A 55,672-nucleotide genomic window follows, 5' to 3' on the forward strand; every position below is an offset into this window, starting at 1 on the left:
CGAAGGCGTTGCCGGGACGGGCGATCACCGACAACAGCATCGTGTGCGTCACCCGGAACCGGGAGGCCAGGGGCTCCGGTTCGGAACCGATGAGCTTCTCGAAGGTCTGCTCCGACCAGGCGACGAAGCCCTCCGGCGCCTTCTTGCGGACGACCTTGCGGCGCTTCTTCGGATCATCGCCCGCCTTGGCGAGCGCCTTCTCGTTCTCGACGACGTGCTCGGGCGCCTGCGCGACGACGAAGCCCTCCGTGTCGAAACCGGCCCGTCCTGCGCGGCCCGCGATCTGGTGGAACTCCCGGGCCCGCAGCGTGCGTACCCGGGTGCCGTCGTACTTGGTGAGGGCGGTGAACAGCACCGTGCGGATGGGGACGTTGACGCCCACGCCGAGCGTGTCCGTGCCGCAGATGACCTTCAGCAGACCGGCCTGCGCGAGCTTCTCCACCAGGCGGCGGTACTTGGGCAGCATGCCCGCGTGGTGGACACCGATGCCGTGCCGGACGTAGCGGGAGAGGTTGCGGCCGAACTTCGTGGTGAAGCGGAAGTTGCCGATCAGTTCGGCGATCCGCTCCTTCTCCTCACGCGAGCACATGTTGATGCTCATCAGCGCCTGCGCCCGCTCCACGGCCTGCGCCTGAGTGAAGTGCACGATGTAGACGGGCGCCTGCCGGGAACCCAGCAGGTCGGTCAGCGTCTCCGTCATCGGGGTGTAGCGGTACTCGTAGGACAGCGGCACCGGGCGGGTCGCCGAGCGGACCACCGCGGTGGGGCGGCCGGTGCGGCGGGTGAGGTCCTTCTCGAAGAAGGAGACGTCGCCGAGCGTCGCCGACATCAGCACGAACTGCGCCTGCGGCAGCTCCAGGATCGGGATCTGCCAGGCCCAGCCGCGGTCGCCCTCCGCGTAGAAGTGGAACTCGTCCATCACGACTTGGCCGACGTCCGCGTCCTTGCCGTCGCGCAGCGCGATCGACGCCAGGACCTCGGCGGTGCAGCAGATGACGGGGGCGTCGGCGTTGACGGACGCGTCGCCGGTCAGCATGCCGACGTTCTCCGTGCCGAAGATCTTGCACAGTTCGAAGAACTTCTCCGACACCAGCGCCTTGATCGGAGCCGTGTAGAAGGTGACCTCGTCGCGGGCCAGCGCGGCGAAGTGCGCACCCGCCGCGATCATGCTCTTGCCGGAACCGGTGGGCGTCGACACGATCACGTTCGCGCCGGAGACCACCTCGATCAGCGCCTCCTCCTGGTGGGGATAGAGCGTGAGACCCCGCTCGCCGGCCCATGACTCGAAGGCTTCGTACAAGGCGTCGGGGTCGGGGGTCCGCGGCAGCTGATCGATGAGGGTCACGTCCCCATCTTGCCTGGCCTGATGCCCGATGCGGGAATCGGCTGCGGGCCCGAAGATCACGAACGCTACGCTGGGTCGCCGACGACACGTCAGCGCACCCGGTCAACTGGACAGCGGCACACGAGGAATGGGGCGGCAACGGCCATGATGGGACCAGCACACTCACTGTCGGGCGCCGCCGCCTGGCTCGGCGTCGGCGCGGCGGCCGCCGCGGCCGGGCATCCGATGCCCTGGCCCGTCCTCCTCGTGGGTGCCCTGATCTGCGCCGGTGCCGCCCTCGCCCCGGACCTCGACCACAAAGCGGCCACCATCTCCCGGTCCTTCGGACCGCTGTCACGCTGGCTGTGCGAGATCGTGGACAAGCTGTCGTACGCCGTCTACAAGGCGACGAAGAAGCAGGGCGACCCGCGCCGCTCCGGGGGGCACCGGACGCTCACGCACACCTGGCTGTGGGCGGTCCTGATCGGTGCGGGCACCTCGGTCGTGGCGATCACCAGCGACCGGTGGGGCGTGCTGGCGATCCTCTTCGTGCATCTGGTCCTGGCCATCGAGGGTCTGCTGTGGCGGGCGGCGCGCGGCTCCAGCAGCGATGTCCTGGTGTGGCTGCTGGCCGCGACCACGGCGTGGATCCTCGCGGGGGTCCTGGACAAGCCGGGCAACGGGGCGGACTGGCTGTTCACGGCGCCGGGGCAGGAGTACCTGTGGCTGGGGCTGCCGGTCGTGCTGGGGGCGATCGTCCATGACATCGGGGACGCGCTCACGGTGTCCGGGTGCCCGATCCTGTGGCCCATACCGGTGGGGCGCAAGCGCTGGTACCCGCTGGGGCCGCCGAAGGCCCTGCGGTTCCGGGCGGGCAGCTGGGTCGAGCTCAGGGTGCTGATGCCGGTGTTCATGCTGCTGGGCGGCGTGGGCTGCGCGGCGGCGCTCAACGTCATCTGAGCGGCGCTTCCCGGTCGGGGTCAGGCGCCGCCGTACCGCCGCTCGAACCGGGCGACCCGGCCCTCCGAGTCCACCGTGCGGGCCTTGCCCGTGTAGAAGGGGTGGCTCTCCGAGGAGATCTCCACGTCGACGACCGGGTAGGTCTCGCCGTCGTCCCACTCGATGCGTTCGCCGCTGGTCGCGGTGGACCGGGTCAGGAAGGCGTACCCGGCGGTCCGGTCGCGGAAGACGACGGGGTGGTAGTCGGGGTGCTTGTCCTGCTGCATGGATGCTCCTCGTGCGGCTCGGGCGGTGCTGCGATCAGCCGGACGGGGTGTCCTCGTCGACGACGTGCACGGCGGCCTCCTCGGCCGACGCCGCGGCGCCGTCGATGCCCACGTCCATGGCGACCAGCGCGCTCTCCTCGTCCTCGTGCGCGCCCTCGTCGGGCGCCACCAGCCGGCCGGAGCGGGCGTCGCCGACCTCGTTGTCCAGGAGTTCCCCGTCGGTGCCCTGGCAGTCCCCGAGACCGTCACCGTCGGGGGCGGCGGCGTCCGGCAGTTCCTCGGCGAGCCGCTGGTCCAGCGTCTCGCCCGCGCGCCGCTCGGCCGCCGTCACACCGAGATGCTCGACGGCCCAGGGCCGCTCGGGAGGGGACCAGCCGCGGTCCAGGGGATCGTCGACGCCGTCGTCCACCAGGGTGTCCTCGGCGTCGAGCAGCCCCGTGTCCTCTCGCTGCTCGTCTTGATCCGGTTGGTAGACATCGTCTCCCCAACCGTCGGACCTGTTCACGGGTACCTCCAGGGGGTGGGGACGGGCCCGTTCCCCGAGCCGGTGCCTGATTCCAGCCTTCCACCCGGCCTCGTCCCCGCGCAACGCCACGGACCGGAGCCGTGGTCCTCGGCGGGCGCCGGGCCGCCGAGGACCGTCCCACCGCCGCCCGGCCCTCTGACCGGGCGGGGGGTCAGCCGTGCCAAGACCTCCACAGCGCCGCGTACGCCCCGTCCGCCGCGACCAGGTCGTCGTGACTGCCCAGCTCGCTGATCCGGCCGTTCTCGACGACGGCGATGACGTCCGCGTCGTGGGCCGTGTGGAGGCGGTGGGCGATGGCGACGACGGTGCGGCCGTCGAGGACCCGGGCCAGGGAGCGTTCCAGGTGGCGGGCGGCCCGGGGGTCGAGCAGGGACGTCGCCTCGTCCAGGACCAGGGTGTGCGGGTCCGCCAGGACCAGTCGGGCCAGCGCGATCTGCTGGGCCTGGGCCGGGGTGAGCGCCAGGCCGCCGGAGCCGACCTCGGTGTCCAGTCCCTCGTCGAGCCCTTGGGCCCAGCCGTCCGCGTCGACCGCGCCCAGCGCCGCCCAGAGCTCGGCGTCGACCGCGTCGGTCCGGGCGAGGCGGAGGTTGTCGCGCAGGGAGCCGACGAACACATGGTGCTCCTGGTTGACCAGGGCGACGTGGGCGCGGACGCGTTCCGCCGGCATCCGGGACAGCTCGGCCTCGCCCAGGGTGATCCGGCCGTCCCGGGGCGCGTAGATCCCGGCGAGCAGCCGGCCCAGCGTCGACTTGCCCGCCCCCGAGGGCCCGACCAGGGCCAGCCGGGTGCCGGGGGAGACCTCCAGGGACACCTTGCGCAGGACGTCCACGCCCTCCAGGTAGCCGAAGTGCACCCGGTCGGCCCGCACATGGCGTCCTTCGGGCGCCACGGAGGAGTCCCCGGCCTCCGGTTCGATGTCCCGGACCCCGACCAGCCGGGCCAACGACACCTGGGCCACCTGCAGCTCGTCGTACCAGCGCAGGATCATGCCCACCGGGTCGACGAGCATCTGCGCGATCAGCGCGCCCGTCGTGAGCTGGCCGACGTCGATCCAGCCCTGGAGGGCGAAGACACCGCCGACCATCAGGACCGAGGCGAGCACGGTCACGTGGGTGACGTTGATGACCGGGAAGAGCACCGACCGCAGCCACAGCGTGTAGCGCTCCCAGGCCGTCCACTCCTTGATCCGGCGCTCGGACAGCGCCACCCGGCGGTCACCGAGGCGGTGGGCCTCGACCGTACGGCCGGCGTCCACGGTCTCGGCGAGCGCGGCGGCCACCGCGGCGTACCCGGCGGACTCCGAACGGTAGGCGGCCGGCGCCCGCCGGAAGTACCAGCGGCAGCCGGCCACCAGCAGCGGCAGGGCGAGCAGCACGGCGAGCGCCAGCGGCGGCGCCGTGATCACCAGCCCGCCCATCAGCAGCACCACCCACACCACGCCGATCGACAGCTGTGGCACGGCCTCACGCATGGCGTTGCCCAGCCGGTCGATGTCCGTGGTGATCCGCGACAGCAGATCCCCGGTCCCGGCCCGCTCCAGCACGCCGGGCGGCAGCCCGACCGACCGTACGAGGAAGTCCTCGCGCAGGTCGGCCAGCATCCGCTCACCGAGCATCGCGCCGCGCAGCCGCACCTGACGGACGAACGCCGCCTGGACGGCCAGCGCGGCCACGAACAGCCCCGCCGTCAGTTCCAGCCGCAGGTCCCGCGCCCCGTCGGACACCCGCTCCACGAGCCCGCCCAGCAGCCACGGACCGGCCATCGAGGCGACGACGGCGATCGTGTTGACGGCGACGAGCAGCAGGAACGCCCGCCGGTGCCGGCGCAGCAGTTCGGCCGCGTAGGCGCGGACGGTCGCGGGGGCACCGACCGGCAGGGTGTTCGCCGTCGTCGGGGCCGCCGGGTCGTACGCCGGTGGCGCCACGCCGATCATGCCTTCTCCTCGATCTCTTCCAGTTCCGCCAGTACGTCGGTCAGGACGGCCTCACCGTTCAGGGCGGCCTCGTCCTCGGTCTCGCGGGTGACGACCGCCCGGTAGCGGGGCTCGGTGCGCACCAGCTCGCGATGGGCGCCGACCGCGGCGACCTCGCCGTCGTGCAGGAACACGACCCGGTCGGCGCGGTCCAGCAGCAGCGGGGAGGAGGTGAACACCACGGTCGTGCGCCCCGCGCGCAGCTCCCGCACGCCCTGGGCGATCCGTGCCTCGGTGTGCGAGTCGACGGCCGAGGTCGGCTCGTCCAGGACCAGCACCTCCGGGTCCGTGATCAGCGACCGGGCGAGCGCGAGCCGCTGGCGCTGCCCGCCGGACAGGGACCGGCCGCGTTCGGTGATCCGGGCGTCCATGGGGTCGGCGGCGTCCAGCGAGCCCTGCACCAGTGCCGCCAGCACGTCGTCGCACTGAGCGGCCGCCAGCGCCTCCCGCGGCTCCACGGCACCCGACGCGGGTACGTCGAGCAGTTCGCTCAGCGAGCCGGAGAGCAACACCGGATCCTTGTCCTGGACGAGGACGGCCGTTCGGGCCGAGGCCAGCGGGAGCTCGTCGAGCGGCACACCGCCCAGCCGCACCGCGGTGCCCTCCTGCGACGGGTGTCCGCCCAGTCGTTCCGCGAGCCGGCCCGCCGCGTCCGGGTCGCCGCACACCACGGCCGTGAGCCGGCCGGTGGACGCGAGGAGCCCGGTCTCCGGGTCGTACAGGTCTCCGGAGGGGTCCTCAGCGGCGCGCGACCCGGCGGTGTCCGTGGCCCGCTCCAGCGACAGCACGCCCGCGGCCCGCTTGGCCGAGGGCCGTGAGAAGGAGTACGCCATGGCGATCTCCTCGAAGTGCCGCAGCGGATAGGTGAGGACCATCACCGAGCTGTAGACGGTGACCAGTTCGCCGACGGTGATCCGGCCCTGGCGGGCCAGCTGCACGCCGTGCCAGACGACGGCGATGAGCAGCAGTCCGGGCAGCAGGACCTGGATCGCGGAGATCAGGGACCACATCCGGGCGCTGCGCACGGCCGCGTGCCGGACTTCCTGGGAGGCGCTGCGGTAGCGGTCGAGGAACAGTTCCTCGCCGCCGATGCCGCGCAGCACGCGCAGACCGGCGACGGTGTCCGAGGCGAGCTCGGTGGCGCGTCCGGCCTTCTCGCGCTGGGTGTCGGCCCGCCGGGTGGCGCGGGGGAGCAGGGGCAGCACGGCGAGTGCCAGCACGGGCAGGCCGACGGCCACGACCACGCCGAGCGCGGGCTGGTAGACGACCAGGCCGACGCAGACCAGCACGATGGTGACCAGGGCCGCGGTGAACCGCGACAAGGCCTCCACGAACCAGCCGATCTTCTCGACGTCACCGGTGGACACGGCGACGACCTCACCGGCCGCGACGCGCCGGGTCAGCGCCGAGCCGAGGTGGGCGGCCTTGCGGGCGAGGAGCTGCTGGACGCGGGCGGCCGCCGTGATCCAGTTGGTGATGGCGGTGCGGTGCAGGAAGGTGTCGCCGACCGCGTTGCCGACGCAGGCCAGCGCCAGCAGGCCGCCCGCCAGGGCGAGCCGCGCGCCGGAGCGGTCGATGACGGCCTGCACGGCGACACCGACGCAGAACGGCAGCGCGGCGACGGAGGCGAAGTGCAGCAGGCCCCAGGCCAGCGACTTGAGCTGTCCGCCCAGCTGATTCCGGAATAGCCACCAAAGGAATCGGGGACCCGAACGCGCGTCCGGCACGCCGGGGTCGGCGTAGGGAAGGTCTTGAATCTGCATGACGTCCCAGTGGCTCGTGTCAGGGGGGATGGGGGTTCGGCCGATGGCAGCAAACCGTGACAGGTTCGCGTCGCGGCGTGGTCGGAGGCAACCGGTTTTCTGCTCCGCGCGCGTCCCACCGACGGGAACCGGCCGACAGGGGTGGGAACGGCGCTGCCTCGACGGGCGGTTGCTCATTGCGGAGGCGGCGGACTCCCCGTAGAACACCGGCCATGAAGAGACGGATAGTCATGTCCATGCTTGCCGGGGCGACCCTCATGGCGAGCACCCTCCTCGGAACCGGTCCCGCCCGGGCGGCCGACGTCCCCGCCGAGTTCGGCACCGACTGGCACGACCCGGTCACGGCCGCCCCGCCCGTCGGCAGGCCGGCGGGCAAGTCCTGTGAAGTCACCGTCGCCCAGGCTCAGTTCCGCGATTTCACGCCGTACCGGGGCACGTACACCCCGCCCGGCGACTGCGGCGCCCGGTGGAGCAGGGTGGTGCTGCGGCTCGACGGGAAGGTCAAGGGGCGCCAGTACGACCGGCTGGGCTATCTGCACGTCGGCGGGGTGGAGATCTTCCGTACGTCGACGCCGCAGCCCTCTCCCGACGGCATCGAGTGGTCCGTGGAGAAGGACGTCACCCGCTACGGCGACACCTTCCGCAGGGGCCAGGACGTCGAGATGCTCATCGGCAACGTCGTCGACGACACCTACACGGGCGTCCTCGACGTCAAGGTCACGCTGACGTTCTACCAGGGCCGCCCGGACGGAAAGAGCCCCGACCGTGTCCTCACCCTCGACGGCGACTCGGCCCTCACCACCCCGCGCAACAGCGAACGCATCGTCGCCGAGGTGTACGCCACCGGCTCGGGCGGCGGCTGCGAGGAGTACTGGTATCTGTCGGTGCCCGAACCCGCGCCCTACTCCTGCAAGGCCGGCCGGGGCCCCTACCGGGAGGTGCAGATCCGCGTGGACGGGCGGCTCGCGGGCATCGCCACGCCGTTCCCGACCGTGTGGACCGGCGGCTGGTCCAACCCGTTCCTCTGGTACGTGACCCCCGGCCCGCGCGCGTTCGACATCAAACCGATCACCTACGACCTCACCCCCTTCGCCGGGCTTCTCAACGACGGCCGGCCGCACCGCGTCGAGGTCTCGGTCGTCGGCGTGCCGGAGGGGCAGGCCGGCTGGAGCACTCCCGTGAACGTCCTCGTCTGGCAGGACGAGCGGCGCACCCACGTCACCGGGAAGCTCACCGTGCACCGGGAGGGCGGCCTCACCGACTCCTCGGACCACACGCCAGGCCCGGAGCACCGGGTGGACACCGAGGGCGCCCACCGGCTGACCGTCGCCGGATACGTGAACACCTCGCACGGCCGGGTCACGACGACCGTCGGCCGCTCGCTCGCCCACACCTCCGAGCACCGCTGGACCGACGGCGAGACCCGTGACGGGCTCGAGGCCGCCTGGACCGACGACGAGTCGGTGACCGTCGACGGGCGCGGACCGGCCCGCACCACACGCACGCACCGCTCCTACACGATGGACGGCACGACCACCCTCGGGGCGGGCGACCGGCTGCGCACCGTGCTGACCCTCGGCGACCGCGCCACGACCGTCGAGTCGCGGGGCGGCCGGCGCACCGCCTGGTCGCGGCTGGACGACTCCTATACGGGCGACGCCACGTACACGGCGAACGTGCCCCGGGATCAGCGGCACGCGGTGGGCACCACGAGTGAGCGCTACCGGCTGTACGGCTCGCACGGCTGCTACGACCGCACCCTGACCACGGCCCAGGGGGTGCTCACGGGAGACCGCGACCGCTGCTGAGGGGAGCGGTGTGGCCAGTGTGACATGTGTCACTTAGGCCACTTTTACGTGTCCGAAACATTGCGGTCTTGTGCGCGATCAAGACAGCCTCCAGAGTGTTCGGTTACGGAAGCAACTTTCCGTATCGCAGAAGTCCCCTCCGGCCTCTGTGTAGCCCGTCCCCCCAAGGAGGCCTCGTGCCACCGTCCGTACCGTCTCTGCCGCGACGTGTCGCACGCACACTGCGTACCTCACTTTTCGCGCAGGTTCTCTGCGCGCTCGTTCTCGGAATCGTCGTCGGAAAGCTGTGGCCGGACACGGCCACGGCTCTCCAGCCGCTCGGCGACGGTTTCACCCGCCTCATCAAGACCGTGATCTCGCCGCTGGTGTTCTGCGTGGTCGTCGTCGGCATCGCCAAGGCCGGCGACCTGAAGGCTTTCGGCCGGATCGGGGTCAAGGCCCTGATCTGGTTCGAGATCGCCTCCACGGTCGCCCTGGTCATCGGTCTCCTCGCCGCCAACCTCGTCGGGCCCGGCAAGGGCATGAACGTCGATCCCGCCTCGCTGGACGCCTCCGCCGTGGAGAAGACGACCGGCGGCGAGCATCTGCCCTCGACGACCGAGTTCCTGCTCCACGCCTTGCCCGAGAGTTTCGTCGGCGCCTTCGCCGAGAACGAGCTGCTCCAAGTCCTGATCCTGGCCTGTCTGGTGGGCGCCGCCCTGCTGCACCTCGGGCACACCAAGGTGCCGAAGATCCTGCCCGCGATCGACCAGGCCCAGGAGGTCATCTTCGCGGTCGTCGGCTTCATCATGCGACTGGCGCCGATCGCGGTGTTCGGCGCGATGGCCCACCTCGTCGGCAACTACGGGCTGGGCGTGATGCAGACGTACGCCAAGCTCATCGTGCTCTGCTATGTGGCGGCGGCGTTGTTCATCGCGCTGCTCGCCGTCGCGCTGCGCGTGGTGACCGGGCTCAGCCTGTGGAAGTTCCTGCGCTACATCCGTGAGGAGATGCTGCTCGCGCTCGGTACCGCGTCCACCGAGGCGGTCATGCCCCGGGTGATGCAGAAGCTGCGGCGGGCCGGCGCGCGTGACGACGCCGTGGGTCTGGTGCTGCCGACGGGCTACTCCTTCAACCTCGACGGCGCCTCGCTCTACCTGTCCATCGGCACGCTGTTCATCGCCCAGGCGGTGGGCGTGGACCTGACCCTGGGCCAGCAGGTCACCGTGGTCCTGGTGCTGATGCTGACCAGCAAGGGCATGGCGGGCATCCCCGGTTCGGCGTTCCTCGCCCTGTCCGCGACCGCCTCTTCCCTGGGGGCCATTCCGGCCGGAGCGGTCGCTCTGCTGCTCGGCGTGGACCGCATCATGGACTCGATGCGCGTCGTCACGAACCTGCTCGGCAACTGCGTCGCCGTGTTCGCGGTGTCCCGCTGGGAGGGGGCCCTGGACACCGACCGGGCCAAGAAGACGCTCGACGGGGACTACACGGCCCCACCGGAGGACGACGACGAGGGTGACGGCGGGAAGGGCGTCGGCGCCGAAGCCCCGGCGGTCGAGCCGACGACGGCCGAAACCCCGGCATCGGCCATCCCCACCCAGAAGCCCAAGGAACCCGCCCCCGAGGTCGGTTGACCGAAACCGAACGGGCCGCGGCCACCGCTCCCCCACGAGCGACGGCCGCGGCCCGTTTCGCGCGCCGGGCTGCCACCGGACTTCAGCCCCGCAGCACCACCGAACCGGCCCTCGGCCGACCGGCGAGGCTCTCGGCGCCGCCCCAGGGGACTCCCGGTTGATCGGCGGCCCCCTGAGGAGCCGTTGGGCCGGTGCCCGCGATCTCCGTGCGGAAGCCGTTCGGGTCGCTGCCGTCCGGCTCGGGCACCACCCCGACCGGGGCGATGCGGCTGTGCAGCAGATACAGGCAGGGGGCGTGGTACTCGATGTCCTGCCAGCGGGTGATCCGGCCCTCTGTGCCGGTCGACTTGGCGTAGAACGGCGGGCACTCGGCGTCGTCCATGTGCCGGCTCACCCGGACGATCCCGGCGCCCTCGTCGACCTCCGTGGTGATCGGCGTCCCGGCGACCTCGGGGGTGCCGATGTAACCGCCGTGCAGATACGTCTCGTGGGAGAGGTCGAGGAGGTTGTCGACGAGCAGGCCGTAGTCGCAGTCGATGGGCTCCGTACCGCGCACGGTGACCCAGCCGGGGGAGTCCCAGGTGCCTGGTTGGGGAAGCCCTCGGTGCCCTCGGGCGGGCGCCTGGTTGATGAGTGAGGCTCTTGGTGCCGGGCGGCTCCCGGCCGGTCGGCGAGGCTCTCAGTCTTGCCGGGCTGGCGCCTGGTCGATGTGTGAGCTCCTGGGCGCCCGGGCCGCCCGTCGTTCGACTGGCGAGGCCCTCAGTTCGGCCGGGCCATCTCCCGTTTGTTCGGCGAAGCCCTCAGCACCGCCGGACCGGCTCCCCGTCGATCAGTGTGTCCAACAGTCCCCCGAGCGCCGCACGCTGATGCTCCGCCAGCGGTGCGAGGATCTCCTCCGCGGCCGACCTGCGCGCCGCCCTCAGCTCGCTCAGCGCGCCCCGCCCGTCGTCCGTGAGCTCGATGCGGATCACCCGCCGGTTCGCCGGGTCGGGCACCCGCCGCACCTTTCCGCTCGCCTCCAGCCCGTCGACCAGCGTCGTCACGGCCCGGGGCACCACCTCCAGCCGCTCGGCCAGATCGGCCATGCGCGGCGGCGAGCCCCAGTGCGCGAGGGTGCGCAGCAGCCGGGACTGCGCCGGGGTGATACCGAGGTCGCGCTGCTCCAGATGGCGCTTCTGGATGCGATGGACCCGGCGGGTGAGCCGCAGCAACTGCTCGGCGAGCAGACCGTCGGGATCGGGCGTGGTCATACGGGAACAATATCAGGATGCAGTTCATTGTGAGTATAGGTAACAATGAGCTACGATCCGACCCGCCCGGCGCCCGCCGGTGCCGTACAGCTCTCGAAGGAGCCCATGCCTCCCGACCACGAAACCCCCTGGACCCCACCCGACGGCTCGAAAGAACAGCCCCGGCAGGTCCGCCGCATCCTCAGACTCTTCCGTCCCTACCGAGGCCGTCTCGCCATCGTCGGCCTGCTCGTCGGCGCAGCCTCGCTGGTCTCGGTCGCCACGCCCTTCATGCTGAAGGAGATCCTCGACGTCGCGATCCCCGAGGGTCGCACCGGCCTGCTCAGCCTGCTCGCCCTCGGCATGATCCTCAGCGCCGTGCTCACCAGCGTCTTCGGCGTGCTGCAGACCCTGATCTCCACGACGGTCGGCCAGCGCGTCATGCACGACCTGCGCACCGCCGTCTACGGCCGGCTCCAGCGCATGTCCCTCGCGTTCTTCACGCGCACCCGCACGGGTGAGGTGCAGTCCCGTATCGCCAACGACATCGGCGGCATGCAGGCCACCGTCACCTCCACCGCGACCTCCCTGGTCTCCAACCTGACCAGCGTGGTCGCGACGATCATCGCGATGATCGCCCTCGACTGGCGTCTGACCGTCGTCTCGCTCCTGCTGCTGCCGGTGTTCGTGTGGATCAGCCGCCGCGTCGGCAGGGAACGCCGGAAGATCACCACCCAGCGCCAGAAGCAGATGGCCACCATGGCCGCCACGGTCACCGAGTCGCTCTCCGTCAGCGGGATCCTGCTCGGCCGCACGATGGGCCGCTCCGACTCGCTGACGAAGTCCTTCGCCGACGAGTCCGAGGAACTCGTCGACCTCGAGGTGCGGTCGAACATGGCCGGCCGCTGGCGCATGGCCGTGATCACGATCGTGATGGCCGCCCTGCCCGCCGTCATCTACTGGACCGCCGGCATGGCCCTCCAGCTGGGCGGCCCCGAGGTCTCCATCGGCACGATCGTCGCGTTCGTCTCGCTCCAGCAGGGCCTGTTCCGCCCGGCCGTGAGCCTGCTGTCGACCGGTGTGCAGATCCAGACCTCGCTCGCCCTCTTCCAGCGCATCTTCGAGTACCTCGACCTGCCCGTCGACATCATCGAGCGCGCGGAGCCGGTCCGCCTCGACCGGATCAAGGGCGAGGTCCGCTTCGAGGACGTCTCCTTCGGTTACGACGACAAGGGCGGCCCGGTCCTCGACGCCATCGACCTCACCGTCCCGGCGGGCAGCAGCCTCGCCCTCGTCGGCTCCACCGGCGCCGGCAAGTCCACGCTGGGTTATCTGGTGCCCCGTCTCTACGACGTGACCGGCGGCCGCGTCACCCTCGACGGGGTCGACGTCCGCGACCTTGACTTCGACACCCTGGCACGCGCGGTCGGCGTCGTCTCGCAGGAGACGTACCTCTTCCACGCCTCGGTCGCCGACAACCTGCGCTTCGCCAGGCCCGACGCCACCGACGAGGAGCTGACCCGGGCGGCGAAGGCCGCGCAGATCCACGACCACATCGCGTCCCTGCCCGACGGCTACGACACCGTCGTAGGCGAGCGCGGTCACCGCTTCTCCGGCGGTGAGAAGCAGCGCCTGGCCATCGCGCGCACGATTCTGCGCGACCCGCCGGTCCTCATCCTCGACGAGGCCACCAGCGCCCTGGACACCCGGACCGAGGCCGCCGTCCAGGAGGCCATCGACGCCCTGTCGGCCGACCGCACCACGCTGACCATCGCCCACCGGCTGTCCACGGTGCGGCATGCCGACCAGATCGTGGTGCTCGACTCGGGGCGCGCCGTCGAACGCGGCACTCACGAGGAACTCCTGGAGCGGGACGGGCGGTACGCGGCGCTCGTACGCCGGGATGCCCAACTGGAACCGACAAGCTGAAGATATGCCAGGTTTGTGACGAAATGCGGGTTACCGTGCCCGCATGCAGACGAACACTCCGCCACGGAGCCCCGTGCGACTGACGCGCCGGGGCCGTATCGTCCTCGTCGCGACCGGAGCCGTCCTGGTCGGCACCGCCGTGGCGGTGCCGCTGCTGATCCTGGGGCCCGGGGACGGCGGCGGCCGGACCGCGACCCTGGTGATCCCGGAGGGCTGGCGCGCGAGCCAGGTCTACGCCGCTGTCGACAAGGCCCTGGCCCTGCCCGCCGGCAGCGCGAAGAGGTCCCTCGCGAAGGTCGCCGCGAAACTGCCGGAGGACGCCCACGGCAACCCGGAGGGCTACCTCTTCCCGGCGACCTATCCGCTCCCCTGGAAGGCCAAGCCGGAGAAGCTCCTGGCGCGGATGGTCGACACCGCGAACGAGAGGTTCAACGGCGCGCCCATCGCCGCGGGGGCGCAGCGCAACGCCATGAACGTCTACCAGGCCGTCACCATCGCGAGCATCGTCCAGGCGGAGGCGGCCACCGCGTCCGACATGGGCAAGGTGGCCCGGGTCGTCTTCAACCGGCTCGAACGCGGTATGCCGCTCCAGATGGACTCCACCGTCAACTACGCGCTGGGCCGCTCCACCCTGCGGACGACGGAGAGCGACACCCGGATCGACAATCCCTACAACACGTACCAGCGCATGGGCCTGCCGCCCACACCCATCGCCAACCCGGGCGAGGAGGCGATGCGCGCCGCCGTCAACCCGCCCGCGGGCGACTGGCTGTACTTCGTCACGGTCCGGCCGGGCGACACCCGCTTCACCGCGGACTACGCGGAACACCAGCGCAACGTCGCGGAGTTCAACGCCGGGAGGAAGAGCGCGGGCACGGCGGCCCCTTAGGGGCCCGGGGAACGGGTCACGTCACGCCGCGGCCGGCTCGAGTGTCAGCAGTCGCCTGATGTCGCGGACGGCCGCCCGGCCGGCCCGGTTGGCTCCGATCGTGCTGGCCGACGGGCCGTAGCCGACCAGGTGGATCCGCGGGTCGGCGACCGCGCGCGTGCCGTCGATACGGATTCCGCCGCCCGGCTCGCGCAGCCGCAGCGGGGCGAGGTGGTCGACGGCGGGCCGGAAGCCGGTGGCCCAGAGGATGACGTCGGCATCGACATGCCGGCCGTCCTTCCAGTCCACCCCGGTGGGCGTGATGCGGTCGAACATCGGCTGCCGGTCGAGGACTCCGTCCTCGATGCCCTGCCGGATCGCGTCGTTGAGCGGCAGCCCGGTGACGGAGACGACGCTCCTGGGCGGCAGCCCCTGCCGTACCCGCTCCTCGACGAGCGCGACCGCCGCCCGGCCCGCGTTCTCGTCGAACGGCCCTTCACGGAAGACGGGCGGGCGCCGCGTCACCCAGGTGGTGGACGCGGCGTACGCGGCGATCTCCAGCAGATGCTGTGTGCCCGAGGCGCCGCCGCCCACCACGACGACCCGCTGCCCGGCGAACTCCTCGGGCCCGGGGTACCGCGCGGTGTGCAGTTGTCGTCCCCGGAAGGTCTCCTGGCCCGGATAGCGCGGCCAGAACGGCCGGTCCCAGGTGCCCGTCGCGTTGATCAGCGCCCGCGTCGACCACGCACCGTCCGAGGTCTCCACGAGCAGCCGCCCGTCGGAGCCCTCACGCACGGCCCGTACGTCGACCGGGCGCCGCACCCGCAGGTCGAAGGTCCGCTCGTAGCGGTCGAAGTAGTCGCTGATCACCTCGGCGGACGGCCGCGCCGGGTCCGCGCCGATCAGTTCCATCCCCGGCAGCGCGTGCATGCCGTGCACCTTGCCGTACGTCAGCGACGGCCAGCGGAACTGCCAGGCGCCGCCGGGCCCGGGGGAGTGGTCCAGCACGACGAAGTCGCGGTCCGGCTCGAAACCGGCCCGCCGCAGGTGATAGGCACCGGCCAGACCTGCCTGACCGGCGCCTATGACGACCACCTCGACCTCGCGTGTGTTGTTCACGCTTCTACCAACCGTGCCGGAGGCTTCGATCTTCCCGCAGGGTCAGGTATGGGTCGGATCAGGTCACGAGCCCTCCGAGGGCCGGGGCGTGGTGGTCGACGGCGGCAGGTCGCCGTTGAACCGGGTGTCGGTGAAGTCGGCGAAGTCGACCTTGCGCGGGATGAGCTTCAACGCCGTGAACGTGTCGGCGATCTCCTGCTCGGAGGCGATCAGCGGCTTGTCGACGGCGACCTCGACCCGGGTGGTGTAGGTGCGCCGCACCGCCGCCAGTGCCACGTCCTCGGGGAGCCCGGTGTCCTTCGCCCAGACCTTCGCCCACTCCTCCTCGTGGTCGTACACCCACCTGTAGGCGCGCCGCAGCCGCTCCAGGTAGTCCTTGACGGCGGCGGCCTTCTTCTTGTCCTTGAGCGCGTCCGGTGCCGCGACCTGGAAGGTGAGCCCGTTGGTCACGCCGTCGCCGTCGGTCAGCACCCGTCCCTGCTTGGCCTTCAGCACCTGCGAGGTGTACGGGTCCCACACCGCCCAGGCGTCGACCTTGCCGGCGGTGAACGCGGCGAGCGCGTCGGCCGGCTGGAGGTACTTGACCTTGACGTCGCTCAGCTTCAGCCCGACCTTCCTCAGGTTCGCGACCAGCTGGTAGTTCGCGGAGGACCCCTGGGCGACGGCGACCGACTTGCCCTTGAGCTGCGCGGGGTTCTTCAGGGACGAGTCGTTCGGGACGAGGATCGTGTCGCCCTTGGAGGTGCCGTGCCATGCGGCGACGACCTTGATCTTCGAACCCGCCCCGGCCGCGAACACCGGCGGGGTGTTGCCCACGCCGCCGATGTCGACGGCCTTGGCGTTGACGGCCTCCAGCAGGGGCGGGCCGGAGGTGAACGTCGACCACTTGATCTTGTAGTCGAGGTTCTCCAGTTCCCCGGCGGCCCGCAGGATGGCCTCCGAACCGCCCTTCTGGTCACCGACGTCGATCGTGACGTCGCCCTGGCCGTCGGTGCCGCCGTCCGACGTACCGGCGGCCGAGGTCCCGCCGCAGGCGGAGAGCAGAAGGGCGAGGGGGAGGAGCAGGGCGGCGGGGACGAGGCGTCGTCGCATGGTGGTTCCGTTCGTGTGGGTCGTACGTGTCGTACGTGAAGTTCGCGGGGCGGGTCAGGCGGCTTCGGCGGCCGTCGCCTCGACTCCCAGGCGTTCGAGGAGTCCGGCGCGCTGCGCGGCGAAGCGCGGGTCGGCGATGTCGCGGGGACGGTCGAGGTCGATGTGCTGCTCGTGGGCGATGACGCCGTCGTCCATCACCAGCACGCGGTCGGCGAGCAGGACGGCCTCCTCCACGTCATGGGTGACGAGGAGCACTGCGCACCCCCGGCGCTGCCACAACTCGCCCACCAGCCGCTGGGCCTTGATGCGGGTGAGCGCGTCGAGCGCGCCGAACGGCTCGTCGAGCAGCAGCAGATCGGGCTCGCGCACCAACGCCCTTGCCAGGGAGGCGCGTTGGGCCTCCCCGCCGGAGAGGGTCTTGGGCCAGGCGTCCGAGCGGTGGCCGAGGCCGACCTCGTCGAGGGCCTGCTCGGCGACGGACCGTTCGGGCTTGCCCGGCAGGCCGAGCAGGACGTTGCGCCACACCTTCTTCCACGGCATCAGCCGCGGTGCCTGGAAGGCGACGGCCTTGCGGCGCGGCACCAGGACGCTGCCCTCGATGTCGCGGTCGAGCCCGGCGAGGATGCGCAGCAGCGTCGACTTGCCGCAGCCGCTGCGGCCGAGCAGGGCCACGAACTCGCCCGGCCGCACGTCCAGTCGCAGATCGTCGATGACGGCACGGCCGTCGAAGGAGCGGGTGAGCCCGTCGACGTGGACCGCCAGGGGGGTCACCGGCCGGTGAACGTCGGTCGCCATTGCAGCAGCAGCCTTTCGAGGGAGCGGACGATGAAGTCGGCGAGCAGGCCGAGGAAGGCGTAGACCACCAGGCAGACCACGATCACGTCGGTCCGCAGGAAGTCCCGCGCCTGCACCATGAGGAATCCGATGCCGGAGTCGGCGTTGACCTGCTCGGCGAAGACCAGCGCGAGCCAGGCGATGCCGAGCGAGTAGCGCAGGCCGGTCATCGCGCTCGGCAGCGCACCCGGCAGCACGACATGCCGTACGAGACCCCACCTCGACAGTCCGAGGGACTCCCCGGCCTCGATCAACTGGGCGTCCACGCCACGGATCCCGGCGTAGACATTGAGGTAGAGCGGGAAGGTCACGCCGAGCGTGATGATGGCGACCTTGGGGGCCTCGCCGATGCCGAACCAGATGATGAACAGCGGGATGAGCCCCACGAACGGCACCGTTCGCAGCATCTGCACGGGCGCGTCCACCAGGTCCTCGCCGATCCTGAACAGGCCGGAGAGCAGGGCGAGTCCGGTGCCGACGAACAGGCCGAACAGCAGCCCGCCCGCGACCCGCTGGAGCGAGGTGCCCATGGCGGCGGGCAGCGAACCGTCGGCGATCATGTCCCCGCCGACCTGGGCGATACGGCCGGGTGAGGCGAGTACGTCCGGCGGCAACGCGCCCGTGCTGCTGAGGAGTTGCCACAACACCAGCAGCAGGACCGGGCCGGTGGTGCGGCGCAGCCAGCGGGGGACGCGGGTGCGGCGGGAGGAGGTGGGGACGAGGGGCTCGAGGTCGGGAGCGGATGCCGATTCAGGCGAAATATCGGGTGCCGATGACCTCGGCGGGGCATGGCTGATGCTCATGAGGGGGCTCCACAGGGGGAGAGCGAGGGCCGTCGGAGGCCCGCCTCGTCATCGCCGCGCCCGCGGGATCAGGTCGATCGGCGGGCAGGCGTGACGAAGGCGAGGTGAACGGAGAGTGAGGAGGAGAAAGGGCGTCAGCAGCCGCGGCGACACGCGGCGGAGGCCACCCGCAGCAGGTCGATGTGACCGCGCGTGGTGAGCAGGGCTGAACGCAACATGCGGCTGAACCTAGCCAGGTGGCATGCGCACGGTCAACGGCGTCTCGTCCTGTGGACGCGGGTATCGCCACGCGGTCCGGTGTGACGCGGTGAGAGTCCGCTGGTGCGTCAGGATGGAGGGCATGTCAGATGTCTTCACCACCCGAGTTCTGAACATCACCTCCGGATCCACGGAGAGGGTCGTCGACATCACCGGCGACTGCGAGTCCTTCCTGCGCGAGGCAGCCGCCGGCCGCGACGGTCTCCTCAATGTCTTCGTGCCCCACGCGACCGCCGGGATCGCGGTTCTCGAGACCGGCGCCGGGAGCGACGACGATCTGCTGGCCGCACTGCACACGCTGCTGCCGGCCGACGACCGCTGGCAGCACCGGCACGGCAGCCCCGGCCACGGGCGCGACCACGTCCTGCCGGCACTCGTCCCGCCCCACGCGACCTTGCCGGTGCTGGACGGCCGGCTGGAGCTCGGCACGTGGCAGTCGGTGTGCCTGGTGGATACCAACAGGGACAACCCGGAGCGGAAGGTGCGGTTGAGTTTCCTGGGATGACACAGGGCGACCAAGATCGTCCTGCGTGTGGGCGCTGACTCATGCGCGGTACCACCATGGACGAGATAGAGCGGCCGTACGACGGCTGCGGAACCCCTTCGCCCTGGCCACCGTCGTCGACGTCCATGGCAGTGTCCCCTTGCCGATCGGCACATCGGTCGCGGTGGACGCGGACGGCACCGTGATCGGCAGCATGTCCGGCGGCTGCGTCGAGGGCGCCGCGCACGAACTGTGCCAACAGGTGCTCCGTGCAACTGTCCACCGAAATCAGAGGTCTGCCTTGCCGGCTCCGTACGCGACGGCTAGGGAACCTGATGTCGGCTCGTCGCGGCGGTGCTGTCGGCGCGGCCGCCGGCCCCCAGCAGGCCGGTGGCGTGCAATGTGTCGTCGGCTTCCAGGCGGGGCAGGACGTGTCGGGTCCGTCGGAGTACGAGGGGCGGGATCGCGGCTCGGCCCAGCTGGAGCACGCGTAGCCAGGCCGGGATGTAGACGGCCGTGCGCCGCTGCTCGACGGCACGGGCCAGGCGGGCGGCGACAGCCTCGGTGGGGTGGACGCGCCTGAGGGGAGGGGGCATGTGTGCGCGCAGTTCCCGCAGGGCCGGGTATCGGTCGGCGTCGTGGATCATGCCGGTGTCGGTCCAGCTGAGGTACGCGATGCCCACGGCCACTCCGTGGTGCGCCACCTCGGCGCGCAGGGTGTGGGTGAAGGCTTCCACGCCGGCTTTGGAGGCGCAGTAGGCGCTCATCATGGGGGCGGCGCCGATCGAGGCCAGCGAGGCGATCTGCAGGTGGTAGCCCTCGGTCCGCAGCAGGTCGGGGAGGAAGGCCCGGGCCGTTCGGGCGCTGCCGGTGAGGTTGACGTCGATGACGCGTTGCCAGGTGGCGGGGTCGCCCTGGGCGAAGGGGCCGCCCTCGGCGATGCCCGCGTTGGCCACCACGACGGACGGCGCACCCAGTCGCCCGCGGACCAACTCGGCGGCATCGGCGAGGGCGGTGCCGTCGGTGACGTCGACCCGCAGGGCCAGCGACGCGCCCGGCAGCGCGGCGGCTGTCGCCTCGAGTGCGGTTTCGTCGTGGTCCAGCAGGGCCAGCCGGGCACCTTTGCGGGCGAGTGCGTGCGCCAGTGCTGCTCCTACGCCGCGTGCTGCTCCCGTCACCACGACGGTGCGGTCCTTGACGGGGCTGCCATCCACGACGGGTCCCTCCTGGTGTGCCGTGCTCATTCCAGGGGTGCTCCGGCCGGGCGGGCGGTGTGATCGGGGCGGCCGGCGGTGCGACGTGCCTCTTTCATCTCCGCCTCGTAGAGGTGGTCGCGGCCTTGAGCCAATTGGTTCACGGCTTCACGGTTCAGGCGCGTGAACGGCCGGTGGTAGGTGGCGTCGTACGCCTCGACGATCTGGAAGGTCCAGTGCCCCGGGATGACGTTGCGGCCCAGGATCTCCGACTCCACCCTGTCGGCCCACTCGGGGTGCCCGGCCTTGCGCAGCAGCTCGACGGCTTGGTCGAGTTGGAGGTCTGCGCCGCCGGTCATCTGGTGGAAGCTGTAGAGGTGGCCTCGGGCGCGTTCGGTGATCTCCAGGGCCTTGGACAGCGCACCGAGTGCTTCTACCGTCTCGTCACTGACGCCCTCGGGGCGCTGGTGAGCCCGGTCCGGCCCGTCGTGATGAGTCTCCATGGTCTTTTCCGTTCAGATCCGTTCGGAGGATGTCAGTGGGGCGGCGGTGGTTCTCGCCCGGTGCGATCCCGGTGGGTGAGGACGCGTTGGGCGTGGGAGAGGCCGGCAAGCCGGTACCGGTGCAGAGCCGCCTGGGCGGCGTTGGCTCCCGGGGCTCCATGGACCCCTCCGCCCGGATGTGCGGAGGCGGAGGCGAGATAGAGGTGGCCCACGGGGGTCTCGGGGCGGCCGGTGCCGGGGACGGGGCGGAAGACGAGTTGCTGGTGTAGGGCCGCGGTGCCGCCGTTGATGGCGCCTCCGTGCAGATTGCTGTCGAGCGACTGGAGCGTGGGCGGGGCCAGGACGCGCCGTGCGCGGATGCGGGAGCGGAACCCGGGAGCGAACCGCTCGACCTGGCGCTCGATCCGGTCGGCCATCACTTCCTGCTCCGCAGCGCTCCAGGCGCCGGTCAGGCCCTCGTCACCGGCGTCGGACTTGATGACGTGCGGCACGTGCGTATAGGCCCAAGCGGATTCGGTTCCGCGGGGCGAGCGCGAGGGGTCGGCCGTCGTCATCTGGCCGAAGAGGGCGAACGGGCGGTCCGGTACCCGGCCCATGGCGATCTGGGCCGCGAAGCGGGTGAGCTCGTCCATCCCGTCGGCCAGATGGACGGTTCCGGCCTGCGCGGCGGCTTCGGCCTGCCAGGGCACGGGACCGTCGCACGCCCAGTCGACCTTGAACGTGGCGAAGTCCCACTGGAAACGCTTCAGGTCGGCCGCCAGCTGGGAAGGGAGGTGCTCCGCCTCCACGAGCTCGCCGTACAGGGCGGAGGCGGACACATCGGCCAGGACGGCACGACGGGCCGCTACCGTCTCGCCGTCGGCGGTGGTGACACCTACGGCGCGTCTGTCGCGCACGACGACCCGGCGGACGCGTTGTCCGCAGCGCAGGGTGCCGCCACGCGCCCGCAGCCGCCGTACGAGAGCCTCGGTCAGGGCGCCGGAGCCGCCGGCCGGCACGGGGAAGCCGTAGGTCTGGCCGAGCATGGACATCAGCCAGCCGAAGCCTCCGCTGCCCGCTGCTTCCGGTGCGAGGTCCGCGTGCAGCGCGTTCCCCGCCAGCAGCAGTTTGCCGCCCTCGCCGCAGAACTCCTCTTCGCCCATGCGGCGCACCGGCAGGACCAGGGTGCGGGCCATCCGCAAGCCTCCGGCCGCCTTGAGCCGCAGGGCGAGGCGGGCGGAGGCGCGCACCGGCGGGAAGGGGGTGAACAGGGCCCCCAGAATGTCGGGACCAAGGCGCTCCCACGTTCCGTGCAGACGCCTCCAGGCGTCCCCGTCGCCCGGGTGGAACACGTCGAGGGAGTCGGCGGTGGCATCGACATCACGGGCCAGCACCGCACACGTGCCATCACTGAGGGGGTGGGCCAGCACGCGCGGCGCACGGCTCCAGCGCAGCCCGTAATCCTCCAGGCACAGGCGGTCCAGCACGGGTGAGGCGGCGGCCAGAGGATAGAAGGAACTGAAGAGATCGCTGACGAATTCGGGATCGACACCTCTGTTGTGGCGCACCGCGCCACCGGCGTCGGGCTGCTCCTCGAGCACCTCCACGCTCCAGCCGGCATCGGCCAGCAGGTTGGCTGCCACCAGCCCGTTGGGCCCGGCCCCGATCACCACGGCGTCAGGCATGACCGCCACCGCCACCGCGGGCTGCCGCGGTGCGTCGCCGCTGGAGGCTCTGAGGCCGGCCGGCCCGGGCGTTCTGTGCCTGGCAGACCCGGTCGAGCCGGGCCAGCATCGCGCGGTGCCGCAGCTGGATCAGCGCCTCCACTCCCACGTTGTGGAGCCGCCCGCTGGCTCCCTGCAGGGGGTGCTCGTCCACGATCACCAGGCAGTGCTCGCCCCAGGGGAGGAGCTCGATGGCGATCCGTGCCGTCCCCAGGGCTCCTGCCCGGGCCTCCAGGCCCAGCCTGGAGCCCTCCTCGCAGTGCCGGACCACCGTCTCGTTGGTCAGCCGCACCGGTCCGAGGCGAACCTCGTAGCCGATCGCCGCGCCCGTCTGCGGCCACTGCCCCCGCACCGGCTCGGAGGCCGACGTTCCCACCACCCACTCCGCATACCGGCCGCCGTCCGCGAGCACCTCCCAAACGGTCTGCGGACTCACCTTGATCAGTCGATGCCGTACCGCCACACCACACCTCCAGGCCCCCGCCTCGGTTCACTGCCAAGTGCCCAGCCCACACCAGACCAACCGGACATCACGGGCATTGGCCGTCCCTGCTGCCCCAAGGGGCGCGAGGCTGCTGCACAACCCCCACTGGGCCCCCAGCGACCGCACCGTCCTGCACCGCGCGCTCCAGGGCACGGGCGCGTAGAACAACGACAACAGGGCCTCGGGAACCGCTCGGATCGGAAGATGCGACTTCTCAGGCAGGCCAAATCTGGACACCCCACACCTCAAGGGGATCCTCGTGCGGCCCTTCAGGAGGGAAGGGATCGAGTGCCAGCGAAGCCTCAACATGATCTCGCCCTCGGCAGAGCAAACGCAGGTGATAGTGCCCCGGCCGCAGCGGGATTTCGCCGTAGCAGACGCCACCCAAGTCGACCACCGCGAGATGATCTGCCATTGGAGAATGGAAAGTCCGTTCGTACTCCCAAGAGCCTGATGGGTGAGGCGCGGACCCGTCCCACACCTCTAAACGCACCAAAGGGTAAAAATCGTTGTCGCTGGAGGTGAGGCTCCAGCCTTCCCCGGGGATCTGAACTATGTCGTCCTCCGTCGGCGCTTGTTCGAAGAGGATGGGGCCGATCTGGATGGTCCTGTAGTACCCGCGCGGACGGACATCAACAGTGTTGATCAGACTGGGCACTTGCTCTCCTCACCATCGAGCGGGCCGGGCTCGTCAGGCTAGCCCGGTCTGTACTGCAAGCCGCCTGAGGCCAGTGCGGCCGAGCCGTAGGCTCCACGTCGTGGAGCGATTCGATGAGGTCATGGCAACGTTCTGAGGTGACGGTGATTGCGGCGGGCAGCAGCCTCTGACCGACGAGATGGTGCGAGAAGCCGAGCGCTTGCTCGGTGTGACGCTGCCCTCGGCCCTGCTTGACCTTCTGCGGGTTCAGAACGGCGGCAGTGTGGCTGCTGATCACGATGCGTTCCCCACAAGTCGGCCGACCTTGTGGAGCGAGGACCACGTTCCCTTCGACGATCTGATGGGCATTGGGCGACGCGACGGGATGATCTCGTTGCTCGACACGCCGTACTTGATCGAGGAGTGAGGTCTGCCAGCACCACTTGTGCTGCTCTCCGGTGATGGGCACTGCTGGATTGGGCTCGATGGTTTGAGACCGACCTCGATACGGAGCTCGCTCTGGCTGGTGACTTCCGCTCGTTCGTCGAGGGCCTCACTGCGGGCAGCACATATGGCGAAAGCTCCGCTGGTGACCCCGTACCAACTTGTTGACCTCGGCGTCTTCCAGGCCAAGAACTCGATCACGAGGCGGCCGTCTTCAGCACGCGGGGGAGGTGGACGTGGAGGTGTTCGACTTCGACGTCACGGCCGCGTTCGCGGAGTGCTCGGGCAAGGAGTTCTGTATGTCCGCTGGCCCTTTTCCGGACTGAGAAAACGATCACGATTCGGCACCCTTTAGTGCGCGAGGAAGGTGGTCCTGTGCTCCATCACGGCGACACGTCCAAGCTGCCATAGCCGGTGACCAGCGATTCTTGTGAGGGCGTGGGCCCTGTAGCGATCGAAGGCGCATCCGATGGCTGCTCGTCCAGCGCGGGGTATGCCCCCGTCGGAAGAACCGGCAGGTCCACCTCCAGCACCGTGGCCAGGGCGGGTGATCCGAAACCGCTGCCGCAGGAAAGGGGTTTGTGGCGGATCATGAGCCATCGCCGCATTTCAGAGGAACACCCGCGCTGTTCTGCCAGCGGCAGAACAGCGGCCCGACCGGACTCGACGCTCACTACTGTCCAGTCGCATGACGACGGTTACCACGCGCACGGTCGAATACCCGGCCGACGGCCTGACGATGATCGGGCACCTCGCCCTCCCGGCCGGTGTCGACCGCCGGTCCGCGGTCCTGATCGGGCCCGAGGGCATGGGGCTCAGCGACGTCGAGCGCCGCCGGGCCGATGCGCTCGCCGAGCTGGGCTACGTGGCGCTGGCCTTCGACCTCCACGGCGGGCGCTATTTGGGCGACCCCGAGGAGATGCTGGCCCGTTGCATGCCGCTGCTCGCCGACCCCGACCGGATGCGAGGCATCGGCCACGCGGCGCTCGACGTGCTCCGCGCCGAGCCGCGGACCGACCCCGACCGGATCGCCGCCGTCGGCTACGGCACCGGGGGCGCAATCGCGCTGGAACTCGGGCGCTACGGCGTCAACCTGCGCGCGATCGCGACAGTCAACGCGCTGACCACGGGCCGACCAGGCGAGGCGGCGCGCATCCGCTGCCCGGTGTGGGCCGGGGTCGGGTCGGAAGACCTGATCATGCCGCCCGCGCAACGGGACGCATTCACCGCCGAGATGCAGGCCGCGGGCGTCGACTGGCGCCTCGTGGTCTACGGCGGCGCCTTGCACGCCTTCCACCACCCGCCGGTCGACCACCCCGTGGTCCCCGGCGTTGGCTACCACCCACGGCACGCGCAGCGAGCCTGGCACGACATCGTCGACCTGCTCGCCGAGTGCCTGGCCGTAACAGAGTGATCTGGTCGACAACCGCGATTCCGGGCCGCGGACCAGGCCCCACCGGCTCCAGGGGTCTCACCCTCGACGCGGTCAGCGGCTGGGATCGGCCTGCCGCCCGGGCCCGTGGGGAGGCGCAGGCAACGGCGGTGGATGCCGCACCCTGACATCTGTCAGGACGTGACGCTCCTGGCGCGCTCTACGCTTCGAGGCGCTGACTCGGGGGAAATTCTGGCCGCTAAGGCAGCTGGTGCGGAAGCGACGTGAACGCTCCATTCGAGTAACGGCGATAACCGTTGTGACTACAAGGCGAGGGTTCCGGGAGTCGGGCATTACGGCAAAGCGCCGAGCTGCGGGAGCCGTCAGCACGAAGACCAGGGAGAAGACATGCACAGCATTCGCCGGATCTTCAGCGTGGGGGCGGCCGCGCTCATGCTCGGGGCAGGGCTCGTGGCCGGGTCTTCCGGTGCGGCTCAGGCGGCGGCGTCGGACTGCACGGGAGGTGCGAATGGTTTCACCGACATCCCCGACAGCCTCAGTGGCCGGGGTGTGGCAGGGGCAGGAGCGCTGGTGATCAACAATCCCCATGCTGTTGCCTCGTACGCGATGCAGACCGGAACCGTTGGCGGCAGACAGATGGGGTGGGGCGTCTTGACCACCGGCGGAGCCGGCGATTGGGGTCCCACGGCCAAGGGACACGTCTGGATGGATGTCACCAACGACAACAAGCAGTCTTGGATCCAGTGCGGTCCGTTCGCAACGTTCTCGGCCGGCGCCAGGCTAACGACGGCGGCCTACCCCACCAGCAGCTCGGCGAGCCGAGCCTTCCGTGTCTGCGCACAGCTGACCAGCCTCGGCACCACGAGCAGCATCGCATGTACCCCCTGGTGGTAGACCACCCCGCTCCGGGGCTTATGCCACCACCGTCCTTGCACCGCCTGCGGCTGCCAGCCTCACACGCGGTCGCGGCGGCCGGTGCGTAGCAGCCGGTCGCTGTTGGCGAGCAGGTCGGCACGGCCGGGCAGGCCGGAGGAATCTCCGTTCCCGCCCGTCAGGGCGGAATGAGGGAGGCGCATCCGGGGCTTGTCGGCGCATGGGGTGCGCCTCCTGTTGTGTGTGGGCCTGAGCCCGGCATGGCCGGATTGGCCAGGGTTCGGGGCCCCGGCCAGCAACTCGGCAAACTGCTCCGCTGGCCAGCTATAGGCGGGCGCCACCTTGTGATCGAAGCGACCGGCTCCGGCCCCCTCGGTCCCGCAGAAGGACAGCAGGAGCAGACCCCCTTGTGCCAGAACACGCATCTGCTCAGCGAGCAGCGCGGGCAGTTCTCCAGGTGGGATATGGATCATCGAGTAGTGGGCTAGCACTTCGCCGAGCGCACCGTCCTCGACCCGAAGGGCCTGCATTCGCGCTTCGTCGAACCGCAGCGCCGACTGGGCCCGCCGAGCGTGGTCGACCATGGCCGGGGAGAGGTAGAGCCCTGATTGGCGTTAGGCATTGACCGACGTCATGGACGTTGTTGACGGCGGGCGTTCCCGCCGGTTACCAGTGCTTGTCCGGTTCGGCGTCGGCGAAGGCGCGGTATCCGCCGAGATCTCGGGCTGGGCGAGGACGTCGCCGCGGTGTACGACTCGGACCGGACCCGGGGCCATCATCGGATGGAGATCCGCCGGCGTAGCGAGGTCGTGTCGGACATGCAGCAAGACCACCGCCGTCGTCATCACCGCGAAGTCCGCCGGGCTCAGGGTCTTCGGCCTCGCCACCGCAGGCGTCCGTCTCGCTTGACCTCTTGCGCGTCAGTCCGGCAGCCAGTGCAGCTCGTGCGCCAGGGTTATGGCGACGGCACGGATGCGGCGGTGCAGTGGCGACTGCTCGCGTGGGAGGACCAGGTGAATCGTCAGGCTGGGCGCGCCTCGCAGCGGTCGCCAGGTGAGACCGGCCGGTTGTGCCGTGGCCGCGGCTTCTCCGGCCGGGGCGAGGGTCACCCCGTCGCGCAGGTCGCGCTGAGACATGTCGAAAGAGACTGCGGGCGTGTGGAATCGGGGGTGTGGTCGGGTGTCTCGGAACAGTGCGGACAGCTGATCGTGGATCACGGGGTTGGCCGCACGGTCCGGGAGTCGCAGCGGATACGCGGCCGCGTCGGCGATCCCGATCTCCGGGTGTTCGGCCAGCGGATGGTGCTGCGCCAGCTGGACCCCGATGCGCGCACGCCGCAGCAGGAACCGGCGAACGCCACGGCCCGGCTGTTCACCGCGGGTGATCCCGGCATCGATGCGGCCGTCGGCGACCGCGGGGGAGATCTCCGGTGTCGCCATCGGGACCGCGCCGACCTCGAGTCCGCTGTTGCCACGAATCAGCCTGTCCACCAGGGCCGGTACCGTCTCGGCCCCGGTGCTGAGGCTGTATCCGATGCGCAGCGTGCCCAGTTCACCGGCCGCCGCGCTCCGGGCGGTGTCCCACGCCCGGTCCAGCGCCGCCAGCGCGGGCGGCGCGGACTCCGCCAAAGCCGCACCGGCCGTGGTCAATACGACGCTACGCGTGTTGCGGACCAGCAGGGCCGTACCGAGTTCCGCCTCCAATCGGCGCATCCGGGCGCTGAGTGCGGGCTGTGCGATACCGATCCGTGCGGCCGCGCGGGTGAAGTTCAACTCCTGCGCCAGCACCAGGAAATACCGGAGGCTCACCGTATCCGGCGCCACGTGGCCTCCCTGCCGATTGATAACGATCCGTTCTGAGTCTATCCCGTACCGGTCTTTCCCTCGACCGCACATCAAGTCCTAACCTGCGTATATGGCGATTGAAATGACCGTAGTACCGGTCGCCGGGATTGATCGATCTGAGTGTCAATTGGAAGTCGGACGTGTCCGGCCGAACACAGGAGGTTTCCATGGCCAAGGGCTACTGGGTCAGTGTCTACCCCGCCATTTCCGACCCTGAGGGGCTGGCTGCCTATGACAAGCTGGCCGGTCCGGCTGTCCAGGCTGGGGGCGGGCGCACCCTGTCCCGGATCCCGTCCCGTGGCGGTCGAGTCGTCGCCCACGAGGCCGGAATTACGCAACGCGTCGTTCTGATCGAGTTCGATAGCTTTGAACAGGCCGTCGCGGCATACGAGAGCGAGGCATACCAGAAGGCGCTGGTGGCCCTCCCCGACGGCGTCGAGCGCGACTTCCGCATCATCGACGGCATCGACTGACCGGCGGGACCAGCCATCGCTGAGCATCCGTCACCTGATCCACACGGTGCTGAACGACGACTCACGAGACGAGTTCGAAGCCATGCCCCGCGTCCCAGTTCGTCGTCGACGGCCTCGACGGCCTGATCCCTGTCGGGCGGATCGAAGAAGCGACGTGGTGTGCGTGCTGGAGCAGCCGCACCGGGCCCTGAACAACCGCGACGTCTTCGCCGCCCCCTCGCACCGCTGGTCCAACCCGCGGGCCCGCCTGCTGGACGGGCCCGACTGGGACGCGGTCGAGGGCGGGTGAAGCTGAACGTCGACAAGCTCGGCGCCCTCGGCGAACCGAAGTCCCTGACCTGGCTGCGCAAGCGGGTCGAGAAGATTCCCCCGAAGATCGACCTGCCGGACCTGCTGTTCGAGGTGGACGCCTGGACCGGGTTCCTCGACGCCTTCGGTGACGGCACCACCCGGAGCACTACCCGCGCGCCGACACCATCGCCGCCGCGAAGGCCGCGCTGATCGCCGCCCAGGCCGGCATCCCGATAGTGCGTTGCTGGGGCGACGGACGGCTCGCCTCCGTGGACGGGCTGCGCTTCCAGGTGCCGGTGCGCACCATCAACGTCGCCCCGTCGCCGAAGTACTTCGGGTTCAAGCGGGGCATCACCTGGCTCAACGCCGTCAACGACCAGGTCGCGGGCATCGGGCAGATGGTCGTCCCCGGCACCCCGCGCGACTCCCTGCACATCCTGGACGCGCTGCTGAACCTGGACGGCGGGGTGAAGCCGGAGATGGTGGCGACCGACAACGCCTCGTACTCCGACATGGTGTTCGGCCTTTTCAAGATCCTCGGCTACAACTTCAGCCCTCGGTTCCGCGACCTGGACGACCAGCGGTTCTGGCGGGCCACGATGCCCGGCGTTGAGACCGGCACCTACGGCGCGGCGGAGGACCTGGCCCGCAACCGCGTGAACCTGAACAACGTCATCACAACTTGGCCGGACATGCTGAAGGTCGCCGATTCCCTGGTCATCAACCAGGTCCGCGCCTACGACATGCTGCGGATGTTCGGCCGCGACGGCCGCCCGACCCCGCTCGGGGCGGCGTTCGCGGAGTACGGGCGGATCGCCAAGACCGAGCACCTGCTGCGGGTGGTCGACCCGGTGGACGACACCTACCGACGGCAGATGAACCGGCAGCTCACCGTGCAGGAGTCCCGCCACAGCTGGCGAGGGACGTGTGCCACGGCAAGCGCGGCACGATCCACCAGGCGTACCGCGACGGGATGGAGGATCAGCTCGGCGACGAGAACCGCTTCACGGGGAGCGCCTCTGTGCGGGTCAGGTCGGTTCCGGCAGGGAGCGCGCGGTCCCGTCGGCGCTGGGGTGTTCCACCGGCGCCGGATCGCCGGGAGCGCGGGGAACCAGTCCGATCAGTGCGGCGCCGATGACGCCGGGTACCGCGAGGGCGTAGAAGTTCCACTGGTACGCCAGCCCCGCCCCGATGATGAGGCCGAGCAGCGGAGGGGCGAGCATCGAGCCGACGCGGCCGAAGCCCAGCGCCCAGCCCAACGCCGTGGCGCCCATCCGGACCGGGTAGTACTTGGAGACGTAGGCGAGGACGAACGTCTGCGTTCCCATCGCCCCGACGCCGCCCAGCGCGACGGCCGCGTACAGCACTGCCGTGGGCAGCCGCAGGCTGAGCAGGACCACGGCCACGCCGGACAGAAGGTAGGTCGTGACGATGATCGGTTTCGAGCCCAGCCGGTCGGCGGCCAGGGAGATGAGGAGCTGGCCGACGACTGCCCCGAGGTTGAACATCAGCAGGAAGCCGAGTGCCGAGCCGGAGGAGTAGCCGGCCCGACCCATGATTTCCGGGAGCCATGTGTTGTAGCCGTAGATCATGAACAGGCACAGGCATGACATGACCAGGAAGCACAGAGTCGCGACAGCGTAGTCGCGCGAGAACAGGGCTTTCACGGGCGAGATGCCGCTCGGGCCGGTAGCGGTCGGTGACTGGGTGGGCGCCGGTCCTTCCTCAGCCGCGTCATCGAGCGCGATGTTCCAGCGCCGGGCTGTCTTCTCCGCCTCGGCGTACCGGCCTTTCGAGCGGAGGAAGGCGATCGACTCGGGCAGGAACTTCAGGGCCAGGGGCACGACCAGGACCAGCGGGAGGAGACCGAGCAGGAACATCGCCTGCCAGCCGAACCGGGGGATGACGGACATGCCTGTCAGCGCGGCGATGATGCCGCCCACGGGAAAGCCGCTGAAGATGATCGCGAACACCAGGTTGCGCGCCTTGGGGTGCGAATACTCGCCGCTCAGCGCGCTGGCGGTCGGCAGTACGCCGCCCAGGCCGAGGCCGGCGAGGAACCGGAAGAGCCCGAACACTTCCGGGGAGGTGGCGGTCGCGCACAGGCCCGTCATCACCGAGAACCAGGCCAGACAGGCGATCAGCATCTTGCGCCGGCCCAGGGTGTCGGTGAGGGTGCCGAGTGTTGTGGCTCCGATGAGCATTCCGATCAGCGCGAACGAACCGATCAGACCGGCACCGGCGGGCGTCAGGCCCCACCCGTGTTCGTGAAGCAGGGACGGGATGACAGCGCCGTAGATGACGACGTCGTACCCATCCGCGACGATGGCGATCCCGCAGATGGCGAGGACCAGCAGCGTCACCGGAGGCCAGGTGGCATTGCCACGACTTCCTCCGTGACTGTCTTTGAGCATGACGATTCCTCTCACATGGCTTGTGGGGGTGGGTGGCGTCGCGCCGAGGCATGGGCGCGGAGGCTGCAGGCACACGTGGCCGGATCAGCGAGTGGTGTTTGGTGCGGGCCGGGCCGCATCTCCTGCAACTCGCCTCGCATCGCTAAGTGTGCACACTATGACGGGGCTGTAAAGGGTGGTGTACGGGAAAGCGCGACTTCGGGCGAGGTGTATGCGCTTGAATGGTGGGGTGGGAGGTAAGTGTGTATGCACATGCCGGGGCGGATTCCTACGACGCGGCGTCGGCCCGCAGGCCCCTCGATATGCCCCGTCCGGCCAGCACAACAGCGGGCACGAGCAGATGCGTTCGGGCGTCGACGCTCACCACGGACAGGGCGGCCACCACGCGGCCCTTCGAGTCGGTGACCGGCGCCGCCACCGAATGGGCGTCCGGGCTCATCTCCTCGTGTACGACCGCGACACCGGTCCGGCGGCACTCCGCCAGCGTCAGACGCAGCGTGGCCGGGTCGGTGACGGTCCTGGGCGTGAGACGAGCCAGGCCGTTCCCCAGTACCTCGGTGAACAACTCCTCGCCCGCGTGGGCCAGCAGGACCTGACCGGCGGCAGACGCGTGCAGAGGCAGCCGTCCTCCGACCTGGGACACCACCGGAACCGCTCCCGCCGAGGAGATCCGTTCGACGACGAGGGCGTCGGTGCCGTCCAGGACGGCTAGTTGCACGTGCTGGCGCGTGGCGGCGTGCAGGTCTTCCATGACGGGCATCGCCAGGACGCGCAGAGGCAGGCCACGCGGGTTGAGCGCGCCCAACTCCCACAGCCGCAGGCCGATCACGTAGACGCCGCTCGGCAGGCGTTCCAGCGCCCCCCACGCCGTCAGTTCGCCGGCCAGCCGGTGGGCGGTGGCGTGGCGGAGGCCGGTGAGGCGGCAGATCTGGGCGAGGGTCAGTTCCCGGCGGCCCGGCGTGAACGCCTCCAGGATCGCCAGGGCCCTGGACATGACGGTGCGACCGCGGTCGCCGCTGTTGGCCGTGTCGGCTCCCCTCGCCGTGGTGGCGGACCTTCCGCGTCCGGAATTCTCCGGTCGGCAGATGCCGTCGGGCAGGAAGATGTCCGTTCAGCGGACATCGTAGTGACCCTTGTGGGATTCGCCCCGGACTCTCTCTCCCAGTCTCAGAACAGAAAGGAGTCCGGGCATGCAGATGACCGGGACGTCGCGGGGCGACGGCCTTGGCGCCGAGTGCATCGACAGGCCGTTGCCGAGCTTCGAGCACGAAAGTCTGACTCAGAAGGTCGTCTTCGCCTCCGGTGAGGCGGCGGCGCGAGTACGGGCGGAGGTGGAGCGGCTCGGCGCCTCGAGGGTGATGGTGATCGCGGCAGCCGCCGAGGCCGAGCTCGCGCGAGCGGTCACCGCCGACCTCCCGGTCGTACTGCGGTGGGACGAGGTGGTGATGCACGTCCCCGTCGAGGTGGCCGAGCGGGCTCGCGCCGCGGCGGTCGAACACCGGGCGGACCTGCTGCTCAGCGTCGGGGGTGGCTCCACCACCGGCTTGGCTAAGGCGATCGCGCTGACCGGCGGGATGCCGATCCTCGCCGTTCCCACCACTTACGCGGGCTCGGAGGCCACCAGTGTGTGGGGTCTGACCGAGCAGGCGCGCAAGACCACCGGGGTCGACGCACGCGTCCTGCCGCGCTCCGTCGTGTACGACGCGGCGCTGATGGTGTCCTTGCCGGTGGCGATGAGCGTCGCGTCGGGCCTGAACGCACTGGCGCACTGCGTCGACGCGATGTGGGGCCCGCGCGTGGACCCGATCGACCAGGCGCTGGCGGGGGAGGGGATCCGTGCGCTGGCGGCGGGCCTGCCCGCGGTGGTCGCCGACCCGATGGGCCTCCCGGGCCGGGAGCAGGCGCTGTACGGGACGTACCTGTCCGCGGTGGCGTTCTCGTCGGCGGGTTCGGGGCTGCATCACAAGATCTGCCATGTCCTGGGCGGCCGGTACGACCTTCCGCACGCTCAGACCCACGCGGTGGTGCTGCCCTACGTGCTGGCGTTCAACGCGCCCGCCGCCCCGCGGGCCGAGCGACGGATCGCTGCCGCGTTCGGCGCCGATTCGGCGATCGAGGGGCTGCAGCGGCTCCGGAGGGACGTGGACGCGCCCAAGGCGCTGCGCGACTACGGGGTGAAGGAGACCGAGATGGATGACGCCGTGCAGGCGGTCCTGGACGTGGTGCCGGACGGCAATCCGCGGCCGGTGACGGCCGGAGACCTTCAGCGCCTGCTGCGTGCGGCGTGGCGGGGTGCGGACCCGCGGCTGACGAGCAATGAGGAGGAGAGCCGACGGTGAACGAGCGGAACATGGTGACCGCCGAGCAGCGAACGCGCGAGCAGGCCCTGGTGGACAAGGTCGTGGCCTCGTTCGAGACCGCGCGGGACCCGCGGCTGAAGCAGGTGACGCAGGCCCTCACCCGACATCTGCACGCCTTCCTGCGCGAGGTGCGCCTGACCGAGGCTGAGTGGGCGTCCGCGATCGAGTTCCTCACCGCGGCCGGGCACATCACCGACGACAAGCGGCAGGAGTTCATCCTGCTGTCGGACGTGCTCGGAGCGTCCATGCAGACGATCGCGATCAACAACGAGGCGTACGCGAACGCCACCGAGGCGACCGTGCTCGGACCCTTCTTCGTCGAAGGCTCACCCGGGATCCCGCTGGGCGGGGACCTCTCCTTCGGCGCCGCCGGGCAGCCGTGCTGGGTCGAGGGAACGGTCACCGACACGGACGGGAAACCGGTACCGGGGGCCCGTATCGAGGTGTGGGAAGCCGACGAGGACGGCTTCTACGACGTGCAGTACGACGACGACCGCACCGCGGCCCGGGGCCACCTTTTCAGTGACGAGTCGGGCGCCTACCGGTTCTGGGCGATCACCCCCACCCCGTACCCGATTCCGCACGACGGTCCGGTCGGCGCGCTGCTCGCCGCGGTGGGCCGTTCCCCCATGCGCGCCTCGCACCTGCACTTCGACGTCCGCGCCGCGGGCAAGCGGACCCTGATCACTCACATCTTCGTTCGCGGTGACGAACTCCTCAGCAGCGACGCCGTGTTCGGAGTCAAGGACTCGCTGATCCACGACTTCGTGGAGCACCCGGCGAGCACACCCACGCCCGACGGCCGCGATCTCGGGGGTCGGTCCTGGTCGAGTGTCCGCTTCGACATCGTCCTCGCTCCCGCGGACACAGCGGGGCCGGGTACGGCCGCGTACGGAAGGAACGATGCATGACCAGCACGGACAAGAGACGAACGCCCCGCATGCGGGTGGCCGTGGTCGGCGGAGGGATCGGCGGTCTCGCCACCGCCGCGTTCCTGCACCGGGCAGGGATCGAGGCGACCGTGTACGAGCAGGCGCCCGCCCTCACCGAGGTCGGAGCAGGTCTCGTCGTTTCCCCGAACGCCGTACGGCTGCTGCGCGGCCTCGGCCGGCTCGACCATTTCCGCGAACGCGCGGTGCCGCTGGAGGTCGGGTGGGAGTTCCGGCGCTGGCAGGACGGGCGCGTGCTCTTCTCCCAGAACCTCGGCGAGGAATGCGAACGGCGTTTTGGCGAGCAGAGCTACGTCGCCCACCGCGCCGACCTCCTCGCCGCGGTGCGGGCTGCGGTACCCGAGCGGGCGCTACTGCTCGGGATGCGTCTCGCCGGCCTGCGCCGACTGGACACGGGAGTGGAGCTGACGTTCACCGATGGAACGCGGGAGGTCGCCGACGTGGTCGTCGGCGCCGACGGCGTCCACACCACCGTGGGGCGGTACGTGACCGAGACGGGCTCGCCGCGGTTCTCGGGCATGTGCGCCTGGCGCTCCCTCGTGCCGGCCGGGAGCGCGCCGGAGTTCGCGTGTCATCCGGTCCAGACGCTGTGGCTCGGCCCCGACCGCCACCTGGTCCACTACCCGATCTCCGGTGGCGCACAGATCAACATCGTCGCATTCGGTCCGGCGGACGACTGGACGACGGAGTCATGGTCGGCCGAGGGGCGGATCGAGGACCTGCGCGCCGAGTTCGCCGGGTGGTCCGACGAGCTGCGGGCGCTCCTCGCGGCCGCGGAGAGCACCGGACGGTGGGCGCTGCTCGACCGTGACCCGCTGCCCCGCTGGACGAACGGGCCCGTCGCGCTGCTCGGCGACGCGGCACACCCGATGTTTCCCTTCTTCGCCCAGGGCGCGGCACAAGCGATGGAGGACGCCGCAGTCCTGGCGGCCTGCCTCGCCGGCCGTCCGGCAGACCCCACTGCCGCCCTGCGCCGGTACGAGGACATCCGCCGCCCGCGCGCCACCAGGGTGCAGCAGATGAGCCGGAGCAGGGCGCAGAGCAACCACCTGCCCGACGGCCCCGCTCAGCAGGCCAGGGACGCCTCGTTCTCGAACGCGGACCCGTTCGCCCACAACGGGTGGATCTACGGGCACGACGCCGAGCTGTCCGTGCGGGAAGCACTGGCGGCAGGCTGAGCCCACCTTCCCCGCTGAACGGGAACGGGCTGGCCAGAGCCAGTGATAGCCTTGCCGCAAATGCCACTTATGTCCGGTTGTTCAGTGGTGGAGACCTAGCCGCCGCCCCGCTGTGCACGGTGAGCGGGAGGCGCGGTGACGGCTGAGAAAGCTGGCCCCGTCAGTGATGCCGAGCACTCCGAGCGGCTGCCGCCCGGATCCCCGGCGCCCCCGCGCGAAGACGTCCGAGGGGACCCTCCGTGGGCCACGGAGGCGCTGGCCCTCCTCCTCCGGCAGGCGACGACGTGTCTGGGCGGGCTGGGCGCTCTGGTGCACCGACATGACCGTGCCGCCTGTCGGCTGCGCCTGGTCGCGGCCAGTGGGCTCGCCCAGGCAAGCGCGGGGGAGTGGGCCGATCTGTCCGACGAGCAGGACGTGGCCCCCGCGCACGCCCTGCGGCGGGGTGGCTTCGCCCGCGTGGACGGAGACGCCCTGGGCACCGGAGCGGCCGGCACGGCGGCAGTACCCCTTCCCGGTGCCGATGGGCCCCTCGGTGTGCTGTCCGTGCTCATGGCAGAGCCCGGTGAGCCGGACGAGGCGCAGCAGGACCTGCTCCGCGCGCTGGCGGGGTGGGCCGGTGGACGCCTCGGCGGCGGGCCCGTCGCGTCGGACGGGCCCGAGCCGGCAGCCGGAGCCGAGCGGTCGGTACGCGTGGGTGAGCTGACCGCCGCGCTGGCCGAGGCCGTCACCACCCGCGACGTGGTGGAAGCCGTCGCCGCATACGTCCTGCCGCCCTTCGGGGCCGATGGGCTGGTGTTCCAGATCCTCGACGGCGGGCGCCTGAACGTCGTCGGCGCCGCCGGGTATCCGCAGGAGTTCCTCAGCCTGCTCGACGGGATGCCGCTCGCCGCGCACGCCCCGGTCCGCGATGTACTGCACACCCGTACGCCTCGGTTCATCGAGGCCAAAGCCGAGATCTCCCGGCGCTATCCGACGATGAGGAGGGTGAACGAGGCATCGCCGAAGGAGGCCGTGGCGTTTCTGCCCATGATCGCCTCTGGCCGTGCCATGGGCTTGTGCGTGGTGTCGTTCAGCCGTCCGCGTTCCTTCAGCAACGAGGAGCGCACCCTGCTGACGGCTCTGAGCGGTCTGGTCGGTCAGTCGCTGGAGCGGGCCCGCCTGTATGACGTGGAGCACGCCCGTGCCCGGGAACTGCAGCGCGGGCTGCTGCCCAGGACCTTGCCGCGCCTGCCCGCCGCCCGCGCCGCCGCCCGGTATCTGCCCGCGGGGCGAGGCGAGGAGGTGGGCGGTGACTGGTACGACCTGATTCCCCTGTCCGCCGACCGGGTCGCCTTGGTGATCGGCGACGTCATGGGGCACGGCATCGCCGAGGCCGCCACGATGGGGCGGCTGCGCACGGCCGTCCGCACCCTCGCCGATCTGGAGATGCCCCCCGACGAGCTGTTCAGCCGTCTCAACGACCTGGTCTGCGACCTCGGTGAGGACTTCTACGCCACCTGCCTGTACGCCGTCTTCGATCCCGTCGCCCGCACCTGCACCTACTCGCTGGCCGGGCACCCGGCGCCGGTCGTCGTGCATCCCGACGGCGCCGTGCACAGCCCCGATGCCGCGCCCGATCCGCCGCTGGGCGCCGCCAGGCCGCCCTTCGAGACGCACCAGCTGCGTCTGCCCGACGAGAGCCTTCTCGTCCTGTACACCGACGGGCTCGTCGAATCCGCGACACGGGACGCCGACCAAGGAGTCGAGCAACTTCGGCAGTTGCTGTCCCGCCCCGCAGTCGGTACAGCCTGTTTCGCGGCCGCCGACGAGGACGCCGTCGTCCGGTGCCTGGACGAGCTGTGCGACACGGTCGTGTCGGGTCTGCTGCCCGACCATGAACAGACGACCGACGACGCCGGCCTGCTCATCGTGCACACGCGGTGCACCGCAGCCCGCGATGTCGCCGCCCTCGACCTGCCGAACGATCCCAAGGCAGCCGGTCAGGCCCGGGAATATGTGAGGGAACAGCTCGACGCATGGGGGCTGGGCGACCTCGTGCTCACCACCGAGCTGCTGGTGAGCGAGCTGGTCGGCAATGTCGTCCGGCACGCCAAGGACCCCGTCCGCCTGCGCCTGCTGCGCAGCCGCTCACTGATCTGCGAGGTCTACGACGGGAGCCTCACCACCCCCCGTATCCGGCACGCCAGTCACACCGACGAGGGCGGGCGAGGCCTGCAACTCGTCGCCGCCCTGTCCCGGCGCTGGGGCGCCCGCTATCTCCACGACGGCAAATGCATCTGGACGGAGCAGGACCTGCCGCCCGCACAGGCATCCGGTGCTTCCGCGCTGCCCGGTGTGTTCAGCAATCGATCGTGAGGGAGGCTCCCGAGACGCGGGACACGCACGCGCACATCGTCCGGCCTCCGGCGCGCTGACGCTCCGAAAGGAACACGTCCCGGTGGTCGACCTGACCGGCGGCGTCGAGTACCGCGACTCTGCACAGGCCGCACTCGCCCCGGCGACAGTCGTACATCATCTCCACCCCGGCACCTTCGAGAGCGTCCAGGAGGCTCGTGCCGGCGGGCACGTCGAACCTCAACCCGCGCGCGGGGACCTCCACGCGGAAGGGTGTCGCAGGAAGGGAGCCGCTCGTGCCGAACGTCTCGAAGCGGAGTCCGGCGGGCGGCCTGGCGGCACGCTCCCAGGCCGACCGGACAGCGGTGAGCAGCCCCATCGGGCCGCAGACGTACAGCACGCCGCCGTCGGGGACCGACGCGACGACTCCGTCCGGGTCGAGAAAGGTTCCGTGCCTGTCTTCCAAGACCCTGACCCTGCCGGGATGTTCCCGCTCCAGGTCGTCGACGAAGGCCATCCGGTCACGGGAACGGCCGGCGTAGACGAGCCGGTAGTCGGCGCCTCGTGTGCTGAGGGCGTGGGCCAGCCCGACGACGGGGGTGATCCCGATGCCGCCGGCGAGGAGCAGGCTGGGCAGGCACCCCGGGCTCAGCGGGAACCCGTCGACCGGGCCCGTGAAGCCGATCTCCGAGCCGGGGCGCAGGTCGTGCATCCACCGCGATCCCCCACGCCCGTCCCGCTGGAGGCGTACGGCGATGCGGAGCAGGCCGTCGTCCTGGCCCCGGTCGACCAGCGAGTAGGAGCGCGTCTCCGGCCCGCCCGGCAGGGGGACGGTGATGTCGATGTGGCTGCCCGGCGGGACCGACCGGACCGGTCTGGACGGGCGAATCACCAATTCCACGATGTCCGGCACGAGTTCGGTGCGTTTCACCACGATCGCGGTGTCGGCGGTGCTGGTCATGCCGTCTCCCTCGTCGTGGCCGCGACGGCCGCCAAGCGGCTCGGGGGTGTGCGGACTCGTCCCTGTTCCCGAGCGGCCTGTGCGTCGATGATGCGGCGCACCCACATACCGCCGACGTCGATGTTGAGGTTGTAGAACTCGTGTCCCGGGTTGGCCTCGATCGCCCGCTGCTGCGCGTTGAGCATCTCGGTGTCCTGACCGAAGACCCGCGAGACACTGTCGCGGAGCAGGGTGGTCAGGCTCTGGTCGTGGAGGTGGTAGTTGCGGGTGAAGGCCCAGAAGTAGTGGCAGGTGCCGGCCGTGGCAGGTGTGACCGTGTTGAGTACATAGCCGTTGACGCCGGCGCTCCGGTCGCCTTCCGGCGCCCCGCTTCCCGTCGGCGCGACACCGACGTCGATGGTGATCGTCGTGGGCGCGGTGAAGCGGATGACCTGCCACCGGTCGACGGGCCCGTCGTAGGCAGGGCTCTTGCGGCGCAACTGCATGGCCAGGAAGGGGGGCGCCTCGATCCCAGACATCCACCGGGTGAGCGTGACCGAGTGGTCGTCGTGTGCGACGTCGGGTTCCGCCTCGGAGAGTTCGTCGCTGGCGAGGCTGTCCGCGTGCAGGAACTGCTCGTGGGTGAGGTCCATGAGGTTGTCGAGGACGAGCCTGTAGTCGCAGTCGAGGAGGATGCTCTCACCGTCCCCGGCCCACTGCGGATCGTCGTTCCAGTGCAGGTCCGGGACGAGACCTGGGTCGGCCGCCGCGGGGTCGCCCGGCCACACCCAGACGAACCTGTGCCGCTCCACCGCAGGGTAGGAGGCGACCGCGGCGGAGGGGTTGAGGGTCTCCTGCGCGGGCATTCGGGTGCACCGGCCATCGGGCCCGTAGGCGAGGCCGTGGTAGCCGCAGACGACATCGTCACCGTGCAACTCGCCCATGGACAGGGGCACGAGACGGTGCCAGCACGCATCGGCCATCGCCACCGGTTTCCCGGAAGTGGTTCGGTACAGCACGAGCGGTCGCTCGCATATGGTGCGTGGCAACAGGGTGCGATCGACTTCGGTGTCCCAAGCCGCGGCGTACCAGGCGTTCAGTGGGAACATGACGGTTTTTCCTCCTCCGGCGCGATTCAATGTGTCTCGCCGGAACGCTAAGTACAGCCGAGGAATGAGTCCAATGAATGCTGGAAATGCTTCGTAATCACATCGCTAATGAACCGCGCGCATCAGCTGTTTCCTGAGCCATGTGCGCCCGGGGTCGCCGGCAGTGCGCGGGTTCCACACCAGATCGACTCCGAGCGGCGGCAGCGGAATCGGAGACTCGATCACTCTGAGCCCGTGCTGGGCCGCCAGACGCCGGGCCAGCCGGCGCTGCAACAGCGCGATCATGGGAGTGCCGCTCACCATCGAGGGGATCATCAGGAACTCGAAGACGACGCACTGGACGACGAGATCGGGAAGCAGCCGGGCCAAGGCCTGCTGAGCGCCGACCCGCCCTCCTTCCCACTCGAACACCACGTGAGGCAGCCGGGCGAGGTCGTCGACGGTGAGTGTCGCGCCGATGCGGTCGTTGTTCGCGTCGGCGACCACGACCCAGTCCTCGCGGTAGAGCCGCTCCCTCGGCAGCGTGGTCGGCACGGTGTCCGGCAGCAGCGTCACGTCCGCCGTCGCGTCACGACGGGTGAGGTCCGTGGAGCCTTCGGGTGGTTCCAGGCGCAGGCGGACACCCGGTGCGGACACGGCGAGCATGGCGCTCAGGGCGGGGAGGAAGGGCAGGGCCGTGGCACTGGTCGCGGCTATGCGGAAGGTGCGCTTCGAGGTGGCGGGATCGAACGTCGGAGGCGTGAGCACCTGGTTGGCCGCGGTCTCCAGGATCAGGGTGACAGGTCCGGCCAGCGCGCCGGCGCGCTCGGTGAGCACGTAGTGGCGGCCTACCCGGACCAGGAGATCGTCGCCGAGGGTGCGCCGCAGCCGCCGCAGGGCGTTGCTCATGGCCGGCTGGGTCAGTCCGACCGCCTGAGCGGCGCGGGTGACGCTGCGGTGCTCGAGGAGGGCGGCGAGCAGGGGGAGCAGATTGAGGTCGACCCGGTGCAGGCCGGGAGCGGTGTTCGTGATCCGGGTGTTGTTTTCCACTCCCGCTATTCACCTCGCCTATGCATCGCATGCGAAATACTGATTCGACTGATTACCGGCGCGGTATTACCGTCCTGGAATCTGGAGATCTCGCTCATCGCTGCGGATTCCTTTCCCGGCACCGACGGAGGTATGGAATGTCGATCGAGTCGGACAGACGCGAACTGCGTCAGCTCGTCGAGGACTGGGCGCTGTGGCGCGACGCCGGCGACTGGGACCGGTTCGCCACCGTGTGGCATCCCGACGACGGCTGGATGACCGCCACCTGGTTCCAGGGTCCGGCGAAGGACTTCATCGCGATCAGCCGGGAGGCCTTCGACAACGGCGTCAGCATCCTCCACTTCCTCGGCGGTCACACCGCCGACGTCGTCGGCGACCACGCCATCGCCCAGACCAAGATGACCATCAACCAGAGGGCCGAGGTCGACGGGGTCGAGGTCGACGTCGTCTGCACCGGGCGTTTCTACGACTTCTGCGCGCGCCACGAAGGCGCGTGGAAGATCGTGCGCCGGCAGCCGATCTACGAGAAGGACCGTCTCGACCTGGTCGATCCCTCCGCGACGCTCAGCCTGGACCCGCAGTTGCTGAGTCGCTTCCCCGTCGGGTACCGCCATCTCGGCTATCTCCAGACCAAGGCGGGCTTCACGGTGAAGACCGGACTGCCGGGGCTGACGGGTGAGGTCGTGCGACGCCTCTATGAAGAGGGCGCGAAGTGGCTGGCCGGCTCGGGCACTCCGGGCGATCCTCACTGATCGGCCTCACTGATGGGCCGCAGGGCGCCTGCCGGGCGTAAGTCCGGTTCAGGCGCCCTGCGTTGTGTGGCTGGACGAAGCAGCGCGCCGAGCGCCGCTACGCGTCCCAGTCCTCCGGACGCACGGTGAGCGCCACCCGCCCGAGGCTGCTGTCGTCCTCCATGTAGTGGTGGGCGTCGGCGGCGCGGGCGATCGGGAAGGTGCGGTCCACCACGGCCCGGAAGCCGTTCTCCACCTGCGTCCACAACTCCGCCACCGCTGCCGGGTTGCCCGTGCGTACGCCGATGATGCGGTGGCAGTCGGAGTACACACGCCGCAGATCGATCCCCACCTTGCCGCCGAGGAAGGCGCCCGAGGTGACCACCGTGCCGCCGCGGGCGAGGGCGTCGATGGTGGCGTCCCAGACGGCCGGATCACCGAGGTTGTCGACGGCGATGTCGACACCGCGACCGCCGGTTGCCTCCCGTACTCGCTGCACGAAGTCCGGCGCGTTGGTGTCCAGTACGAGGTCGGCTCCCGCGGCTGCCATGGCCGCGCGCTTGTCCGCCGAGCGGGACGTCGAGATGATCTTCGCACCCAGGTGCTGGGCGTAGGCGGCCGTCGTGGAGCCGAGCGCGGAGGAGGCGCCCTGGACGAGAACCCAGTGCCCGGTGCGAAGTCCCGCCTGGGTCATCTGGTTGGCGGCGACCGGGCCGAGGAGTGCGAGCGAGGCGGCCATCGCGGCCGGAATGCCGTCCGGGACCCTGTGGACGTTGCGCGCCGGCACCGCACAGTACTGCGCGTAGGCGCCGGGGTGGTGGGTGCCTATGACGGTCAGGCCGTCGCAGACCTCCTCGCGGCCGTCGGCGCAGTACGCGCAGGTGCCGCAGGCGACACCCGGCAGCACGGCCACGCGGTCGCCGACCCGGACGGAGTCCACGTCCTCGCCCAGTGCGACGACCGTGCCGGCGTGGTCCGCGCCCAGGATGTGGGGCGGTTCGATGGTGGCGTAGGGGTGGTTGCCCGCGCGTGCCGTGAGGTCGAGCAGCCGGCCGATACCGACCGCGGCGACCTGGACGAGGACCTCTCCGGGACCGGGGCGCGGTGTCTCCACCGTGGCCTGCTCCAGGACGTCGGGCGGCCCGAACCGGCGGAAGAGCATGGCTCGCATGGTTGCCGGAACCGGCATCGCTTCGGACCAGCCGAGCTCGGAAACGGTCAGGGTGTTGCTCATGACGCCACCACCGTGTTCTCCAGGCGGCCGATCCGCTCGATGTCGACGACTATGTCATCCCCGGCAGCCAGGAACTCCCCGCGCGGCACTCCGCAGCCGGCCGGTGTGCCGGTGAGGATGACGTCTCCGGGTTCCAGCCGGGAGATGCGGCTGGCCGCCGCGATGACCTCGGGGATCTTCACCATCATCTGCGCGGTGGAGGAGTCCTGCTTCAGTACGCCGTTGATGCTGAGCCGGATCCGCAGGTTCTGCGGGTCGGCGATCCGCCAGGCGGGCACCAGTCCGGGGCCGAGCGGGCAGAAGCCGTCCTGTCCCTTGTGGCCGACCCAGTCGAAGGTGAACGGCTCGGCGACCGGCTTGTCGGACTTGATCCGGTCGCGGGCGGAGATGTCGTTCGCCGCCAGGTAGCCCGCTACGTGGTCCATGGCCTGTTCGGGCGCGAGGTCGCGGCCGCCCCGGCCGATGACGACGGCCAGTTCGGCTTCCCAGTCGACGCGTGCACCCGGATAGGCGGGCAGCGGCACCGGGTCCCCGGGTCCCGTGACGGTCGTCGTCGGCGGCTTGAGGAAGAAGAACGGGTCGCCCAGCTCATCGGGGCGTTCGCAGCCCATCTCGGCGATGTGGTCCCAGTAGTTGGCGCCCGCGCAGAGCACCTTGCCGGGATACGTCAGCGGCGGGGCGAGCCGGGCGCCCGCGACGGCCTCGGACGCCGCCGGCGTCCAGTCACGCAGCAGCGGTGCGAGCGACTCCCATCGGCCCAGCACCTCCATCAGCGTGAGGCCTTCGGTCCCGGGCGGCCCCTGGACCACGGTCCCGTCGGTGTACGCACCGACGGCGACTTCCTCCGAGTCATCGACCCGGTACTGCACCAGCGACCATTCAGGCGGTGTCATGTTGTCCTCCGGCAAGCGGCTCTCTGAAGCAGCAGAACCATAGTGCATACACATTGGGAGGGGAAGAGTGGCCGCGCGCCCCGCTGAGGTGGGCGCTGTGCGCTCTGAATGGAAAAGGTTTCACCGGGCATCTGGACGTCAAGCGCAGAAGGTGTACACACTTACCTCGGTGCCCGTGCGGGATGCGGGTTCACCAGAACCATGAGGAGTGCACATGTTGCGTGTCAAAGGTCTCTTGCACTACGGACTCCAGGTGCCGTCGCTCGATACGGGTGCGGACTTCTACAGCGCGTTCGGACTGCGGACGGCGGAGCGCGGCAACGCGGTGGTGATCCGCTGTGACGGCCGGGAGCAGGACCAGACGGTGCTGACGGAGGGGCCGGTCAAGCGGCTGCACCACGTGGCCTTCGCGGTGGACCCGGATTCACTGACCGAGTGGCAGAGTCACCTGGAGGGCCTGGGCCTGAAGCTGCTGGACGCGCCGAAGGAAGTGCCCGGCGGGCTGTGGTTCCGCGATCACGAGGGCAACCTGGTCAACCTCCGTGACGAGGGGATCGCCCCCTGGCGCGAGTTCGGTACCGCGGACGCGCAGGACGCCAACGTCGGCGACCGGGTCCGCCGGATCGACCAGGCCCGCTGGCTGACCGCGACCGAGACGACCCGCCCCCAGCGACTCGGCCACATGCTGATCTTCAGCTCCGATGTGAGCGCCTCCGAGACCTTCTACGCCCGCACGCTCGGGCTGCGCCTGTCGGACCGCATCGTCGGCGGGCCCGTCTTCATGAACTCGGGGCCGGGCGACCACCATGTCTTCGGCTTCGTACCGGCGGACCACCCCGGCCTGCACCACTCCAGCTGGATGGTGTCCGACATCGACCAGATCGCCAGGGGCGCACAGGGCATGGCCTCCGTGGGCTACAGGAAGGGCTGGGGCCTGGGCCGCCACACCCTCGGATCGAACCTCTTCCACTACATCCAGGACCCCTGGGGCAGCTGGATCGAGTACTCCAGCGACATGGACTGCATCACCGAGAACTGGCAGCCGAACGACTGGGAGGACCTCCCGGCCGCCATCTGGAGCCCCGAGGCACCGGCCGACTTCATCACCAACCAGGAAGAAAACCCCGCCTGACCGCCGCCCGTGACCGCCGGAGCGCCCCCGTCCGCCGGCCTTGATGCCCCCGCCCTCCGGCTCGAAGGAACCACCCCATGCAACTCCGACAGCTCACTGCGGGCGTCTTCCCCGGCGCCGGCGGCGTGCATCTCCACCACGCCATCGACTGCGAGTACTTCCAGCAGGCCGGGCTGGAGGTGAACCTCGTGCAGGTGGTCTCCTCCGACCAGCAGCTGGCGGGCTGGAACGACGGCGACTTCGACATCACGCACACCTCTCCCGACCACCTGCTGCGCGGGCTGCTGAAACGGGATCCGGTGGCCGTCCGCGCCGAGGGCATCGGCGAACTCGCGGTTCACCGGCGTCGCGGAGCCCCGCTGCCGACGGACCGGTGGGCGGTCGACAACGCGCGGAGCGCCTTCGCGTTCGTGCTGCGCGCCGTGCTCGCCGACGTCGCCGGCTCGCCGGTGACCGACGACCAGCTCGTCCCTGTGGGCGGTACGTTGCAGAGATTCCAGGCCCTGCTGTCGGACGCCGCGGACGGGACCACACTGCACCCGCCGTTCGACGTCCTGGCCGCCGAGCAGGGGTTCTCCCGCGTCGGCGGCCACCTCCAGGTCGCACCAGACCTCATCACCAACGTGGTCGTCACCCCGCGTGAGGCCGCCACCGCGTGGCACACCCGTGCCTACGTCGAGGTCTGCCGCAGGAGCACCGAGGAGTTGCTGGCCTCCGGCGCACCGGGCATCGAGGCCGCTCTGCTGCGGCACGGCCTTCCCCAGGCCGCCGTCCGGGCCGCGGTCCCCGGCCTCCTGGGGCCCGCCGGCCTGTCGACCTCATCCGAGGTGACCGCGCGCGGCATCGAGGCGGTGGCCGGCCTGCGCCGCCGCTTCACTCCCGACTGGCGACCCGCCTGCCCGCTCACGTCCCTGATCGGTCCAGGCCGGGAACGCTGACGCAAGCCGTCGCGGAGGCGGGGCTCAGCACGGCGACACGCCGCCCCGCGCTGCCGGAAAAAGATGATGTAGGCGCAAACGCCGAACCACACCAGAGGAACAACGCATGAGCACACCGCACCTTCAGCCGACCGTGGAGCGGGCCTGACATGGACAAGGTGGTTGCCTCGGCGGCCGAGGCCGTGGCCGACATCCGCGACGGCGCGTCGGTCGCCGTCGGTGGGTTCGGCCTGAGCGGCGTGCCCAACGCGCTGATCAAGGCGCTCCACGACCTCGGGGTCTTCGGCCTGGGTGTCGTGTCGAACAACTGCGGGGCCATGGATTCGGGACTGGCCGTGCTGCTCGCCGCAGGGCGGATAGCCCGGGTGACCGGTTCGTACATCGGAGCCAACAAGGAGTTCGCCCGGCAGTACCTGGCCGGGGAGCTGGAGGTCGAGCTGATTCCCCAGGGCACGCTGGCCGAGCGGCTGCGCGCCGGTGGATGCGGCATCCCCGCGTTCTACACGCCGGCAGGCGTCGGCACGCAGGTCGCCGAGGGCGGACTGCCGTGGCGGTACGACGGACAGGGCGGAGTCGCTCTGGCCTCACTCCCCAAGGAAGTGCGGGAGTTCGACGGCACCGAGTACGTCCTGGAGCGCGCTATCCGTACCGACTTCGCGCTCGTGCGCGCGGCCAGGGGCGACCGGCACGGCAACCTCGTCTTCGGCAAGTCGTCGCGGAACTTCAACCCCGTCGCGGCCATGGCGGGACGGGTGACGATCGCCGAGGTCGAGGAGCTGGTCGAGCCCGGGGAGATCGACCCGGACGCGGTGCATCTGCCGGGGATCTTCGTCCAGCGGATCATCGCTCTCACCCCCCAGGAGGCCGCGGACAAGATGATCGAACAGCGCACGATTTCCGTGCCCGGCGGACAGCGGGCGGTGGAGCGCTGATGGCGTGGAGCCGCACGGAAATGGCCGCCCGGGCCGCCCGCGAACTGCGGGACGGCCAGTACGTGAACCTCGGCATCGGCCTGCCGACCCTGATCCCCAATCACCTCCCGCACGGCGTGGAGGTGACCCTCGAATCCGAGAACGGCATTCTCGGCACCGGCCCCTACCCCACCGAGGACGAGGTCGACCCGGACCTGATCAACGCAGGCAAGGAGACCGTGACGGTCCTGCCCGGGGCCTCCTTCTTCGACTCGGCGCTGTCCTTCGGGATGATCCGCGGCGGGCACATCGATGTCGCCGTGCTCGGAGCCATGCAGGTCTCCGCGGCGGGTGACCTGGCGAACTGGGCGGTCCCGGGCAGGCTGGTCACCGGCATGGGCGGCGCCATGGATCTGGTCCACGGGGCCCGCACCGTCCTCGTCGTGATGACCCACACCGCCAAGGACGGCAGCCCCAAGATCGTCGAGGACTGTTCCCTGCCGCTGACCGGCAGGCGCTGCGTGCACCGCGTCATCACCGACCTCGCCGTCATGGACGTGACCGACGACGGCCTCGTACTGGTCGAGACGGCCCCCGGCGTCACCGCCGACCAGGTGCGGGAACTCACCGGGCCGCGGATCCATGTCGCGGAGGGGACCGACCGATGAACCCGCGTGCTGTCTATGTCGTCGACGCCGTGCGCACGCCGGTCGGCAGGTACGGCGGTGGCCTGGCGGCCGTGCGCCCCGATGACCTGGCCGCCCACGTCGTACGGTCCCTGCTCGACCGTTCTCCCGGCCTCGATCCGGCGCGGGTCGACGACGTCTTCCTCGGCAACGCCAACGGGGCCGGCGAAGAGAACCGCAACGTCGCGCGTATGGCGGCGCTGCTGGCCGGTCTGCCGGTGACCGTGCCCGGTGTCACCGTCAACCGGCTGTGCGCCTCAGGGCTGGAGGCCGTCGTCCAGGCCGCGCGGGCCATCGCGCTCGGCGACGCGTCCGTCGCCGTGGCGGGCGGCGTCGAGTCGATGACCCGCGCGCCCTACGTCCTGCCCAAGAACGACCGCCCCTTCCCGGCCGGACACACCGAGCTGTACTCCACCACGCTCGGCTGGCGCATGGTGAACCCCGCGATGCCGCCGCAGTGGACCGTCCCATTGGGGGAGAGCGCGGAACTGATCGCGGAGAAGCACGGCATCAGCCGTGAGAAGCAGGACGCGTACGCGCTCGTCAGTCACGAGAAGGCCACCACGGCCTGGCAGGACGGCCTGTACGACGCCGAGGTCGCACCGGTCCCGGTTCCGCGGCGCAAGGGCGACCCGGTGCTCCTGGCCCGCGACGAGTGCGTACGTGAGAACGCGTCCCTGGAGGCGATGGCGAAGCTCAAGCCGTCCTTCCGCCCTGCGGGGGGCACCGTCACCGCGGGCAACGCCTCGCCCCTCAACGACGGCGCCGCCGCACTCCTGCTCATGGACGAGGACGGCCTCAGGGCGACCGGCCGTGAACCCTTGGCCCGGGTCACCGCCTCCGCCGTGACCGCCATCGACCCCCGGTACTTCGGCCTCGGGCCCGTCGAAGCGGTCAACCGGGCGCTGGCCAGAGCGGGCCGCTCCTTCGCCGATCTCGACGTCATCGAGCTGAACGAGGCGTTCGCCGCGCAGGTGCTGGGGTGCGTAGCCGAGTGGCCCGACTTCGATCCCGCGATCCTCAACCCGCGCGGCGGGGCTATCGCCATCGGCCACCCTCTGGGCGCCTCCGGCGCGCGGCTGGCCGGGGCCGTCGCCCACCAGCTCGCGGCCGCGGGCTCGGGCGTGGGTGTGGCGACCCTGTGCATCGGCGTGGGGCAGGGCCTCGCCCTCGTTCTCGAACGATGAGTCGCCGGGGGTCACCGTCCGGCCGCCGAGCAGGTGGATACAGTCGCGCCTCCTCCGAGCCCGGCCGAGGGCAGACGCGACAGCTCTCACCGTGGAGTTGAAAGGGGCCTCTGTATCGGCTGCATACACCCTGGGTAGACTCCCGGCGTGACCAGGAGCAGAAGCGAGTCCCGCGAGGAACGGCGTCCGGCCGGCGGCGGGGGCGAGGTGCAGGCCGAGTCCGTGCAGTCGGGCGAGGCCCCCGCGACAGCCGCGGGCGGGCGCCGACTGGCTCTCGACGTGCACGGGCGGCTGCGCGCCATGATCCTCAACGGCGAGCTGCCCCCGGGATCGGTACTGCTCCAGGCCGAGATGGCCCGCAAGCTGGGCGTCAGCCGCACACCCATGCGCGAGGCGTTCCGGCTGCTCCAGGAAGAGGGGCTCATCGACGCCCGGCCCGACCAGCGAGCGCGGGTGCGCTCGGTGGACCCCGAGGACCTCGACGCTGTCTACGGGGCCCGCATCATGCTCGAAACCCTCGCCGTCAGCATGACGGCCAAGGCGTTCACGGCCGAGGACATCGAGCGCATGAGCGACGCCCTGAAGCGCATGCAGGGGCTGGTGGTCGACGACCAGCCGGACGAATGGCACGCGGCGCACCACGAGTTCCACAGCATCGCCACCCAGGCGGTGGGGCCACACCTGCAGCGCATGATCGCATCGCTCGGCGAACACAGCGAGCGCTACATCCGCCTGGCGCAGCTGGGCGCGCCCGCCTCATGGGGCAAGGCGTACGCGGAGCACGAGGCGCTCCTTGAAGCACTGCGGCTGAGCGACCCGGCCGAAGCCGCACGCGTGGTCGCCCGTCATCTGGCGCGCACCGCTTTGAGCGTGCTGGCGGACATCGCCCCCGAGTACGAACCGGCGGCCACCCGGACCGCCCTGGTGCTCGCGGGCAACGGTCAGTCCTGACGCCCTGTGGCGGCCGGCGGACGAGTCGGCGAGCCCAGAGCATCTTGGTGCCGGTGACGCCGGGGGCGGTGGCCACGCCGTTGTCATGAGGCGCGTGCCCCTGTCGCCCCCGACGGTCACAGGTCCTGACTGATGTCCCGCGCCACCAGCAGGAGGGGTCGGGCCAGTTCGGTCAGCCGGCCCTTCGGGCAGCGGGCGGAGGGCGCCGCCACGGCGACGGCGGCCACGGCCGTACCTGTGCGGTCGCGGACGCACGCACCGACCGCGTTCACACCCCGCTCGCTCCCCTGGAGATTGAGGGCCCAGCCGGTGCGGCGGGCCGTCGTCAGCTCCGCGGCCAGGCGCTCGACGTCCTCCGGCGCCTTGACTCCTTCCCCGGGGAGTCCATTGGGATAGAGCGCCTGGAGCCGCTCGGCGGGCAGCTCGGCGAGCAGCGCCTTGCCGCCCGAGGTCACGTGGGCGGGCAGGAGCGTGCCCGTGCGGTGACTCACACGCAGCGCCTGCGGTCCCTCCACTCCGTCCAGGAACCGGGTCCCGTTGCCCTCCAGCACCATCAGGTGGGTGGTCTCGCGGACGGTGTCCGCCAGGCGCTGCAGATGGGGGCGGGTGACGGTGATCAGGTCGGGGGGCGGGGCGGCCCGACTGCCCCTGATCGCCCGCAGAGCCGGTCCCGGCCGGTAGACCTTGTGGCGGTCCTGCTCCGCGAACCCCTCGAACACGAGCATCGCCAGGATCCGGTGTGCCGTCGACCGTGCGACCCCGAGCCGGTCGGCGACGTCCATCACGCGCAGTTCATCGTGCTCGTGCAGGAGCCGGACGGCGCGCAATGCGTTGCCGGCCGCACTCACGGGATACGACGGGCGCTCAGAATTCTGCACAGAAGAATTATATCGATCGCAGATTCCTCTATGAGAAACACCGACGTAAGGTCGGCCAGAGACAGGCAAACTGTGCACACTTTGATGGGGCTGCTCCATGCGTGCCCGGGAGGTTGCAGTGACCGACACAGCTGGTGAACCGATCGAGCGGAAACTGCTCGACGAGCTGTATGCAGACTTCGAGGGCGCGGGCCTGATACCCCTGTGGACGCAGCTGGACGACCTCATGCCGATGACGCCGCAGCCTGCCGCTGTCCCGCATCTGTGGCGGTGGGCGCGGCTGTTGCCGATCGCGGAGCGCTCCGGGCGGCTGGTGCCGGTGGGGCGGGGCGGTGAGCGCCGGGCGATGGCGCTGTCCAACCCGGGACTGCCCGGACTGCCGTACGCCACACCCACGCTGTGGACCGCGATCCAGTACCTGGGGCCGCGTGAGGTCGCCCCCTCGCACCGGCACAGTCAGGGGGCCTTCCGGTTCGTCGTGGACGGCGAGGGTGTCTGGACGAACGTCGACGGAGACGCGGTGGCGATGCGGCGCGGCGATCTGCTGCTGACGCCGAGCTGGGCCTTCCATGAGCACCAGAACGCCACCGACGAGCCGATGACCTGGATCGACGGCCTCGACATCCCGTTGGTCTCACAACTGGACGCCGGTTTCTTCGAGTTCGGCCCCGACGAGCTGTCCACCCGCGCCACGCCCGAGCGTTCCCGGGGTGAGCGGCTGTGGGCCCACCCGGGCCTGCGTCCGATCAGCGAGCCCGACCGGCCCAACTCCCCGTTGGCCGCCTACCGCTGGGAACACACCGACGCCGCCCTCACCGCGCAGCTGGAGCTGGAGTCCGAAGGAGGCGCCGGCGTGCTCGAGCCGGGGCACGCCGGAGTCCGCTTCTCCAACCCCACCACCGGCAAGGACGCCCTGGTCACGATCCGCACCGAGATGCGACGTCTGCGGGCGGGCACGCGGACCGCTCCGGTGCGCTCGGTCGGCTCGGCGGTCTGGCAGGTCTTCGACGGCGAGGCGACCGCCCACGTCGGCGACAAGGTCTTCGACGTCACCAAGGGCGACCTGTTCGTCGTCCCCTCCTGGTGCGAGGTCGCTCTGGCCGCACGCACGCAGGTGGATCTGTTCCGTTTCAGTGACGAGCCCGTCTACGAGGCCCTGGGCCTCGCCCGTACCTCCCGAGGAGAACAGAAGTGAAGCTGGCCACCATCCGGATCGACGGTGCCACCCGCGCCGTCCGCATCGACGGGGACACCGCCGTGGACCTGGGCGAGAGCGACCTGGTCGACTTCCTGCGCCACCCCGACTGGTCCGCGCGCGCCGCGAACGCCGACGGCGGCCGGTACGAAGGCGCCCTGGACTACGCCCCGGTGGTCGTGGCGCCGGAGAAGGTCGTCTGTGTCGGCCTCAACTACCGCAACCACATACTGGAGATGGGCCGGGAGCTGCCCCCGTACCCCACGCTGTTCTCCAAGTACGCACGGGCGCTGGTCGGCGCGTACGACGACGTGGTTCTGCCCGCCTCGTCCACGCAGATGGACTGGGAGGCCGAACTCGCCCTCGTCATCGGGACCGAGGTCAGGCACGCGAACCCGGAGCAGGCCCGCGCCGCGATCGCCGGATACACGGTGCTCAACGACGTCAGCGCCCGGGACTGGCAGTTCCGTACGCCGCAATGGCACCAGGGCAAGACGTTCGAGGCCACGACGCCCGTCGGGCCGTGGCTGGTGACCGCCGACGATCCGGCTGTGGCCGCCCGGGGACTGAGCCTGACCTGCGAGGTGGACGGCGACACGGTCCAGAAGGCCGACACGGGCGACCTCGTCTTCGATCCGGCCACGCTCGTCGCCTACGTGTCCGAGATCGTCACCCTCGCTCCCGGCGACGTGATCGCCACAGGCACTCCGGGCGGGGTCGGACACGCCCGCAAGCCGGCCCGCTATCTGGAGGACGGGTCGGTCCTCGTCACCCGGATCGAGGGGATCGGCGAGTGCCGCAACACCTGTCGCGGGGAGCTGCGGTGAGCGGCCGGCCGCACGCGATGCTGGAGTGGGTCGCCAAGGGCACGGCCGCCTTCGAGGCCGAGGTGCACGGGGCGACCGACCCGGACCTGGCCGAGCCTTCGTACCTGCCGGGCTGGAGCAGGGCACACATCGTCGCCCACCTGGCCCGCAACGCGGACGCGCTGCTCAATCTGCTCAACTGGGCCCGCACGGGTGTCGAGACTCCCATGTACACGAGCCCCGACCACCGCGCGAGCGAGATCGAGGCAGGGGCCCGCTGCCCGGCCGGCGAGCTGCGCGCGGACCTGGTCGAGGCCGACGGCCGCCTCGCCGGGGAACTTGCCGCGCTGCCCGACGCGTGCTGGGAGACGACCGTCCGGACGGCCAGGGGGCGCCAGGTGCCGTTCCGGGAGGTTCCCTGGATGCGAGTGCGGGAGGTGTGGGTTCACGCCGTCGACCTGAACACCGGCACCGGCTTCGACGACGTCCCGCGCGAGGTGTGCGCGGCGCTGGTCGACGACGTGGCAGCCGGCTTCCGGGCTCGCACGGGATTTCCTCCCGTAGAGCTACGCGCCGACGGCGGCGGTCGTACCTGGCTCCTGGGTGTGCCCGGCGGTGCGGACACGGTCGTGGTGACCGGTGACCTCCCGAGCCTGGCGGCCTACGCGACCGGGCGTCCCGTGCCCGGCCCTCTGTATGCCGTCGGTGGCGGAAACGTACCGAAGCTGCCGGCGTGGCTGTGAGCGGGAAGGAAGAACCATGAGCGCTGCCCGTACCGGCGGCGGACCGGGCGGACGCCATCCGCCACTCTGCTCAAGCGCGACCGCTCCGGCGCCGAGGGCCGTTGTCCGCGGATCGTTTGCGCTGGTGCGTAGGGTCGGGTTGTCCGGCACATCGTCGCCTGGGCGGATGACTGCAGGGCGCGGACACCGTGCTCCCCGGCCCGACGCTGCGGATGGAGCTCGCCACCCATCTGGTCGTGCGGGAGAGCACCGGCACCGCGCCCGGCGTGTCCAACGCCTGAAACCCACGCTGGGCTTCATCGCCCTCGCCCGGATCGTCAGCGTTTGATCCGGGCGAGCTTCGGGTCGGTGGGTCAGTCCGTGTCGCGCGGGTCGAACGACTCGGTGTCGATGGTCAGTGGCTTCGGGAAGGCGGTGGCCACCGACTCCCAGCCGGTGAACTTGAAGTCGGTGCCCTCCCGGTCCCCGTCCGCGGGTGTGGCCTCGCCGTCATGGGTCACGAGCAGGCCCTTGGGGAAGGTCCGGCCCAGCGGCACGTTGACCACGGTGGCCCCGTCGGACTGCTGCACCCCGTCGGTCGCGGCGCCGTCGGTGACGGCGAAGGAACCGAGGTAAGCGTTGCGGCCCTGGCGCTCGTAAACCGCGAAGGTGTTGTCGCCCTGGCTGGAGGCGAGCAGATAGCCCTTGCCGTCGTCGGCGTGGTAGATCGTGGCGCCCTCGGCGTCGGCGCTCAGATGCTCACCCCCGAAGCCCGGGTCGTTCGCGGTGTCGAGAACGCACTCCTCTTCCTCCGCGTCATAGGTCCATGGCGTGCCGTACTCCCGCACCCGGTCGATCAGCCTCGGCCGCTCGAACTCCTCGTCGTCGAGGCCGATCCGCCACAGCCCGACGTCCTCCTGGGCCGCGTACAGCACGTGTTCCTCCTGGTCGACGACCATGCCCTCGACCTGGGCGTGGTCACCGGGGTCGGCGCACGGCGTCCATTTCCCGCCGTCGGGCAGGGTGAAGGAACGCGGAAGGTCGAGGGTGTCCTCGGTGCGGTAGCCGACGCGTCCGTCGCGGTCCTCCAGTTGCAGCAGCCGTACCCGGGTCTCCGAACGGCGGGACACCACCGCGTACGCGTGGTCGTCGTCGCTGAAGGCGGCCAGTCCGTAGGCGGTGCGCTGGTCGTCGACCTCGGCCTCGCTCGTGGAGAAGACCGGCGCGGTGTTCGCCGCCGTCACGTCCTTCAGCGGGGGCGTTCCCGCGGCGACGGCGGCCGGGTCGATCGCGTAGGCCCGCACCCGGTCCCGGCCACGGTCGCTGACCAGGGCCAGGTCGGTCTTCTTGCCGTCCAGTGGGAAGCCGTAGACCACGTCGACGTTGTTGAAGCGGCCCGGGGCGGCGTCCTCGCCGGGCGCCGCGGGCGCGGTGATGTGCTGCAGGCGCCGGCCGTCGAGTCCGTAGACATCGAGGCCGGCCTCCTTGAGGGTGCTGATCACGAGGCTGCGGCCGGGGTCACGGGGGTCTACCCAGACGGCCGGGTCGTCGGCGTCGGCGTTGCCGCCCGCCTCGTCGTCGTACACGACGGGTGTCTCCACGCGAGCGGAGACGGTGACCGGTTGCGGGGCGGTGGCGGACGCGCCCGTGACCATCAGCAGCGCGGCGGTGAGAGTGCTCAGAGCAGAGGCGCTCACGGTACTCCTCAGTTGGGAGAGGGGCTGGTGAGAACTTATGGGTTCGGTGTGTGGGTGAGCCGACCAAACCGTGAACAACAGGTGGCTCGTGCGACCGGCGCGTCCGGGTCGCACGGACGCGCGCCGTCACGCCCGGGAAGGGGCCTGGTCGCGAGGGCGCCTCAACAGTGGAAGGTGGGGTTGCCCCAGTCGGCGTGGTCGGAGCGGATGCCGTCACCGGCGTCGGTCACCACGAGTCGGCCCCTGTGGGCGCCGTCGATCGCGGCGGAGAGCGTCCGAGCGGGGTCCGTGGCCGGCACGGTTCCTGTCGAGGCCACCTTCCTGCCGTCGGCCCGGATCTCGAAGGCGACGCTGCCCGCCTGGCCGGTCTCGTCGTCCAAGCCGACCTGCGCCGTGAACTCGGAGCACCGGCCGCCCGCGTAGTACGTGACCGCGCTCGCGGCGTGGACGCCGAGGCCCTTGGCGTAGGTCACGCCGCCGATGGTCAGCGTCCGGCCGTCCCCGTGTTGTTCGTTCCCGCTGCTCCTGTCCTTCTCCACCGGCCCGTATCCGTTCTGCGCGCTGACCCAGTCCGGGTCGCTCGCATGGCTGCTGCCGGTCGGTGGCGCCTTGGCCACGTGGACCTCCAGTGGTCAGCGACTGGCCCGGATGTACCCGCCTGTCGTACGGCTTCGAGGTGGGCGTGACGCGCCAGCCCTCCGGGGCGTCGAC

At 70.6% G+C, this 55,672-nt stretch carries 51 protein-coding genes and 5 pseudogenes (2 of these 56 running past the window's edge); 26 read left to right on the plus strand and 30 right to left on the minus strand.

Annotation, left to right across the window (positions count from 1 at the left end; genetic code table 11):
* Nucleotides 1-1,345, minus strand: partial view of a DEAD/DEAH box helicase gene (locus ACFT32_RS08895; protein ID WP_382487413.1) — the 5' portion only. The gene continues 1,169 nt to the left of window position 1, outside the view; 1,345 of the gene's 2,514 nt are visible here — the first part of the coding sequence; the start codon lies at nt 1,343-1,345; its stop codon lies off the left edge, out of view.
* 144 nt (nt 1,346-1,489) lie between these two features.
* Between ACFT32_RS08895 and ACFT32_RS08900 the strand changes: the two genes are divergently transcribed.
* The gene (locus ACFT32_RS08900) at nt 1,490-2,284 is read left to right on the plus strand and encodes a metal-dependent hydrolase (RefSeq protein WP_359895097.1); all 795 of its coding nucleotides are present in this window, start codon (nt 1,490-1,492) and stop codon (nt 2,282-2,284) included.
* A 20-nt stretch (nt 2,285-2,304) separates the two neighbouring features.
* On the opposite strand, the gene ACFT32_RS08905 is transcribed toward ACFT32_RS08900, so the two are convergent.
* The 4 genes from ACFT32_RS08905 to ACFT32_RS08920 all read right to left on the minus strand — a co-directional run bounded on the left by ACFT32_RS08905 (nt 2,305) and on the right by ACFT32_RS08920 (nt 6,811).
* Complete coding sequence (locus ACFT32_RS08905) at nt 2,305-2,550, minus strand: type B 50S ribosomal protein L31 (RefSeq protein WP_184599177.1); 246 nt, start codon at nt 2,548-2,550, stop codon at nt 2,305-2,307.
* Nucleotides 2,551-2,584: 34 nt separating this feature from the next.
* A complete protein-coding gene (locus tag ACFT32_RS08910) occupies nt 2,585-3,055 on the minus strand; it encodes a DUF5709 domain-containing protein (RefSeq protein WP_382487415.1) in 471 nt (156 codons plus the stop codon).
* 172 nt (nt 3,056-3,227) lie between these two features.
* Nucleotides 3,228-5,009, minus strand: coding sequence for an ABC transporter ATP-binding protein (locus tag ACFT32_RS08915; RefSeq protein WP_382487417.1), 1,782 nt, complete (start codon nt 5,007-5,009; stop codon nt 3,228-3,230).
* Nucleotides 5,006-6,811 carry an ABC transporter transmembrane domain-containing protein gene (locus ACFT32_RS08920; protein ID WP_382487419.1) on the minus strand — a complete coding sequence of 602 codons (1,806 nt, stop codon included), beginning with the start codon at nt 6,809-6,811 and terminating at the stop codon, nt 5,006-5,008. The genes ACFT32_RS08915 and ACFT32_RS08920 overlap by 4 nt, the downstream gene beginning before the upstream one ends.
* 212 nt (nt 6,812-7,023) lie before the next feature.
* Here ACFT32_RS08920 and ACFT32_RS08925 point away from each other — a divergent pair, with 212 nt between their 5' ends.
* Complete coding sequence (locus ACFT32_RS08925) at nt 7,024-8,619, plus strand: peptide-N4-asparagine amidase (protein WP_382487421.1); 1,596 nt, start codon at nt 7,024-7,026, stop codon at nt 8,617-8,619.
* Nucleotides 8,620-8,795: 176 nt separating this feature from the next.
* Nucleotides 8,796-10,232: a cation:dicarboxylate symporter family transporter gene (locus tag ACFT32_RS08930; protein ID WP_382487422.1), complete on the plus strand. Its 1,437-nt coding sequence runs from the start codon at nt 8,796-8,798 to the stop codon at nt 10,230-10,232.
* A gap of 199 nt (nt 10,233-10,431) precedes the next feature.
* Here ACFT32_RS08930 and ACFT32_RS08935 read toward each other — a convergent pair.
* Both ACFT32_RS08935 and ACFT32_RS08940 read right to left on the minus strand, forming a co-directional pair.
* Nucleotides 10,432-10,812: pseudogene (locus ACFT32_RS08935) on the minus strand (aromatic ring-hydroxylating dioxygenase subunit alpha); the annotation flags it as partial.
* 220 nt (nt 10,813-11,032) lie between these two features.
* Nucleotides 11,033-11,482: a MarR family winged helix-turn-helix transcriptional regulator gene (locus ACFT32_RS08940; protein ID WP_382487424.1), complete on the minus strand. Its 450-nt coding sequence runs from the start codon at nt 11,480-11,482 to the stop codon at nt 11,033-11,035.
* Between the two features lie 105 nt (nt 11,483-11,587).
* Here ACFT32_RS08940 and ACFT32_RS08945 point away from each other — a divergent pair, with 105 nt between their 5' ends.
* Both ACFT32_RS08945 and mltG read left to right on the plus strand, forming a co-directional pair.
* Entirely contained in the window at nt 11,588-13,390 is a 1,803-nt protein-coding gene (locus ACFT32_RS08945; protein ID WP_382488826.1) for an ABC transporter ATP-binding protein, read from the plus strand.
* 43 nt (nt 13,391-13,433) lie between these two features.
* Nucleotides 13,434-14,279, plus strand: a complete 846-nt coding sequence (gene mltG / locus ACFT32_RS08950) for an endolytic transglycosylase MltG (protein ID WP_382487426.1) — start codon at nt 13,434-13,436, stop codon at nt 14,277-14,279.
* A gap of 21 nt (nt 14,280-14,300) precedes the next feature.
* Here mltG and ACFT32_RS08955 read toward each other — a convergent pair whose 3' ends face one another.
* The 5 genes from ACFT32_RS08955 to ACFT32_RS08975 all read right to left on the minus strand — a co-directional run bounded on the left by ACFT32_RS08955 (nt 14,301) and on the right by ACFT32_RS08975 (nt 18,324).
* A complete protein-coding gene (locus tag ACFT32_RS08955) occupies nt 14,301-15,377 on the minus strand; it encodes an NAD(P)-binding domain-containing protein (RefSeq protein WP_382487428.1) in 1,077 nt (358 codons plus the stop codon).
* 63 nt (nt 15,378-15,440) lie between these two features.
* Nucleotides 15,441-16,469, minus strand: a complete 1,029-nt coding sequence (locus ACFT32_RS08960; protein ID WP_382487430.1) for an ABC transporter substrate-binding protein — start codon at nt 16,467-16,469, stop codon at nt 15,441-15,443.
* 54 nt (nt 16,470-16,523) lie between these two features.
* Complete coding sequence (locus ACFT32_RS08965) at nt 16,524-17,264, minus strand: ABC transporter ATP-binding protein (protein ID WP_382487431.1); 741 nt, start codon at nt 17,262-17,264, stop codon at nt 16,524-16,526.
* Nucleotides 17,237-18,106 carry an ABC transporter permease gene (locus ACFT32_RS08970; protein WP_382487433.1) on the minus strand — a complete coding sequence of 290 codons (870 nt, stop codon included), beginning with the start codon at nt 18,104-18,106 and terminating at the stop codon, nt 17,237-17,239. Before ACFT32_RS08970 ends, ACFT32_RS08965 begins: the two co-directional genes overlap by 28 nt.
* Nucleotides 18,107-18,240: 134 nt before the next feature.
* Entirely contained in the window at nt 18,241-18,324 is an 84-nt protein-coding gene (locus ACFT32_RS08975) for a putative leader peptide (RefSeq protein ID WP_349817350.1), read from the minus strand.
* Nucleotides 18,325-18,446: 122 nt separating this feature from the next.
* On the opposite strand from ACFT32_RS08975, the gene ACFT32_RS08980 reads away from it, so the two are divergent.
* Both ACFT32_RS08980 and ACFT32_RS08985 read left to right on the plus strand, forming a co-directional pair.
* Entirely contained in the window at nt 18,447-18,869 is a 423-nt protein-coding gene (locus tag ACFT32_RS08980) for a secondary thiamine-phosphate synthase enzyme YjbQ (RefSeq protein WP_382487435.1), read from the plus strand.
* A gap of 34 nt (nt 18,870-18,903) precedes the next feature.
* Nucleotides 18,904-19,119: pseudogene (locus ACFT32_RS08985) on the plus strand (XdhC family protein); the annotation flags it as partial.
* Nucleotides 19,120-19,171: 52 nt separating this feature from the next.
* On the opposite strand, the gene ACFT32_RS08990 reads toward ACFT32_RS08985, so the two are convergent.
* From ACFT32_RS08990 to ACFT32_RS09010, 5 genes are all read right to left on the minus strand, one after another.
* The gene (locus tag ACFT32_RS08990) at nt 19,172-20,092 is read right to left on the minus strand and encodes an SDR family oxidoreductase (RefSeq protein ID WP_382487437.1); all 921 of its coding nucleotides are present in this window, start codon (nt 20,090-20,092) and stop codon (nt 19,172-19,174) included.
* Nucleotides 20,089-20,544 carry a hypothetical protein gene (locus ACFT32_RS08995; RefSeq protein WP_382487439.1) on the minus strand — a complete coding sequence of 152 codons (456 nt, stop codon included), beginning with the start codon at nt 20,542-20,544 and terminating at the stop codon, nt 20,089-20,091. Before ACFT32_RS08995 ends, ACFT32_RS08990 begins: the two co-directional genes overlap by 4 nt.
* Nucleotides 20,545-20,576: 32 nt before the next feature.
* Nucleotides 20,577-22,208, minus strand: a complete 1,632-nt coding sequence (locus ACFT32_RS09000; RefSeq protein ID WP_382487441.1) for a phytoene desaturase family protein — start codon at nt 22,206-22,208, stop codon at nt 20,577-20,579.
* A complete protein-coding gene (locus ACFT32_RS09005; RefSeq protein ID WP_382487444.1) occupies nt 22,201-22,710 on the minus strand; it encodes an SRPBCC family protein in 510 nt (169 codons plus the stop codon). The genes ACFT32_RS09000 and ACFT32_RS09005 overlap by 8 nt, the downstream gene beginning before the upstream one ends.
* Nucleotides 22,711-22,945: 235 nt before the next feature.
* On the minus strand, nt 22,946-23,389 hold the full coding sequence (locus tag ACFT32_RS09010) for a hypothetical protein (protein WP_382487446.1): 444 nt from the start codon (nt 23,387-23,389) through the stop codon (nt 22,946-22,948).
* A gap of 178 nt (nt 23,390-23,567) precedes the next feature.
* On the opposite strand from ACFT32_RS09010, the gene ACFT32_RS09015 reads away from it, so the two are divergent.
* The 3 genes from ACFT32_RS09015 to ACFT32_RS09025 all read left to right on the plus strand — a co-directional run bounded on the left by ACFT32_RS09015 (nt 23,568) and on the right by ACFT32_RS09025 (nt 26,099).
* Entirely contained in the window at nt 23,568-23,795 is a 228-nt protein-coding gene (locus ACFT32_RS09015) for a hypothetical protein (protein WP_382487449.1), read from the plus strand.
* A gap of 705 nt (nt 23,796-24,500) precedes the next feature.
* The gene (locus ACFT32_RS09020; protein WP_382487451.1) at nt 24,501-25,226 is read left to right on the plus strand and encodes a dienelactone hydrolase family protein; all 726 of its coding nucleotides are present in this window, start codon (nt 24,501-24,503) and stop codon (nt 25,224-25,226) included.
* 366 nt (nt 25,227-25,592) lie between these two features.
* Entirely contained in the window at nt 25,593-26,099 is a 507-nt protein-coding gene (locus ACFT32_RS09025; protein ID WP_382487452.1) for a hypothetical protein, read from the plus strand.
* Between the two features lie 263 nt (nt 26,100-26,362).
* On the opposite strand, the pseudogene ACFT32_RS09030 reads toward ACFT32_RS09025, so the two are convergent.
* Both ACFT32_RS09030 and ACFT32_RS09035 read right to left on the minus strand, forming a co-directional pair.
* A pseudogene (locus ACFT32_RS09030) lies at nt 26,363-26,683 on the minus strand (class I SAM-dependent methyltransferase); the annotation flags it as partial.
* 315 nt (nt 26,684-26,998) lie between these two features.
* On the minus strand, nt 26,999-27,901 hold the full coding sequence (locus ACFT32_RS09035; RefSeq protein WP_382487454.1) for a LysR family transcriptional regulator: 903 nt from the start codon (nt 27,899-27,901) through the stop codon (nt 26,999-27,001).
* Nucleotides 27,902-28,089: 188 nt separating this feature from the next.
* On the opposite strand from ACFT32_RS09035, the gene ACFT32_RS09040 reads away from it, so the two are divergent.
* Together ACFT32_RS09040 and ACFT32_RS09045 are read left to right on the plus strand one after the other, a co-directional pair.
* A complete protein-coding gene (locus tag ACFT32_RS09040; RefSeq protein ID WP_382487456.1) occupies nt 28,090-28,395 on the plus strand; it encodes a DUF1330 domain-containing protein in 306 nt (101 codons plus the stop codon).
* A gap of 139 nt (nt 28,396-28,534) precedes the next feature.
* Nucleotides 28,535-29,677: pseudogene (locus ACFT32_RS09045) on the plus strand (Tn3 family transposase); the annotation flags it as partial.
* A gap of 37 nt (nt 29,678-29,714) precedes the next feature.
* On the opposite strand, the gene ACFT32_RS09050 reads toward ACFT32_RS09045, so the two are convergent.
* Both ACFT32_RS09050 and ACFT32_RS09055 read right to left on the minus strand, forming a co-directional pair.
* Nucleotides 29,715-31,100: an MFS transporter gene (locus ACFT32_RS09050; protein ID WP_382487458.1), complete on the minus strand. Its 1,386-nt coding sequence runs from the start codon at nt 31,098-31,100 to the stop codon at nt 29,715-29,717.
* A 268-nt stretch (nt 31,101-31,368) separates the two neighbouring features.
* A complete protein-coding gene (locus ACFT32_RS09055) occupies nt 31,369-32,094 on the minus strand; it encodes an IclR family transcriptional regulator (protein ID WP_382487460.1) in 726 nt (241 codons plus the stop codon).
* 202 nt (nt 32,095-32,296) lie between these two features.
* Here ACFT32_RS09055 and ACFT32_RS09060 point away from each other — a divergent pair, with 202 nt between their 5' ends.
* From ACFT32_RS09060 to ACFT32_RS09075, 4 genes are all read left to right on the plus strand, one after another.
* Complete coding sequence (locus ACFT32_RS09060) at nt 32,297-33,439, plus strand: maleylacetate reductase (RefSeq protein ID WP_382488828.1); 1,143 nt, start codon at nt 32,297-32,299, stop codon at nt 33,437-33,439.
* 11 nt (nt 33,440-33,450) lie between these two features.
* Complete coding sequence (locus ACFT32_RS09065; RefSeq protein WP_382488829.1) at nt 33,451-34,371, plus strand: dioxygenase; 921 nt, start codon at nt 33,451-33,453, stop codon at nt 34,369-34,371.
* Entirely contained in the window at nt 34,368-35,588 is a 1,221-nt protein-coding gene (locus tag ACFT32_RS09070) for an FAD-dependent monooxygenase (protein ID WP_382487462.1), read from the plus strand. The genes ACFT32_RS09065 and ACFT32_RS09070 overlap by 4 nt, the downstream gene beginning before the upstream one ends.
* Nucleotides 35,589-35,723: 135 nt before the next feature.
* The gene (locus tag ACFT32_RS09075; protein WP_382487463.1) at nt 35,724-37,943 is read left to right on the plus strand and encodes a SpoIIE family protein phosphatase; all 2,220 of its coding nucleotides are present in this window, start codon (nt 35,724-35,726) and stop codon (nt 37,941-37,943) included.
* Here ACFT32_RS09075 and ACFT32_RS09080 read toward each other — a convergent pair.
* The 3 genes from ACFT32_RS09080 to ACFT32_RS09090 all read right to left on the minus strand — a co-directional run bounded on the left by ACFT32_RS09080 (nt 37,927) and on the right by ACFT32_RS09090 (nt 41,000).
* Nucleotides 37,927-38,883, minus strand: a complete 957-nt coding sequence (locus ACFT32_RS09080) for a PDR/VanB family oxidoreductase (RefSeq protein ID WP_382487465.1) — start codon at nt 38,881-38,883, stop codon at nt 37,927-37,929. The genes ACFT32_RS09075 and ACFT32_RS09080 overlap by 17 nt on opposite strands.
* Nucleotides 38,880-39,971, minus strand: coding sequence for a Rieske 2Fe-2S domain-containing protein (locus ACFT32_RS09085; protein ID WP_382487467.1), 1,092 nt, complete (start codon nt 39,969-39,971; stop codon nt 38,880-38,882). Before ACFT32_RS09085 ends, ACFT32_RS09080 begins: the two co-directional genes overlap by 4 nt.
* Nucleotides 39,972-40,076: 105 nt before the next feature.
* Nucleotides 40,077-41,000: a LysR family transcriptional regulator gene (locus ACFT32_RS09090; RefSeq protein ID WP_382487468.1), complete on the minus strand. Its 924-nt coding sequence runs from the start codon at nt 40,998-41,000 to the stop codon at nt 40,077-40,079.
* A gap of 137 nt (nt 41,001-41,137) precedes the next feature.
* Here ACFT32_RS09090 and ACFT32_RS09095 point away from each other — a divergent pair, with 137 nt between their 5' ends.
* Nucleotides 41,138-41,752 carry a nuclear transport factor 2 family protein gene (locus tag ACFT32_RS09095; RefSeq protein ID WP_382487470.1) on the plus strand — a complete coding sequence of 205 codons (615 nt, stop codon included), beginning with the start codon at nt 41,138-41,140 and terminating at the stop codon, nt 41,750-41,752.
* A 97-nt stretch (nt 41,753-41,849) separates the two neighbouring features.
* On the opposite strand, the gene ACFT32_RS09100 is transcribed toward ACFT32_RS09095, so the two are convergent.
* Together ACFT32_RS09100 and ACFT32_RS09105 are read right to left on the minus strand one after the other, a co-directional pair.
* Nucleotides 41,850-42,965 carry an alcohol dehydrogenase catalytic domain-containing protein gene (locus ACFT32_RS09100; protein ID WP_382487472.1) on the minus strand — a complete coding sequence of 372 codons (1,116 nt, stop codon included), beginning with the start codon at nt 42,963-42,965 and terminating at the stop codon, nt 41,850-41,852.
* Nucleotides 42,962-43,858 (minus strand): fumarylacetoacetate hydrolase family protein, encoded by an 897-nt coding sequence (locus tag ACFT32_RS09105; protein ID WP_382487474.1) that lies wholly within the window; start codon nt 43,856-43,858, stop codon nt 42,962-42,964. Before ACFT32_RS09105 ends, ACFT32_RS09100 begins: the two co-directional genes overlap by 4 nt.
* Before the next feature lie 214 nt (nt 43,859-44,072).
* Between ACFT32_RS09105 and ACFT32_RS09110 the strand changes: the two genes are divergently transcribed.
* The 6 genes from ACFT32_RS09110 to ACFT32_RS09135 all read left to right on the plus strand — a co-directional run bounded on the left by ACFT32_RS09110 (nt 44,073) and on the right by ACFT32_RS09135 (nt 49,663).
* On the plus strand, nt 44,073-44,990 hold the full coding sequence (locus tag ACFT32_RS09110) for a VOC family protein (RefSeq protein WP_382487476.1): 918 nt from the start codon (nt 44,073-44,075) through the stop codon (nt 44,988-44,990).
* A 77-nt stretch (nt 44,991-45,067) separates the two neighbouring features.
* Entirely contained in the window at nt 45,068-45,928 is an 861-nt protein-coding gene (locus ACFT32_RS09115) for an ABC transporter substrate-binding protein (protein ID WP_382487478.1), read from the plus strand.
* A 149-nt stretch (nt 45,929-46,077) separates the two neighbouring features.
* Nucleotides 46,078-46,860 carry a CoA transferase subunit A gene (locus tag ACFT32_RS09120; RefSeq protein WP_382487480.1) on the plus strand — a complete coding sequence of 261 codons (783 nt, stop codon included), beginning with the start codon at nt 46,078-46,080 and terminating at the stop codon, nt 46,858-46,860.
* Nucleotides 46,860-47,507 (plus strand): CoA transferase subunit B, encoded by a 648-nt coding sequence (locus ACFT32_RS09125; RefSeq protein WP_382487481.1) that lies wholly within the window; start codon nt 46,860-46,862, stop codon nt 47,505-47,507. Before ACFT32_RS09120 ends, ACFT32_RS09125 begins: the two co-directional genes overlap by 1 nt.
* The gene (locus ACFT32_RS09130) at nt 47,504-48,712 is read left to right on the plus strand and encodes a thiolase family protein (RefSeq protein WP_382487483.1); all 1,209 of its coding nucleotides are present in this window, start codon (nt 47,504-47,506) and stop codon (nt 48,710-48,712) included. The genes ACFT32_RS09125 and ACFT32_RS09130 overlap by 4 nt, the downstream gene beginning before the upstream one ends.
* A gap of 147 nt (nt 48,713-48,859) precedes the next feature.
* Nucleotides 48,860-49,663 carry a GntR family transcriptional regulator gene (locus ACFT32_RS09135; protein ID WP_382487485.1) on the plus strand — a complete coding sequence of 268 codons (804 nt, stop codon included), beginning with the start codon at nt 48,860-48,862 and terminating at the stop codon, nt 49,661-49,663.
* A 116-nt stretch (nt 49,664-49,779) separates the two neighbouring features.
* Here ACFT32_RS09135 and ACFT32_RS09140 read toward each other — a convergent pair whose 3' ends face one another.
* On the minus strand, nt 49,780-50,541 hold the full coding sequence (locus tag ACFT32_RS09140) for an IclR family transcriptional regulator (RefSeq protein ID WP_382487487.1): 762 nt from the start codon (nt 50,539-50,541) through the stop codon (nt 49,780-49,782).
* A gap of 97 nt (nt 50,542-50,638) precedes the next feature.
* Here ACFT32_RS09140 and ACFT32_RS09145 point away from each other — a divergent pair, with 97 nt between their 5' ends.
* From ACFT32_RS09145 to ACFT32_RS09155, 3 genes are read left to right on the plus strand one after another with little or no spacing between them, the layout of a single operon-like run.
* On the plus strand, nt 50,639-51,736 hold the full coding sequence (locus ACFT32_RS09145) for a cupin domain-containing protein (protein ID WP_382487488.1): 1,098 nt from the start codon (nt 50,639-50,641) through the stop codon (nt 51,734-51,736).
* A complete protein-coding gene (locus tag ACFT32_RS09150; protein WP_382487490.1) occupies nt 51,733-52,563 on the plus strand; it encodes a fumarylacetoacetate hydrolase family protein in 831 nt (276 codons plus the stop codon). Before ACFT32_RS09145 ends, ACFT32_RS09150 begins: the two co-directional genes overlap by 4 nt.
* Nucleotides 52,560-53,285, plus strand: coding sequence for a maleylpyruvate isomerase family mycothiol-dependent enzyme (locus ACFT32_RS09155; protein WP_382487492.1), 726 nt, complete (start codon nt 52,560-52,562; stop codon nt 53,283-53,285). The genes ACFT32_RS09150 and ACFT32_RS09155 overlap by 4 nt, the downstream gene beginning before the upstream one ends.
* A gap of 353 nt (nt 53,286-53,638) precedes the next feature.
* On the opposite strand, the gene ACFT32_RS09160 is transcribed toward ACFT32_RS09155, so the two are convergent.
* The 3 genes and pseudogenes from ACFT32_RS09160 to ACFT32_RS09170 all read right to left on the minus strand — a co-directional run.
* Nucleotides 53,639-54,961 carry a phytase gene (locus ACFT32_RS09160; protein WP_382487494.1) on the minus strand — a complete coding sequence of 441 codons (1,323 nt, stop codon included), beginning with the start codon at nt 54,959-54,961 and terminating at the stop codon, nt 53,639-53,641.
* A gap of 161 nt (nt 54,962-55,122) precedes the next feature.
* On the minus strand, nt 55,123-55,578 hold the full coding sequence (locus ACFT32_RS09165; RefSeq protein ID WP_382487496.1) for an NPCBM/NEW2 domain-containing protein: 456 nt from the start codon (nt 55,576-55,578) through the stop codon (nt 55,123-55,125).
* Nucleotides 55,579-55,600: 22 nt separating this feature from the next.
* Nucleotides 55,601-55,672 (minus strand): annotated as a pseudogene (locus ACFT32_RS09170) (NEW3 domain-containing protein) (its annotated part continues 255 nt past the right edge of the window); the annotation flags it as partial.

The organism is Streptomyces sp. NPDC057002, assembly GCF_042673825.1.
Taxonomy (GTDB): domain Bacteria; phylum Actinomycetota; class Actinomycetes; order Streptomycetales; family Streptomycetaceae; genus Streptomyces.

Excerpts from the sequence above, each read along its gene's own strand:
- ACFT32_RS09055 (WP_382487460.1), bottom strand. The coding sequence starts at position 32,094 with ATGTCCAGGGCCCTGGCGATCCTGGAGGCGTTCACGCCGGGCCGCCGG.
- ACFT32_RS09015 (WP_382487449.1), top strand. The coding sequence starts at position 23,568 with ATGGTGCGAGAAGCCGAGCGCTTGCTCGGTGTGACGCTGCCCTCGGCC.
- ACFT32_RS09115 (WP_382487478.1), top strand. The coding sequence starts at position 45,068 with ATGCAACTCCGACAGCTCACTGCGGGCGTCTTCCCCGGCGCCGGCGGC.
- ACFT32_RS09110 (WP_382487476.1), top strand. The coding sequence starts at position 44,073 with ATGTTGCGTGTCAAAGGTCTCTTGCACTACGGACTCCAGGTGCCGTCG.
- ACFT32_RS08925 (WP_382487421.1), top strand. The coding sequence starts at position 7,024 with ATGAAGAGACGGATAGTCATGTCCATGCTTGCCGGGGCGACCCTCATG.
- ACFT32_RS08900 (WP_359895097.1), top strand. The coding sequence starts at position 1,490 with ATGATGGGACCAGCACACTCACTGTCGGGCGCCGCCGCCTGGCTCGGC.
- ACFT32_RS09065 (WP_382488829.1), top strand. The coding sequence starts at position 33,451 with ATGGTGACCGCCGAGCAGCGAACGCGCGAGCAGGCCCTGGTGGACAAG.
- ACFT32_RS09145 (WP_382487488.1), top strand. The coding sequence starts at position 50,639 with ATGCGTGCCCGGGAGGTTGCAGTGACCGACACAGCTGGTGAACCGATC.
- ACFT32_RS08990 (WP_382487437.1), bottom strand. The coding sequence starts at position 20,092 with ATGAGCACGGCACACCAGGAGGGACCCGTCGTGGATGGCAGCCCCGTC.
- ACFT32_RS09070 (WP_382487462.1), top strand. The coding sequence starts at position 34,368 with ATGACCAGCACGGACAAGAGACGAACGCCCCGCATGCGGGTGGCCGTG.
- ACFT32_RS08940 (WP_382487424.1), bottom strand. The coding sequence starts at position 11,482 with ATGACCACGCCCGATCCCGACGGTCTGCTCGCCGAGCAGTTGCTGCGG.
- ACFT32_RS08920 (WP_382487419.1), bottom strand. The coding sequence starts at position 6,811 with ATGCAGATTCAAGACCTTCCCTACGCCGACCCCGGCGTGCCGGACGCG.
- ACFT32_RS09040 (WP_382487456.1), top strand. The coding sequence starts at position 28,090 with ATGGCCAAGGGCTACTGGGTCAGTGTCTACCCCGCCATTTCCGACCCT.
- ACFT32_RS09025 (WP_382487452.1), top strand. The coding sequence starts at position 25,593 with ATGCACAGCATTCGCCGGATCTTCAGCGTGGGGGCGGCCGCGCTCATG.
- ACFT32_RS09000 (WP_382487441.1), bottom strand. The coding sequence starts at position 22,208 with ATGCCTGACGCCGTGGTGATCGGGGCCGGGCCCAACGGGCTGGTGGCA.
- mltG (WP_382487426.1), top strand. The coding sequence starts at position 13,434 with ATGCAGACGAACACTCCGCCACGGAGCCCCGTGCGACTGACGCGCCGG.
- ACFT32_RS08960 (WP_382487430.1), bottom strand. The coding sequence starts at position 16,469 with ATGCGACGACGCCTCGTCCCCGCCGCCCTGCTCCTCCCCCTCGCCCTT.
- ACFT32_RS09120 (WP_382487480.1), top strand. The coding sequence starts at position 46,078 with ATGGACAAGGTGGTTGCCTCGGCGGCCGAGGCCGTGGCCGACATCCGC.
- ACFT32_RS09060 (WP_382488828.1), top strand. The coding sequence starts at position 32,297 with ATGACCGGGACGTCGCGGGGCGACGGCCTTGGCGCCGAGTGCATCGAC.
- ACFT32_RS09105 (WP_382487474.1), bottom strand. The coding sequence starts at position 43,858 with ATGACACCGCCTGAATGGTCGCTGGTGCAGTACCGGGTCGATGACTCG.
- ACFT32_RS09050 (WP_382487458.1), bottom strand. The coding sequence starts at position 31,100 with ATGCTCAAAGACAGTCACGGAGGAAGTCGTGGCAATGCCACCTGGCCT.
- ACFT32_RS08945 (WP_382488826.1), top strand. The coding sequence starts at position 11,588 with ATGCCTCCCGACCACGAAACCCCCTGGACCCCACCCGACGGCTCGAAA.
- ACFT32_RS08995 (WP_382487439.1), bottom strand. The coding sequence starts at position 20,544 with ATGGAGACTCATCACGACGGGCCGGACCGGGCTCACCAGCGCCCCGAG.
- ACFT32_RS09020 (WP_382487451.1), top strand. The coding sequence starts at position 24,501 with ATGACGACGGTTACCACGCGCACGGTCGAATACCCGGCCGACGGCCTG.
- ACFT32_RS08915 (WP_382487417.1), bottom strand. The coding sequence starts at position 5,009 with ATGATCGGCGTGGCGCCACCGGCGTACGACCCGGCGGCCCCGACGACG.
- ACFT32_RS08970 (WP_382487433.1), bottom strand. The coding sequence starts at position 18,106 with ATGAGCATCAGCCATGCCCCGCCGAGGTCATCGGCACCCGATATTTCG.
- ACFT32_RS09125 (WP_382487481.1), top strand. The coding sequence starts at position 46,860 with ATGGCGTGGAGCCGCACGGAAATGGCCGCCCGGGCCGCCCGCGAACTG.
- ACFT32_RS08980 (WP_382487435.1), top strand. The coding sequence starts at position 18,447 with ATGTCAGATGTCTTCACCACCCGAGTTCTGAACATCACCTCCGGATCC.
- ACFT32_RS09130 (WP_382487483.1), top strand. The coding sequence starts at position 47,504 with ATGAACCCGCGTGCTGTCTATGTCGTCGACGCCGTGCGCACGCCGGTC.
- ACFT32_RS09100 (WP_382487472.1), bottom strand. The coding sequence starts at position 42,965 with ATGAGCAACACCCTGACCGTTTCCGAGCTCGGCTGGTCCGAAGCGATG.
- ACFT32_RS09080 (WP_382487465.1), bottom strand. The coding sequence starts at position 38,883 with ATGACCAGCACCGCCGACACCGCGATCGTGGTGAAACGCACCGAACTC.
- ACFT32_RS08905 (WP_184599177.1), bottom strand. The coding sequence starts at position 2,550 with ATGCAGCAGGACAAGCACCCCGACTACCACCCCGTCGTCTTCCGCGAC.
- ACFT32_RS09085 (WP_382487467.1), bottom strand. The coding sequence starts at position 39,971 with ATGTTCCCACTGAACGCCTGGTACGCCGCGGCTTGGGACACCGAAGTC.
- ACFT32_RS09095 (WP_382487470.1), top strand. The coding sequence starts at position 41,138 with ATGTCGATCGAGTCGGACAGACGCGAACTGCGTCAGCTCGTCGAGGAC.
- ACFT32_RS08965 (WP_382487431.1), bottom strand. The coding sequence starts at position 17,264 with ATGGCGACCGACGTTCACCGGCCGGTGACCCCCCTGGCGGTCCACGTC.
- ACFT32_RS08975 (WP_349817350.1), bottom strand. The coding sequence starts at position 18,324 with ATGTTGCGTTCAGCCCTGCTCACCACGCGCGGTCACATCGACCTGCTG.